The organism is Rhizobium sp. CCGE 510 (genome assembly GCF_000292525.1).
Lineage (GTDB): Bacteria > Pseudomonadota > Alphaproteobacteria > Rhizobiales > Rhizobiaceae > Rhizobium.
This window is the reverse complement of record NZ_AEYF01000035.1, coordinates 1-57,671: the sequence shown is the minus strand read 5'-3', so window position 1 is coordinate 57,671 and position 57,671 is coordinate 1. Positions and strand designations below refer to the sequence as shown.

Genomic DNA, 57,671 nt, shown 5'->3' with positions numbered 1-57,671 from the left:
GCCGCCTTCATGGACCGGCTGCGAGACCTTCGGCCAGGAGGTCGATTCCTCGGCGATGGTCATGACGTTGGAATGATTGCCGTAGATGCGGATGTTGAGGTCCTGCAGAAAGCGGACTGCTTCGAGGTTTTCGTTGCCGCCATATTCGTTCGGGATCCATTCGCCATGCTTGCGCGAATAATCGAGATAAAGCATCGAGGCGACGGCATCGACGCGCAGACCGTCGAGATGGAATTTCTCGGCCCAGTAGAGCGCGTTGTTGACGAGATAGGAAACGACCTCGGTGCGGCCGAAATTGTAGATCGCCGTGCTCCAGTCCGGGTGGAAGCCCTTGCGCGGGTCTTCGTGTTCGTAGAGCGCCGTGCCGTCGAACCAGCCGAGGCCGTGCTCGTCGGTCGGGAAATGTGCCGGCACCCAGTCGAGGATGACGCCGATGCCGACTTTGTGGCAGCCGTTGACGAAACGGGCGAAACCTTCCGGCTCGCCGAAACGAGCGGTCGGCGCGTAGAGGCCTGTCGTCTGATAACCCCAGGAGGGATCATAGGGATGTTCGGTGATCGGCAGGAATTCGATATGGGTGAAGCCCATGTCGTCGCAATAGGGGATGAGGCTGGCGGCGAGCTCGTCCCAGGAAAGCATTGTGCCGTCGTCCCGGCGCCGCCATGAGGCGGCATGCACCTCGTAGATCGAGATTGGCTGGCGGCGCTTGTCGGTCTCGCGCCAGTGCTTCAGGTGAGCTTCGTCTTCCCAATCCTGCTCCAGATCGGCGGCGGTGATAGAGGCGGTCTTCGGCCGGAGCTCGCTGCGGCGGGCGAAGGGATCGGCCTTCAGTGGCAGCAGCACGCCGTCCTGGCCGCGGATCTCGAACTTGTAGGCTACGCCGATCGGTACGTCCGGGGCAAAGATTTCCCAGATGCCGCTATCGGAGCGGAAGCGCATGACGTGGCGGCGGCCATCCCAATTGTTGAAATCACCGACGACGGAGACGCGCTGCGCATTCGGGGCCCAGACGGCGAAATGGATGCCCTGGGCGCCATCATGCTTGATCAGGTGGGCGCCCATCTTGTCGAACAAACGCAGGTGTGAGCCTTGGCGGGCAAAATAATCGTCCATCGGCCCGAGCACCGGACCGAAGCTGTAGGGATCGGTGACAGCCCATTCGGCATCGCCGCGCCTGGCGCGGTAACGCACCGGCTGGAGTTTGGTGAGGGAAACCGGGCCAGCGAAGACGCCGTCGGCATGGAGCTGTTTCAGTTCGCCGATGACGCTGCCGTCGAGCGTCATGGCGGTCACTTCCTCCGCACCCGGGATGAAACACCGGGCAACGAAGGCATCGCCTGCCTGGTGCACACCTAGGACGGCAAAGGGATTGGAATGCGAGCCGGCAAGGATCGCCGCGATTTCATCTGCCGAAATTTCCCAGGAAAGCTTTACTTCAGGGACGGTTTTCGGCGTTTTCATCCGGCTCTCCAGATTTCGTCTGCATATTGCCTGATCGTACGGTCGGAAGAGAACCAGCCCATCCGCGCCGTGTTGTTGATCGTTTTGGAGTACCAGGCGGATTGGTCGGTCCAGATCTGATCCACCTCGCGCTGCGCCTGAGCATAGGCGTCGAAATCGGCAGCGACCATGAACCAGTCGTGCGAATAGATGCCGTCGATCAGCGCCGTGTAACGGTTGCGGTCATCGGGCGAGAAGACGCCGGAGCCGATGGCGGCGAGCGCCTGGGCGAGTTCTCGCGAGCCCTCGATGATGGCGCGGGGATTGTGGCCATCGCTGCGGACCTTCGAGACCTCGTCGGCCTTGAGGCCGAAGATGACAATGTTGTCCTCGCCGACATTGTCGCGCATCTCGACATTGGCGCCATCCAGCGTGCCGATGGTCAGCGCACCGTTGAGGCCGAACTTCATGTTGCCGGTACCGGACGCCTCCATGCCGGCGGTCGAGATCTGTTCGGAGAGATCGGCGGCCGGAACCATGACTTCGGCGAGCGAGACATTGTAGTTCGGCACGAAAACGACCTTCAGCAGGCCGCGCACCGACGGATCGTTGTTGATGGTGCGGGCGACGTCGTTGATCAGCTTGATGATCAGCTTGGCATTGTAATAACTCGGCGCCGCCTTGCCGGCGAAGAGTTTTACCCGCGGCACCCAGTCGAGTTCGGGATGCGAACGGATCTGGTCGTAGAGGGCGACGGCTTCGATGATGTTCAGCAGCTGGCGTTTGTATTCATGGATGCGCTTGATCTGGATGTCGAACATGGCCGACGGATCGAGCTTCACGCCCATCCGGCTGGCGACCAGGTTGGAGAGCGCTACCTTGTTCGCCCGCTTTACCGCTGCGAACTTCTCCTGGAAGCTCGGATCCGAAGCATGCGCCTCAAGCGGGCGCAGCTTCTCGGCGTCGTCGAGGAATTCGTCGCCGATCGCTTCGCGGATCAGGCCGGTGAGACCGGGATTGCACTGCTGCAGCCAGCGGCGCGGTGTGATGCCGTTGGTCTTGTTGTTGATGCGGTCGGGATAGAGTTTGTGCAGGTCGGCAAAGACCGTGACCTTCATCAGGTCGGTGTGCAGCGCCGAGACGCCGTTGATCGAATGCGAGCCGACGAAAGCAAGATTGCCCATACGCACGCGGCGGTCGCCGCTTTCCTCGATCAGCGAGATCGAGCGGATTTCACCGTCGGAGAAGTTCTTGCCCTTGCGGGCGTCGATCAGAATCTTGGCGTTGATCGCATAGATGATCTGCATGTGGCGCGGCAGCAGACGCTCGAACAGCGGCACCGCCCAGCTTTCCAGCGCTTCGGGCAGAAGCGTGTGGTTGGTGTAGGAGAAGGTGCGTCGGGTAATGTCCCAGGCCTGGTCGAAATCCATCCCGTGCACGTCGCAGAGCAGGCGTATGAGTTCGGCGACCGAGACGGCGGGATGGGTGTCGTTCAGCTGGATCGCCACCTTGTCCGGCAGCGAGGTGAAATCGTCGTATTGCTGCAGGTGGCGGCGCAGGATGTCCTGCAGCGAGGCCGAGGAGAAGAAGAATTCCTGGCGCAGGCGCAGTTCCTGGCCGGCCGGGGTGGCATCGGCAGGGTAGAGAACCCGGGTCAGGCTTTCGGCCTTGTTACTTTCGCGCAGCGCGCCGATGTGGTCGCCGGCATTGAAGGCATCGAGCAGGATCGGGTCGATCGGCTGCGCCGACCAGAGGCGCAGCGTGTTGACGCGCTTGCCGCGCCAGCCGACGGCCGGAGTGTCGAAGGCGGCGGCGATGACACGCTCAGCCGGTTTCCAGACGTAGCGCGGCTGATCGTCGTGGGTTGTGATGAATTCGACAGCGCCGCCAAAGCCGATTTCATAGGCGCTCTCGCGGCGCTCGAACTCCCAGGGATTGCCGTGGGCGAGCCAGTTTTCCGGGAGCTCCACCTGCCAGCCGTCGGCCAGCTGCTGGCGGAAGAGGCCGTGGACATAGCGGATGCCGTAGCCATAGGCGGGGACGTCGACCGTCGCCATGCTTTCCATGAAACAGGCTGCCAGACGGCCGAGGCCGCCATTGCCGAGGGCGGCATCCGGCTCCAGGCCGGCAATGACGTTGACATCGACGCCGAGCGAGGTGAGTGCATCGCGCACCTCCTCCATCAGGCCGAGATTCGAGACGGCATCGCGCATCAGGCGGCCGATCAGGAATTCGAGGGAAAGATAATAGACGCGCTTGGCGCCCGTTGCATAAACTTCGCGGGTTGAGGCCATCCACCTGTCGATGATGCGGTCGCGCACCACCAGGATCGTCGCCGTCAGCCAGTCATGCGGCTTTGCCACCTTGGCATCCTTGCCGATGCGATAGGTCAGGCGTTCGATGATTTCTTCGGCGAGAATTTCCGGCTTCGAGCTGCGCGGGGCGGGGGAAGGGATAACCGGCTTGGAAATGGTGTTCATTGTCAGATCTCGCCAATTTTAATTTGGTTTCAGGATGTTATCCCTGATTCAATCAATTTGTCGCTTGTGCCGACGACAGTTTATGCATCGTTACTAAGCACTTGCAACAAAGGATTTGGACAAACGAAAAAATTGCGAAACCTTCATATTTACGGGGTTCAAGGGGATTGATTTCAATCGCTTTTCCCGATCAGGTGGATGGGATAGCGATAACGAAAAGCCGCGCCGATTTGTTCCGACGCGTTGTCGGACGTTTTATCAGTTCGTCAGACGCGTCACCTGGTTGGATGCTTTCATGCCGATTTCCTTGAAAGCCTTCAGGAGCGCCGTCATGTCGCCAGCGGGGAAGTAGTTGCCCGGCGCTGTCGCGCAATAGCTCAGCAACGCCTGGCCACGCGCCGGCGCCATGAAGGCAATCGTATAGACTTGCATCTTGGCGTCGCGGGCCTTGTCGCACCACGTTTTCGTTTCGGTATCGGCGGAGGCATAGTTGTTGTCTCCGTCCGTCATGAAGACAATATATTTTGTCGGAACCTGCCCCGTCTTGTCCGTGTGGGCCTTGTCTTCGGCGGTGTCGGCAAGCTTGTTGTAGGCCGTCTTGAATGCCTCGCCAGAGTCTGTCCCGTCGGTTGCCGTCAGCTTGTTGACATATTTGGTGACGTGGGAGGTGCCCCAATCCAGCGCTTTGGCTTTCTGCATTTCGATATTGTAGGAAACCGCGCCCGTACGGACATATTCCTTGTCGGGATCGACCGCGTCAAGTTCAGCCGTCAGCGTGCCGACAGCAAGCTTCAGGGCTTCGATTTTGGTGTAGTAGTGAGGGCGCGTGTCGGTGCAGGTCTTCTTCTTGGTTACGTTGCCGTACCTGTCTCTTTCGCTGCAATCGTATTCGTATTCTTCCGTGGGATCCGACGCGTTGACCGTCGCAGTGTCTTCGCCCATTGAACCCGACCGGTCGAGGACGAGGAACATGGAAACGGAGCCTTGGGTTTGCGAATTGCCGCTGACCGTCGTGCTCGACGTCGAAAGATGCTGCGTACTGAAACCGACCGCCTTCATCAGTGGATTGACCGTGAGATCGTAACCCGGTGAAACCGTAACCTGATAGGATGTCGATTTGCCCGATGTCTTTGTCTGGACACCGACGCCTGTCGCGCTCTTGATGTCGACGCCGGTCTGCAGGTAATTCGCCATTTGGCCGGCAACGAAATTTCGCGCGAAGGCTTCGGCCTCAGAGGTTTGGATTGTACCCTTTGCCAAGGCGGTGGCGGTTGCCAGTGCAGCCGAATCGGCGGCTTCCTGCAGTTGCTGTTTGGAGAGCAATATATCGCCCACCTGGATCGCCATGCCGGCTGCGCCGAAAAGAACGGGCAGCAGGATAGCCGTCATCATACCGAAATTCCCGCCACGGTCGCTGAACATGCGACGCAGGCAGGGATGCAAAAAAGAGGTGCTCATCATGTTCACCCGAAATAGACCCTGTGGGTGACATTAGGCACGGGCCTCCTTTCCGTTATCCTTACGGCATCAATAGAATTTTAACGAATCGGCGAGTTCTTCCAGTTTTGGGATTTATTTCAGCGGGATGACATCGACTGCCTGGACAGCGCGCTGGCCGCCATAGCTTTTCAACACGCCGATGACGGGAACGACGTCGGAATAGTCCCGGCCATAGGCGACGACGATGTGGTCGGTGCCGGCAGGGATGTTGTTGGTCGGGTCGAGCTCGATCCAGCCGATCGTCTCGCCGCACCAGACCCGCACCCAGGCATGCATGGCATCCGCACCTTCCAGCCTTTCCTTGCCGGGCGGCGGGATGGTGCGCAGGAAACCGGAGACGTAGCCGGCCGGAATGCCGAGGCTCCGAAGAGCCAGGATCATGATGTGGGTGAAATCCTGGCAGACGCCGCGCTTCAGCCTGAATGCTTCAAGCGGCGTCGTGTCCACCGTCGTCGCCTCGGGGTCGTAGGTGAAATCCTTGTTGATGCGCGCACAGAGCGCATGGGCGATCTGCATCGCCGTCAGATCAGGCATGGCGCAGCTTCGGGCATAGTCGCTGATCTCGCGCGCTTGGGTCAGACGCGGGCTGTCGCCGAGGAAGTGGTGCGGCGAATCCGGCGCCAGCGACCAGATGCCTGATATCTCCTCCGGCAGGTCGGCGAGCAACGGCGAGAAATCGGCGGCGATCGGCTGGCTTTCCACCTGCACGCGGGCCTGCATGCGAATGTCGAGCGTCTCGTGCGGTGCGCGCAGCATGAAGGCGGTGGCGGGATGATCGAAGAAATCAACGAAATGCGACTGCTCGTCCGGCGTCGGCGAGATGGTGATCGAGCCGGCGACCAGACGTTGCCGGTTGGTCAGCGACAGCGGCATCAGGCGCATGATGTGGCGGGCGCCGGAGGCCGGCACGTCGTAGCTGTAACCCATGCGAAGGGAAAGATCATAGAGCATCGATGTCACCCGAGATAAGTCTGGGCGAGCAGATCGGAAAGCTGCTCCAATTCGCGTTCGAGCCGTTGATAGACCTCGACCCCCATACCCTCCGGCGTCATCACCGCCAGGCCGGAATGGAGCCGCATCGCCTCGCGGTAGAAGGGCGACATCTGGCCGTTGATCAGGGCGTTCGGCAGTTGCTCGACTTCGTGGTGGATCTCGTTCACCTGGAAGAGGACCGAGCGCGGGTTGAGGGGGTCGAGCGCCAGAAGATCAGTGACGGTCAGCCGTGCCGTATTGACGTTGTAGCGGCGGCGATGGGTCATGACGCTGTCGCCGATCTCGAGCAGCATGTCGAGCGCGCCGTCGGGCGCTTCCGGGCCGGACATGTGGCCGAGCAGGCGCGTCATGTGCAGGCCGCGCTCGATATAGCGGCCGAGCGAGAGGAAGCGCCAGCCCATGAAGCGGTACATGTTCTCGTGCACCAGACCGGCGAAGCCCGCGAGCTTGCGCAGAAGGATCGTCATCGCGTGGCTGGCGTCATCGCCGGCAGCGACGGCGACATGGAAGCGGCGTGCGGTCTTGGCGAGATCGTTGAGTGCGAGCCAGCCATCCGGTGAGAAGCGGTCGCGGATATTGCTGGCGGAATAAACGGCGCTGTCGATGTGGCGCAGGAGCGTCTCCGGCACGGCCGCGGCGGTATCGATATCGACGGCGGCGAGATAATCGGAGACGTCGGCGAGCAGCGGCTGGCTCGGATCGGCGGCTTCGGCATAACGGGCATGCCAGGCGCGCAGGATGCGCAGTGCCCCTTCGGCGCGCTCGATGTAGCGGCCGAGCCAAAACAGATTGTCGGCCGCCCGGCTTGGCAGGCTGCCCGGCATGTTGCGGGTGAAGCTACCTTCGGCCGGCAGCAGCGTGTGGCGCTCGACGGGTTTGTCGCTGACGATCCAGACGTCGGCGGCCGCTCCGCCCGACTGCATGGCGATTGCCGCGACATCGGCATCGGAGCCGATGCGGGCAAAACCGCCGGGCATGATCTGCCAGCCGCTTGCGGTGCGGGCGGCGAAGACGCGCAGCGACATCGGCCGCGGCACGAGCTTACCGTCCACCCAAGCGGGCGTCGTCGAGAGCGTGACGACCTCCTGTCCCACAAGTTTCGGGCCGTCCGAACTCAGCCAGTCGGTGATCGAATCCTTGGCGGCCGCACGCAGCGACGAGCCGAGCACGGATTCGCCGCTGTCGTCGAAGAAGGGGGCGCGGGAATAGGCCGGGCCGATCACCATCTTCTCGATATTCTTTGCGACGTGCTCGCGCTCCTCTTCCTGGCCGCACCACCAGGTGGCGATCGAAGGCAGTAGCAGATCCTGCCCCAGCAGCCGGTGACAGATGGTCGGCATGAAGGCCAGAAGCGCCCGGGTCTCGAGAACGCCGGTGCCGAGCGCATTGACGATGGTGACGCTTTCGGCGCGCAGCGCTTCGACGAGGCCGGGCGTGCCGATATGCGAATTCTGGTTCAGCTCCAGCGGGTCGGCAAAGGCCGAATCGAGACGGCGCCAGAGCACGCCGATCGGCTTCAGGCCGGCGACGGTGCGCACCATGACGCGGCCCTTGACGACGGTGAGGTCCTCGCCTTCGAGCAGCATGAAACCGAGGTAGCGGGCGATGTAGGCGTGTTCGTAATACGTCTCGTTGGCGGGGCCTGGCGTCAGCACGGCGATGCGGTCGTCGCCCGAATGTTTCATGCTCTGTAGCGCGTCGCGGAAGGCGCCGAAGAAGGAGGCAAGGCGGTGGACGGGGGTTTCGGCGTAGATATCCGAGAAGGCCCGGGTCGTCGCGACGCGGCTTTCCAGCGCGAAGCCGGCGCCTGATGGCGCCTGTGTCCTATCGGCCAGCACCCACCAATTGCCGTCGGGTCCGCGGCCGATCTCGAAGGCGCAGAAATGTAGATAATTGCCGGAGGCCGGCCGGATGCCGGCGAGCGGGCGTTGGAATTCGGGATTGGCGGCCATCAACGCCGGCGGCAGCACCCCTTCCTTCACCAGCCGGTTGTCGCCGTAGATGTCGGCAACGATCGCCTCCAGCAGGTCGGCGCGCTGGACGAGGCCCGCTGAAAGCGTCTGCCATTCGCGCTCGTCGATCAGCACCGGAATATGCGAGATCGGCCAGGCGCGTTCGCCGGTGCCCTTGCTGCTGCCATAGGCCCGGTAGAAGACGCCGGCATCCCGGAGATAGCGGTCGGCGCGGGCGAAACGCTCGGCGAGATCCTTTTCCGGCATTGCGCTCAGATGCGATAGGAAATTCTTCCAGACCGGGCGGACAACACCTTTATTGTCGACCATCTCGTCGGCGGTGCCAGGAAGCGGCGCATAGTCGAAGGCCGCACGTTTGCCGGTGCGGTCCTCTGCCTCTTCCTTGCGCTCTACTGCCGGCCTCTTACCCATCAAAACCCAAGCCCTAAACCCCCGGCCTTAACCTCAGCTTCACCCCCGGCTTCAAATTCCGGCGGGCCGCCTCAGATCCAGCGTCAGCGGGAATTCAAGCGAACCCGTCTCGGGGCGCGGGATATAACCGCCCGCCGTATGTCCCCACGGCTCGAAGCGGGCGAGCCGCCTTGCTTCCGCCTCGTTGCCGTTGACCGGGAAGGTGTCATAGGTCCGGCCGCCCGGATGGGCAACATGATAGATGCAGCCGCCGATCGAACGCTTCGACCATGTATCATAAATGTCAAAAGTCAAAGGCGTGTTGATCGGCAGGACGGGATGCAGGCCGGAGGCCGGCTGCCACGCCTTGTAACGGACGCCGGCGACCGATACGCCGGAGGTGCCGGTTGGCGTCAGCGGCAGGGTGCGGCCATTGCAGGCGACGGTATAACGTGCGGTATTGCTGGTTTCTAACCGCACCTGAAGGCGCTCGACGGAGCTGTCGACGTAGCGGGCGGTGCCGCCCGGCGCACCTTCCTCGCCCATGACGTGCCACGGTTCCAGCGCCTGGCGCAGCTCCAGTTTGGAGCCCTCGTATTCGACCTCGCCGCAGAAAGGGAAGCGGAATTCGAGCTGAGCCTTGAACCATTCCGGGCTGACGTCGAAACCGTTTGCGCGAAGGTCGGCGAGCACGTCGAGGAAATCGGCCCAGACAAAATGCGGCAGCATGAAACGGTCGTGCAGGGTTGTGCCCCAGCGCACGAATTTGCCGTCGACGGGGTTGACCCAGAAGCGGGCGATCAGCGCGCGCACCAGCAATTGCTGGGCAAGCGACATGCGGGCGTTCGGCGGCATCTCGAAGCCACGGAACTCGATGAGGCCGAGCCGTCCGGTCGGACCGTCCGGCGAGAACAGCTTGTCGATGCAGATCTCGGCGCGGTGGGTGTTGCCGGTAACGTCGGTCAAAAGGTGGCGGAACAGGCGGTCGACGAGCCATGGCAGCGGCGGCTGGCCGCTGCCGGGGGCAGCGATCTGCGCCATGGCGATCTCCAGCTCGTAGAGGCTGTCGTGACGAGCCTCGTCGATGCGCGGCGCCTGGCTGGTCGGGCCGATGAACATGCCGGAGAAGAGGTAGGAGAGCGAGGGGTGGCGCTGCCAGTGGAGGACGACGCTCTTCAAGAGATCGGGACGGCGCAGGAAGGGGCTGTTGTTCGGATTGGCGCTGCCGACGACGACATGGTTGCCGCCGCCGGTGCCGGTATGACGGCCGTCGATCATGAATTTGTCGGCACCGAGCCGGGTGTCACGCGCCTCCTCGTAGATCGCCGTGGTGATCGCGACGCATTCCTTCCAGTTCGAGGCCGGATGGATGTTGACCTCGATGACGCCCGGATCCGGGGCGACGCGGATGACGTTGATGCGCTCGTCCTGCGGCGGCGGATAACCTTCGATATGGACGGGAAGCTTGAGTTCGGCGGCGGCGTTTTCGGCAGCGGCGATCAGTTCGAGATAATCTTCGATGCGCTCGACCGGCGGCATGAAGACGCAGAGCCTGCCGTCGCGCGGTTCGACCGACATGGCGGTGCGCACGGCGCCGCCGATTTCACTGAGCGTCTGTTCGATCCGGCTGCCATTCCTCTCGCCGGCCTGGAAGGAGGCTTCTGGCAAGGCGCGGCCGGCCGGGACGAAAACGTCAGGCAGCGGTTTGCGCGGGATCGTCGGATCGGCGGGATGGATATAGGGATAACGCGCCGGGGGGACATAGGGCAGGGTGCCAAGCGGCAGGCGGTAGCCGATGGGACTGTCGCCCGGGAAGAGGAAGATTTTGCCGCGGCGGGTGCGCCATTTCTCGCTGACCCAGACGCGGCTTTCCGCCGCCTTGGCGTTCCATGCCTGAACCGGGAGGATGTAACCAGTGGGCACGGTGAGTCCGCGGGCAAAGACCCGGGCGATGCGGTTGCGTTCCTCGGGATCCTTCAGTTTCGAATTGGCCGGATCGACGTTTTCGGGAAGATTGCCTTCCTTGATGATCCAGTCGGCCGGATCCTCATAGGCCGGCTGCACCATGTCAGGCTTGATCGCCAGTTCCTTTGCGATCGCCGTCAGAAACTTGCCGGCATCCTCGGCGGTGACGCCGGTATCCTTGCCTTCAGCGGCGACCAGATCGAGGTTCTGCCAGACCGGCTTGCCGTCGCGGCGCCAGTAGAGCGAGAAGGTCCAGCGCGGCAGGCTTTCGCCCGGATACCATTTGCCCTGGCCGTAATGAAGGAAGCCGCCGGGTGCGAAGCGTTCGTGCAGCCGGCGGATCAGGCTGTCAGCCTTTTCGCGCTTGGTCGGACCAACGGCGGCAGTGTTCCATTCCTCGGACTCGAAATCATCGATCGAAACGAAAGTCGGTTCGCCGCCCATCGTCAGATGCACGTCTTCGGCCTCGAGGATACGGTCGACCTTCTCGCCGAGGTCGTTGAGTTCATCCCAGCTTTCATCGGAGAAGGGCTTGGTGATGCGCGGGTGTTCGGCGACACGCGAGACCTTCATGTCGAAGGCGAATTCGGTTTCGGCTTCGCCGAAATAACCGCCGGAGATCGGCGCGGCGTTGCGGTAATGTGGCGTGGCGGCAAGCGGGATGTGGCTTTCGCCGGTCAGCAGACCGGAGGTCGGATCGAGGCCGACCCAGCCGGCGCCGGGCAGATAAACCTCCACCCAGGCATGCAGGTCAGTGAAATCGACTTCGGTGCCGGAGGGGCCGTCGAGCGCCTTCAGGTCCGGCGTCAGCTGGATGAGATAACCGGAGACGAAGCGGGCGGCCAGGCCAAGATGACGAAGGATCTGGACGAGCAGCCAGCTGGTATCGCGGCAGGAGCCCTTGGCGCTTTCCAGCGTTTCCTCCGGGGTCTGCACGCCGGTTTCCATGCGGATGACATAGCCGATCTGCTGTTGCAGACGGGCATTCAGGCCGACGATCATATCGACGGTCGGCTGGTCGGGCGACCAGTCGAGCGTCGGCAGCAGCGCCTTCAGGCGCGGGCCGGCCGGCTCCGGCGTCATGTAGATCGACAGATCTTCCTGGATCGTTTCAGGATAGCCGAAGGGCCACTTGGTCGCCTCTTCCTCGACGAAGAAGTCGAAGGGATTATAGACCGTCATGTCGGCGACGAGATCGACCTCGATCTTGAATTCCGTCACCGGGTCCGGAAAGACATAGCGGGCAAGGTAGTTGCCGTAGGGGTCCTGCTGCAGGTTGACGAAATGATTGGAGGGCGTGACCTTCAGCGAGTGGCTGAGCACCCTTGTCTTGGAATGCGAGGCAGGTTTCAGCCGGATGATCTGTGGGCCGAGGCGGATCGGTTTGTCATAAGTATAGTGCGTCAGATGATAGATGCTGGCTTTGATCGACATATTTCTCTTTTATCCGGCGCGCATCGTCGTGCGGCTTGCTGTTCCCAAAATCAGTGTGTGCAATGCAGCGAAAGAAAGCAAGCTGGAAAGGTCACCGGCAATTATGCGGCGGTTTAAAGTATTGCGGTCGTCCCTGGCGCGTCTGAAAAGATGCGCGGCGCTGCAGGGCCGAAGGCTTTCACGCCGCTTTGGCGAAGGTGACGGCCGCCTTCAGGCCCTTGCCGTCCGGGCCCGGCTCCAGCGTCAGGTCGGCATTGAAAAGATTGGCGATTTCCTCGACGATCGGCAGGCCGAGGCCGGCGCCCGGCGCCGCCGTTTCATTGCCGCGCGAAAAACGTCCGCGCACCGCCTCCAGCTTGTTACGTGGAATGCCGGGGCCGTTGTCCTCGACCTCGAGCCGGATCGTCTCTGCGGCGGCGATGATGCGGACGGTGACCTCAGCGCCCTTGCCGGCATAGGCGATGGCATTTCCGGCAAGGTTGCGCAGCATTTCGCCGATCAGCAACGGCTCGGCGCGGATCATCGCCGGGCTCTCGCCCTCGAAACCGAGATCGATGCCGGCGACGGCGGCCGTCGGGATCTGCTCGCCGGTAATTTCCTGGGCTATGGCGGCAAGATCGATGGCGGAGGCGGTCAACGCCTCCTTGGCAGTGGCAGCGTCGATCTTTGCCATCAGCAGAAGCTGGGCGAGGATGCGCTCGGCATGCGCAACGGCCTGATCCCCCTTCAGCGCTGCCGCCTGCGCCTCTTCAAGCGAGCCGGCGCGGGCGGAGAGAGCAAGCTGGGTGCGGATGATCGCCAGCGGCGTGCGCAGCTGATGGCTGGCATTGCCGGTGAAATGGCGCAGCGCATCGAGGGCCGATTGTAAGCGGACCATGAAGCTATTTACCGTATCGACCAGCGGCTGGACCTCGCTCGGCACCGTCTGTTCGATCGGATGCAGGTCGTCGGGGCTGCGTTCGCCGATGGCGTCGCCGAGCTTATAGAGTGGACGCAGGGCCACGGTGACCGAGATCCAGACGATGACGGCGGCACCGGCGATCATGAAGGCGAGGCGGAGTGCCGAGCGGACGAGGATTGCTTGCGCCAGCTGCCGGCGGCCGATGGTGGTTTCGGCGACCGTCACGACGAAGGGCACCGAGCGGATGCCCGTCGAGGCGGAGCGTTCGAGTGTGGCGACGCGGATCGGCTCGCCGCGAAAGCTGTCGTCGGCGAAGGCGGCCGCATTGGCGGGCGTCTTCTCCAGGACCGGCAGCGACTGGTAGCCGGTGATGAATTTGCCCGGCGGACCGTCGACGCGGTAGAAGACGCGGTCCTGCGCGGCCGAGGTCAGCATTTCAAGCGCAACATAGGGGATATCGACCTGCAGCGTACCGTCCTCGGCAACGACGACACGTTCGGCGATCGCCAGCGCCGAGCCGGCGAGCACACGGTCGGAGACGATGTTCGAGGTCTGGACCGCCTCGCGATAGGTATCGGCGAGTGCCAGCGTGCCGATGACGGCTGTGGAGACGAGCAGCCAGAAGAGCAGCCGGCGTCTGAGGGAATAGCCGGCTTTCATGAGGCCTCGGGGAGCTTGTCGAGATAATAGCCGATGCCGCGGGCAGTCTTGACCGTCAGGCCGTGCGGCGAAAGGCGTTTCCGCAGGCGGCTGACATATTGCTCGATGGCATTTGAAGAAATGTCGTCGTCGAAGGCCGTCAGCGACTGGATGATCGCCTCTTTGGCGACGACCTTGCCGGCCCGCATGAAAAGAATTTCGAGCAGTCCTAACTCGCGGGCGGGAATGTCCAGCGGCGTGGCGCCTGCCGAAAAGGCTCGGGAATTGAGATCGAACGAGATGCCGCCAAAACTGACAGTCGCCGAGCGCAGCCCGGCTTGGCGGCGTAGCAATACGCGCACGCGGGCCTCGAATTCTGATATGTCGAAGGGTTTGATCAGATAATCGTCGGCGCCGAGATCGAGACCCTTCACCCGTTCTTCCGGCGTGCCGCGCGCGGTCAGGATGAGGACGGCTGCCTGGTTCTGCCGGGCGCGCATGGCGCGCAGCACGTCGAGCCCGTCCATCTCGGGCAGGTTGAGGTCGAGGATCACCAGATCGAAATTTTCAGCGGCGATGACCGCATTGGCGGATGCGCCGTCGTGAACGACATCGACGGCATGGCCCGTGCCGCGCAAGATCGCCGACAGGCCGTCGGCCAGCGCGATATTGTCTTCAGTGAGCAGGATGCGCACGGATCTCCCCCTGTTTTTCAGAGGAGATTATAGAGGTGGAGGAGTGATGTCACAGCGATTTTGAAGCTTGCAGCGCCGCGCGTCCTTCAGACTCGCGAAGGACGCTGGAACACTTTCAATCCTCGCATCGTGCTTTCCGAAAACGAGCCCCGATTTTCCGGCGATGCGCCAGTCAACGGCGGGAAAGCCCGGCGTCAGCTGCCGGTCATTTCGACCCGTTCGCGCTGCATCATTGCGGAGGCCAGCAGCGTGCGAAAGCGGGGATCGTCGCGGATGTTGTCGAGATCAGAATCATTGTCGAACCATTTGATATGGTAGACGGAGCTGTGCGGCAGCAGCCTCTGCAGCAGATCGATTGACTGGTCGACGTCGCCGAGCACTGAATAGACGCAGGCGAGATTATACTGCGCGACGATGTCGTCAGGATCGATGGCGATCGCGCGGGCGGCCCAGTCGCGTGCCCTCTTGATATCGCCCATATGGGCAAGCGCCAGCGCGCCGCGATGGGCCGGGCCGGAATTTTCCGGATTGACGTTCAGCGCGCGTTCGGCGCGCAGCAAGCCGAGGCGCGCCCAGTTTTCCGTATCCGACACGCGGCCGAGCGAGCGGTAGGCGGACATCAGGTGGATCGGCGAGACGTAGTCGTCAGGGCGGATCGCGGCGGCGCGGGTGAAATATTGAACCGATTCGGCAAAGTTGCCGTGCATGAAGAAGAACCGGGCATAATGGAAATTCGCCTCGAAGAGGTTCGGATCGAGCGCCAATGCCCGTTCGAAGGCCGCCGCCGCCCTATCGTCAAAGCCGCTTTGATGCAGGGCCAGACCGTGAGAGGCGTGGGCCTCGGGAAGGTCGGGATCAAGCGCAAGCGCGCGGGCGCTCATCTCAAGGATGCGCCTCAGCGGCACGTCATCAGGTGCCCAATCGCGGATCGCCGCGTCGCAATCGGCGATGCCGGCATAGGCGCGGGCATAATCCGGATCGAGTTCGACCGCCTTGCAGAACATGCGCCTTGCGAGTTCTAGATAGGATTTGGTCCAGGTGTGGGAGAGCTGGCGGCCCCTGAGATAATAGGTATAGGCCTCGACATTGGCGGTCGGCTCATTGGCGATTGCCTTCTTTTCTTCCGGCAGCAGACGCACCTTCAACTGGCCGACGATCGCATGGGTGATCTCGTCCTGGATGGCGAAAATGTCGGTCAGGTCGCGGTCATAACGCTCGGCCCAGAGATGATCGCCATTGGCGGTGTCGATCAGCTGGCCGGAAATGCGCACGCGATTGCCGAAGATGCGCACACTTCCCTCGAGCACGTAACGCACGCCAAGTTCCTGGGCGAGCCGCTTCACCTTCACCGATATGCCCTTGTAGGTGAAGATGGTATTGCGCGGCACGACGTGCAGGCTGGAGATCTTGGAGAGATCGGTGATGATGTCTTCGGTGATGCCGTCGGAGAAATAGTCCTGGTCGGCATCGCCGCTCATATTGGTAAAGGGCAGCACCGCGATGAAGCAGGTATTGCGGTTCTGCGCGACCAATTTCGCCGAGGAGGGCGGCGCCAGGGTAACGGTATAGACCTGAACCGGCTGCCGGATGTTCTTCAGCACATGCTCGCCGATGAATTCGAAGCCGAGATTGAGACGCGAGCCGACCTGATCGCGCACCGAGGCCGACACGGCGATGCCGCCCGGCGCTGCGATGCGCTCAAGCCTGGCGGCGAGATTGACGCCATCTCCGAAGATATCGTCGTTCTCGACCACGACGTCGCCGAGATTGATGCCGATACGGAATTCGACGCGCTCGTCCTTGGGCACGTTCTCGTTACGGGACGCCATGCTGCGCTGGATTTCGGCGGCGCAGGCGACGGCATTCACCACGCTCTGGAATTCAGCAAGGATGCCGTCACCGGTGAGTTTGACGATCCGGCCCTTGTAGTCTGAAATACGAATGTCGATCAGTTCGCAGCGATGGCGGTTCAGCGCCTGCAACGTGCCTGACTCATCGATGCCCATCAGTCGGCTGTAGCCAACGACATCTGCAGCGAGAATAGCGCTCAGTCGTCGTTCCATGACCCCTCCCATGGATCTTCCCAGTTTAGTCTAGCTTTTTATAGAGTTTTTGTCGCGTAGAGTCGTCCCCCGAATAGAAATTCGGGCGGTTTCGACGTTTTGACACGGCTGCGCGACCATATAGCGTCGCCGATCTTCATCAATACTCTGAATGGGTGAAGGGCCGCGTTCAGTGCTAATCCTTTGTGATGAAAAGGCGATTATAATCGACGAAAGCGGAGCGATCTGCTTCAGCCGATGCTTTGGCATCGGTGTATGAACGGTGGCTGTCGATCAGTTTGGGGCTTAAGCCGGACCTGCCGCGGAATGTGATTCGCGGTTGCGCGACGGTTGCTGTGCGGCCGGCGCCGGTTATTGTGGCGAGGTTCATGCACGACGGAGATTTTGGATGACAGGTTCGGCCCGGAATTTTCTGGAGTTTCATGATATTCCGGAGGCTGGACTTCGATCGATTATCGCTCGCGCCGGGGAGTTCAGGGTAGCTTGGGAAGAGCGCGCCTTGCCGCAGAACCTCGTGGGCAGACGCGTCGCGCTGATCGCCGACGACGACGGCTGGCGAAACACGAGTGCCTTCGATCTCGGTATCCAGGCGATGGGCGGTATCTGCGTGCATGTGCCGATCGGCTTCAGCGGCCGAGAGGAAGCCGGCGATCTTGCGGGTTATCTTGGCAACTGGTTCGACATGCTGGTGATCCGCACGAAGGAGCTTTCTACGTTGAAGGCGGTGGCGGCAGCCTCGCCGGTGCCTGTCATCAATGCGCGCACGCGCTCCAACCACCCCTGCGAGACGCTCGGCGACCTTGCCTATATCAAGAGCCGGCGTGGCTCGATCGATCGGTTGAAGGTCGTTGGCGTGGCGGCGGACGCAAATATTCTCCGTTCCTGGGCCGAAGCGTCGATCGCATTGCCGATCGAGGTAGTGCAGGTCTATCCCGAGCGCTGGCACATAAGTGACGCCGCGCTGCTCAACAGGCGTTTTCGCGTGAGCACCGATATGGGCGAGTTACTGGATGCCGACATCGTCATCACCGATTCATGGCCGGGCGGTGCCGCCTCGGAGGCGCTTGCCAGCTACCGGATCGGGAGCGATCTGCTCGAGCGGCTGCGGGAGGATGCGATCTTCCTGCCGTGCCCGCCGGTGACGCGCGGCCAGGAGGTGACGGTCGAGGCGATGGAGCATCCGCTTTGCCAAAGTCGCGCCGCCAAGGCCTTCCTGCTGCATGCACAAAATGCGCTGATGGAATGGGTCGCCGTCTAGAGCGGTTCAGCTTTAAGGGAAGCGCAGAAGGTCGCGCATCCAGATGGCGAAGTCCTCATTGGCGCGGCGGTACCGCCGTCTTTGGAGCCCGTCGGCAACATTCCACAGCCGAAGCTGAAGAACGATACTACGCCATGCTGGACGCGCCAGCCATGGCCACATAACTTAAACCAAACGGTCTCCGGCAAACCCGGGGCGGTTTCCCTTGAACGAGAGAACACACAATGCTTGGTTTCCTACGACGCAAAGCAGAGCCGGGCCTATCACCCAAAATCCTGCGGGTTCCGTCGAAAAAGTTCAACGCCGCAGTGGGTGCTGCTATGGCGGCTAATCATGAGTTAGAGGCGATCGCGAGACGCGCAAAGTCTCGGATGCGCGATCAAAAGAGACCAATCGAGCAAGGAGACCTTGAGGAAGTCCTACGAATGCTGTCCGATGCAAAGCAGCGAATTGATAGTGAAGTGGAAGATGAAATAGCAAAATCTGACGATCAAGGTGACACTGAATGGAACAAGGACGGATATGATCTACTTGTGGCTCCAACTTTTCGAATGGCCAACTCACCTCAGGAAATAATTGATCTTACGTTGAAAGCTGTAGACGGTGGCGCTAAGAGTGCCCGATTGGTGTATCAACTGGTAATTGCAGAGATGGATGTTGCTGTTGCGCGTTATTATGTGACGCTAAACACAGGCATCCAAACTGAATAGGAGCAAACCAGCTCAAATGTGGTTTGGCTCGACGAGCCGTTGGCGCAGCCGATGATCCAGGGTTTCCAGGAGGTCAATCCCGCCGTGCGGTCAAATACGAGGATACGCTGACCGGGGATATCTGCGACCGGATCGTCAGGGAGACGGGGATGGCAGCGACTTAGATCATATATTCCGGTTCAGACAAGGTTTGGTCCATCGTGATACCAGGGAGGTTGAAGTGGCGTCTGCCCACTTGCCTTGCCGGAATGCCGACGACGGACGTATAGGCTGTGACAGCATCTACGACCACACTGCCCGCACCGACCTTGGCGCCGATACCAATTTCGATATTGCCGAGAATCTTGGCTCCCGCGCCGATAAGAGCGCCGCGCCGTACCTTGGGATGCCGATCGCCGGTTTCCTTGCCTGTCCCGCCCAATGTGACATTCTGGAGTATGGAAACGTCGTCTTCGACGACTGCCGTCTCGCCGATGACCAATCCGCTTCCGTGATCGAGCATGATACTCCTGCCCATCTTTGCGGCGGGATGGATGTCGACGCCGAAGACCTCGGAAATTCGGCTCTGTATGTGGCGCGCCAAATGGAGGCGGTCATGATGCCAAAGCCAATGGGCGACGCGTTGTCCCTGTAGAGCTACAAATCCCTTGAAATACAGGAATGGCGTCAGAATTTCCGTGTTCGACGGATCGCGTTCCTTAATCGCCATCAAGTCCGCCGCTGCATCGGCGACAATATTCCGATTGCTGAGGAACGCCTGCGCAATCACCGCCAGCAGCTCATCATGGTCGAGGTCGTGATTGGCAAGTTTTATTGCGATCCGCTGAGCCAGTGCCTGGGCGAAGCTCGCATGGTAGAGCACTGCGGAATTCATGGCACGCGTCAGCGCGGCATCTTTGAGCGAAGCATTGACGGCTTCGGCGCAAAGGGCTTCCCATATCGCGGCAACCTGAGGCGAAGGCAGTGGCTCTGTCGATAGATTGCTCAAGCTCACCAGTGGAACCGTCATGCTACCTTCCTTCTAGAGGCAGGACGTTGCGACATCCGGCATTTAGAAGTTAAGTCAATCCTCTCGACAATAGATGGCTTAGAATTGCACGGATCTTAGCTGGCGCTCTAAAATTCCTCTCTTTTTTCAGAAGAGTTGGAAAAATATTTTCAATCGGCGGGTCGCCTTTCGGCAATGGCTGAAATCGTTGGTGGAGACAGAGGGGCGGAACTCTTCAGAGGCAAAAGTCGGAGGGTTTATCGTTCACGTCGAATTGGGCTTGCGCCCGAGGCGTTATTTTCTATTATTTTAATAGAGAATATGCAGATCCAATCCGGCCGATAGATGCCGGCCACTCGAACGCAGAAGGAGCCGATGAATGACTCTTCTCTCGCCACGTTCTTCGAATTCGGAGAGCCGGAATGCGGACCATCTCGTAAGGATTGCGATCGTCGGCCGGGGCTTCACCGGGATCATGACCGCAATCGCTCTTTTCAAAAGAGTCGATCGGCCTTTCCATCTGATAATGTTCGATCCGCGAGCAAAGATCGATATTGGTGAGGGCATAAGTCAGCCCGCCTCGACCGTGCTGACGAGCCGCGTTCGCGACCTTTCCGTCGACCCCGAACTGCCAGACGATTTTCGCCGCTGGCTGGAAACGAATGGCAGCTGGGATGATCGTCCGATCTCGGATCGCGCAGGTATCGAACATGCTTTTGTATCCGGAGAAATCTTCAGCACCTATGTATATAAGCGCTTCTCCGAAGCCCTGACGAGCCGGCCCGATGTCGTCGTCCAATTCGCCTCGGACGCCGTGACGGCGGTCGACAGGCATCTGGACCGAGGATACTCGGTCTCCCTCGGAGCTGAACAGCACGCGCGCTTCGATGCCGTGTTTCTTGCGACCGGCTCCGGCTTGCGTGAAAATTCGGGTGAGGCGCCTGCCGCCGGAGCGCAAAGTGCCGTCGTGATCGGCGGCGGCATCCGTGCGGTCGATAGGGCGCTCGGCTTGCTGGCAGACGCCAAGATTTCACATGTAACGTTGATCTCGGAATCGGGCTTTCTGCCTCAGTCGCATGCTCCAGCGGCTGTCGGATCGGTTGTTACAGACCAACCTATGCCGGCAACGTTGCGCGGCGCTTTCCGCTTCCTGCGTGAGGCTGCCGAGAGAGCCAATCTGGAAGGTTCCGGATGGCAAGGCATCATGAACGGCTTTCGTTCGCGCGCGCGTGATCTCTGGGCGGGACTGACGCAAGAAGAGCGCGCCCGGTTCAAACGTCACGTCAAGGCGATTTACGACAGTCATCGCAACCGGTTGCCACCGGAGCATTATCAACGCCTGCATCATGCGATCGCAAGCGGCGCGATCACCGTGAGGAAGGGGAAAGTGGATCGTATCGCCACGAACGGAGTGCTGTTTTCGGCGCCGACCGGGCTCGAGGTTCTCGCCGCGGATTTGACGATAGATTGCCGTTTTCGACCATCCGGTGTCGATAGCCCACTGATCCGCTCGGTTATTGTTGCTGGTCTTGCAACGCGTGACGAACTGGAACTCGGCATCGCGGTAGACGAATGCGGACGGACCAAGTCGAGCATGCTGCACGGTTTGTTCGCCATGGGGCCGCTCGGGCTGGGCAGTCTTCCGGATATCGACCTGGTGCCTCAAATCGTGTCGCAAAGCCATGCAGCCGCATCGCTGCTCAGCAGTTGGATTGGTAAAGCGGCTAAGGAGAATGGTGTCGTCAGAAGTCTTTGACGATATCGGATATTTGCTCCAGGCAAACTCCCTGTCAGATCCGTGCGCGATTCTCTAGGCGAGGAGCAGCTGTAGATCTCTCGCCCTTGCTCCCCCCGGCATGCTCAGGCATTGTTGGGGCATGAGGAGAGTTTTCATCTTGCTACTGGCGTGTTGGCCGGGCTTCGCGCTCGCCGATCAGGCCTTCTATCCTGCGAAGTCGGGCAATGCGGATGCGCCGGTGCTGACGGTTTATTCCTCGCTCGACGAGCCGTTGGCGCAGCCGATGATCCGGGGTTTCCAGGAAGCCAATCCCGAGGTTGCGGTCAGGTATGAGGACATGCTGACCGGCGACATCTACGACCGGATCGTCAGGGAGACAGATGCCGGCAAGAAGACGGCGGACTTTGCGTTTTCCTCGGCGATGGACCTGCAGGTGAAACTGTCCAATGACGGATATGCGCAGATCAGCAACCTGCCGATGAGTGCCGCCTGGCCGAAATGGGCGAACTGGCGCAACACCGCTTATGCGCTGACCTTCGAGCCGGCGGTGTTCGTCTATCACAAGCCGAGCTTTACGCATGAGCCGGTGCCAAGCTCGCGGGCGGAATTCGTCGATTACCTGAGCCGCAAGGGCAACGACGTCTATGGGCGGATCGGCACCTACGATATCGAGCGCTCCGGCGTCGGGTTTCTGTTCATGGCGCGTGACCAGGAGCAGTTCGGCGACATTTGGTCGGTGATCGGAGCGATGGGGGCTGCCGGCGTCAAGCTCTATTCAACGAGTTCGGCGATCCTGGAGCGTGTTGCCGACGGGCGCTTCGTGCTCGGCTACAATATTCTCGGCTCCTATGCGGCCGATTGGGCCTCGCGCTATCCGGATGTCGGCATCGTGCTGCCTAAGGATTATACCGTGGTGATGTCGAGGATCGGGCTGGTGCCGCAGGCGGCAGCCGAGCCGGAGCTCGGCCGCCGCTATCTCACCTTCTTCATGTCGAGGGAGGGGCAGACGATCATGGCGCGCGAACTGCAGATTCCGGCGGTCAGCCCCGAAGTGGCGGGAGAAAATACCGCCAATACGCTGCAGGAATTGCTCGGCGCCCAACTGCGGCCGGTGCCGGTCAGCCCCGGGCTGATGGTCTATCTCGACCAGGTGAAACGGGCGCGGCTGATCGCGCACTGGAACGAGGTTCTGCGGGCGCAGTGACGAGCCTCACGTTTCGGCTGCTTCGCCCTTTCCGCAAGGGTCGGCGTAAAGCCAGTATTCGTAGAACATGGGCTTCTTAACCGTGAAGGGGTCTTCGCCCTGCCAGGCGCCGACAGTGTAATCCGCGCAGCCGACCGCCTGCGTGCGTCCGTCGGGAAGCTGCATTAGGAAAGCGATTGCCGGAACCTTTGTGGTCAGCTTCAGCCCCCTAGGCATGCCGAAGCCGGGCGAGCGGAAAGGAACGGGCCCGGAATGTGCGTCCACGCCGATCGCATATCCCGCCTGGCGCAGCAGGTCGGGGAAATATTTGTGATCGATCAGATCGCCGTCGAAGCGTATGTCGAGTTCCTGCCAAAGCCTGGTGAAATGCTCGCCTTCGAGGGAGCTTTCATCCTGTCCGTCCTTCGGCACGCTCTGCCAGCCGGCGCCAAAGGGGACGGAATCCTGCGGCGTCGAGAGGCCGGCCGCGCCGTAATAGCCGATCGCATTGTTCAGATGGTGGAACTGGCGGAAGCGGTTGCGCTTGCTGATCGGCCCTCTTAGCATCCATGAATTGTTGAAGACATAATGCGGGCCGACCGCTTCGTGCTCTTTGGGAGATTTGAAAAGCTGGCCGAAATTGCGGTCGTCGTCATCGGGGCCTGGTCGGTGCTGGTTCCAGCCGAGATTGCCGTAGATATAGAAATAGCCGGATCGCCGCATCTCCAGCGAAAAAGGCATGTAACAGTCGACGAAGCGGTTGCCGCTCACGGTCCAATTCCAGGCATAGTCCTCCGCCTCGACGGCGTTGTCACGAATGCGGACGAACCAATTGTTTTCAATGATGATGTTGCGGCAGAAATCCTCCACCGTGGAATCGGACGCATCGTTGAAGAAATGGATGCCATTAAAGGCATCGAGAATGACGTTGTCGCGCAGGACAACATAACCGGCGATGGTCCAAGCCCGAAAGAAGTCGCCGTCAAAACCGCGCTCGTCCTTTTCGACGTTCACGCGGCTCTCGGTGTCTTCGAGATTACCGTGCACCTGCCCCCATGAGGTTTTTCGCCAGAGCCTGCAATCCTCGGGATCCAGCGCGGTATCGACCGCGCCGGCTTTCCGGATCGCGACAAGGTCCGCCTCGCCATGCGACCGCAGATCCTGAATCCAGTCGCACCCTTCGATCAGCAGGTGGTGCGTATAGGCTCCGGCCGCGCCGATGGCGATGGTGCTGCCGCGAATATGCAGGCGGCGGAGCGTGATGTGTTGGCAGTTGTCGAGATAGATCGCGGTCGGCCAGCAGCCTTCAAACGTGAGATCTTCAATGACCACCCATTGGCAATTCCGCAGTATGAGCGCGGCGTTGTCGGCAAGATAATAGATGCCGGGGAAGCGGCCATTGGCTTCCTGGACGGCGGAGAGGCGGTTGGCGGTGTCGCGATAGTCTTCATAGCTTCTGCCGCCGTCGACGACGGCACCGGTGCCGCCGATCACGACCGGCTGCTGCTGGGAGCCGCTGACCGAGGAGAGGACGAGCGGCGCTGCATATCGTCCGCCCTCCAGTGTCAGTTTCGCGTCGGCACGCAACGATCGCAGGTCGTCATAAATCCGGTCGGGATCTGTGTGCAGGCAGCGCGACATATCGTTTCCTAACGGGCCGACGAAATAAAAGTCTGCAGAAGTCGAAATAGCGGAAACAAAACCCTGAATTGTGAAAGTTGTAGTTGACTTAAGGTCGTGCGTGCAAGGTTAAACCTCAGATACTTGCTAAGAATCCAGAGAGTGGGAGCCAATGGGTCTTTCCCAGATAGTGTCCAGTAACGGTGCTTTGGCCCGGATGACCTGCCTGGTCCGGCGGAGAGGAGAGGGATTGAGCCCGCGCATGGCAATTACGGCTAAAAAGTGGCCCCTGCTCCTGGATATCTTGGCGATGTCAGCTAAATGACAGCTTGTTGTGGTGGCTTTGGCTACTTCTTCTCCGTGGAGGCGGAGAGCTGAAGCCTTGGGAGGAATTCTGCTCGTCACTCAGGACACTTGCGTCCGCTGGCCGGCCACTTCTCCCGATTCCCAGAGAATAACAGGCGGTTCGCTCAGCCGCCACGGAGGATACATCGTGAAGCATACGTTCATCGCAACCCTATTTGCCGCGACCATTTCGCTGCCGGCCTATGCGGCCGACTACACCATCATCGCGCCGGCGGCCCCCGGCGGCGGCTGGGACCAGACGGCCCGTTCGCTGCAGACCGCGTTGCAGCAGGAGAAGATCTCCGGCAACGTGCAGGTCCAGAACGTTCCGGGCGCCGGCGGCACCATCGGCCTTGCGCAGTTCAGCAGCCAGGCTGCCGGCAATCCGAATTCGCTGATCGTCGGCGGCTATGTCATGGTCGGCGCGATCCTCACCAACAAGTCGCCGGTGACGCTCAAGGACGTTACGCCGATCGCCCGTCTGACCGGCGAATATGAAGCTGTCGTCGTTCCTGCTGCGTCCGAGATCAAGACCATGGCCGATCTGGTTGCGGCGCTGAAGAAGGATCCGGGCGCGGTTTCCTGGGGCGGCGGTTCGGCCGGTGGTACCGACCACATCGCGGTCGGCCTGATCGCCAAGGCTTCCGGCGTCGATCCGACCAAGATCAACTATGTCGCTTTCTCCGGCGGCGGCGAAGCGCTCGCCGCCATTCTCGGTGGCCAGGTCACGGCCGGCGTCTCGAGCTACAGCGAGTTCGAATCGCAGGTGAAATCCGGCACGCTCCGTCTTCTCGCCGTATCGAGCGACAAGCGTATCGACGGCGTCGATGCTCCGACGCTGAAGGAAGCCGGCACCGACGTCGTCATCCAGAACTGGCGCATGGTTGCCGCAGCCCCCGGCCTGTCGGCGGAGCAGGTGGCAAGTGTCACCGCCGATTTCGAGAAGCTGCATAGCTCCGCCACCTGGCAGGAAACTTTGAAGACCAAGGGCTGGGCCGACACCTATCTGTCCGGCGACGCCTTCAAGGCGCAGCTCGAGAAGGATGTCTCCGCCACCGAAGGCATTCTCAAAGATATCGGGCTTGTTCAATGAGCGAGGATAACACCTCCTCGGCAACGACACGCCGCCCCGATTGGGCGGCGTTCATCATTGCCGTTTTCCTCTTCGTCGTCGCCGGCGTCATGGCCTGGGATGCCTCGCATCTGAAGACGATCGCGCAATACGACCGCATCGGCCCGGCGACGGTGCCACAAGTGGTGGCGTTTGGCCTGTTCTGTCTCGGGATCTGGACGGTCGCCGAAGCCTGGCGCGGCGAGTTTCCGGAGCGCGAGCGGCAGGAAGTGGCGCCGGTCATCTGGATCGTCGCCGGTCTGGCCGGCCAAATGCTGCTTCTGCGCGTCGCCGGCTTCTCGATTGCGACCGGCATCCTCTTTGCGCTGACGGCACGCGGCTTCGGCAAACGCAAGCTGTGGATCTCGCTGCCGCTTGGCATTGTCCTCAGCTTCGTCGTCTGGGCGATCTTCTCGCAGCTGCTGCAACTGACGCTGCCGGCCGGGCCGCTCGAACAACTGTTCTTCTGACCGCGCGGGACGCGCTGTCAGCTGTTTTGATTTTGCGCGGCGCCTGACCTCGAATCGCATGGTCGGGAACGCCGCTTGGGACACCAAGATGAGCACATTCGAATTCCTATGGCAGGGTATCCTGGTTGCGATGCAGCCGATGAACCTGGTTTATGCGCTGGTCGGCGTGACGCTCGGCACCGCCGTCGGCGTGCTTCCCGGCATCGGTCCGGCGCTCACCGTGGCGCTGCTTTTGCCCGTCACCTATAAGCTCGATCCCGGCGGCTCGCTGATCATGTTCGCGGGCATCTATTACGGTGGCATGTATGGCGGTTCGACCACCTCGATCCTGCTCAACACGCCGGGTGAAAGCGCCTCGATCGTCACGGCGCTCGAGGGCAACAAGATGGCGCGTGCCGGGCGCGGCGGGCCGGCACTGGCGACTGCGGCGATCGGCTCCTTCGTCGCCGGCCTGATTGCCACGCTCGGGCTTGCCTTCATCGCTCCCTATATCGTCAAGCTGGCGCTGGTCTTCGGGCCGCGCGAATATTTCGCGCTGATGGTGCTTGCCTTCGTCACCGTTTCCTCGGCCTTTGGCGATTCAGCCCTCCGGGGTTTGACCTCGCTGTTCATCGGCTTCGCGCTCGCCATGGTCGGCATCGACCAGCAGACGGGGCAGGCGCGGCTTTCCTTCGGCATTCCCGATCTGCTCGACGGTGTCGAGGTGACGACGCTGGCGGTGGCGATGTTTGCGATCGGCGAGACGCTTTACATCGCCGCGCAGGGCAACCGGATCGCCGACAAGGTCGAGGCGGTCAAGGGTTCGCTGTGGATGACGGCTGAGGACTGGGCGCGGTCTTGGAAGCCCTGGTTGCGCGGCACCTTGATCGGCTTTCCGATCGGCGCCATGCCGGCGGGCGGCGCCGAAATCGGCACTTTCCTGTCCTACGCGACCGAAAAGCGGCTGGCGAAGAACCCGGAAGAGTTCGGCCATGGCGCGATTGAAGGCGTGGCCGGTCCTGAGGCTGCAAACAACGCGTCGGCCGCCGGCACGCTGGTGCCGCTTCTGACACTCGGCCTACCGACGACGGCGACGGCGGCGATCATGCTTGCCGGCTTCCAGCAATACGGCTTGCAGCCGGGGCCGCTGCTGTTTGCCACCAATCCGCAGCTCGTCTGGGGCCTGATCGCCAGCCTGCTCATCGCCAATGCGATGCTGCTGGTGCTGAACCTGCCGATGATCGGGCTCTGGGTAAAGCTACTGACGATCCCGAAACCGTGGCTCTATGCGGGCATTCTGCTATTTGCCACGCTCGGGACGATCGGTGCTAATCCGTCGGTGTTCGAACTTGGCATGCTGCTCGCCTTCGGCATTCTCGGCTATCTCATGCGGCTCTTCGGCTATCCGATCGCGCCTGCGGTCGTCGGCCTGATCCTTGGGCCGCTGGCCGAGCAGCAGCTGCGCCGGGCACTGGCGATCAGCCAGGGCGACGTCACGACGCTGGTGATGTCGCCGATTGCGGCAGGCCTGCTTATCGTTGCCGCGGCGGCCTTTCTCATCCCGCTGATCCTGCGGCTTCGCGGCCGCGGCCAGGTGCTGTCGCAGCTGGCGGCAAACGAAGACTAAAAAGACGACGTTACCCCTCCCTCGAGGCCGGCCATGGAGACATGCGCCGGCCTCTACTTTTTGCATGGCTGAGGTGATCTTACGTGCATTGTTGCGGTGGGTGCGGGTGCCCACCTATGACATATCAATCATATAGAGAGAGGAAAGAACAATGTCCGCTATCCGCAGTTCAGTCCACACTGGTTTCCTTGGCCGCGCATTTGCCGCGCTCAGCGCTGCAAATGCCGTCAGCGCCGCTGTTGAAGCCGGCCGCCGTCCACGGGCCCGCGACCTCAAGGAACTCGGCATCGACCCGGTCTCCTTCGGTCAGGTGATCCGCTAAAAACTTTCAACGCATGCATAATGAAATAGCCCGCAACCGGTTGGTCGCGGGCTTTATTGTTGTCCAATGGGGATGTCGCAAAGCTGGGCGTTGCGACTTTTCTCTTTGTGTATGCTTGTCGTCATCCCGGAACCGCTGCACGCTTCCGGGCGACATGCATTGTAATCGTCAGGCGCGAAGCTCTTCTTGCTTGGCGGCATGATCTTCTAGCTGTTCACGCTTGTTGTGGCGGATGGACGACCAGAGCGACAGACCGATCAGCGCCGCGCCGCCGAGCCCGGTGATCACTTCGGGAATGTGCACCAGGGTCTGCGCATACATGATCACCGAGAGGATCAGGATGGCGTAGAAGGCGCCATGTTCGAGATAGCGGTATTCGGCAAGCGTCCCCTTCTCCACCAGCATGATCGTCATCGAGCGCACGTACATGGCGCCGATGCCGAGGCCGATCGCGATGACGAAGAGGTTTTGCGTCAGCGCAAAGGCGCCGATGACGCCGTCGAAGGAGAAGCTGGCATCCAGCACCTCCAGATAGATGAAGGCGCCGAGACCACCCTTGGCGGCAGCGCTCATCGTCTTCTGCGAGGCGTCGAGCAGCCCGCCGACCACCTCGACCGCGAGGAAGGTGAGCAGGCCGTAGATGGCGCAATGGACGAAGACGGTGGCTTCCTCGCCGCCGATCAGCCAGGAGAAAACCAGCATCAGCGCCAGCACGAAGGCGATCTCGATACCCTTGATGGTGGCCGAGCGGGCCATCATCCTTTCAAGGCCGGGAAGCCAGTGGATTTCCTTCTTGTGGTCGAAGAAGTAGTTGAGGCCGACCATCATCAGGAAGGTGCCGCCGAAGGCTGCGATCGGCAGATGCGCGTCGTTCATGATGCGGGCATATTCGGCCGGCTCGCGGGCGGCAAGCACCAGAGCATCCCAAGGGCCGATCTGTGCGGCGATCGCGACAATTGCCAGCGGGAAGACGATGCGCATGCCGAAGACGGCAATGATGATGCCCCAGGTCAGGAAGCGCTTCTGCCAGACCGGTGTCATCTCCTTCAGCTTGTTGGCATTGACGATGGCATTGTCGAAGGACAGCGAGATCTCCAGCACCGCAAGCACCGTGCAGATGAAGAAGACGGTCGCCATGCCGCCGATCGTGCCTGTCGTCTGCCAGCCAAGCACGGCGCCGAGAACGAGGCCGAGAGCAGTGACGATGAAGGCCCAGCGGAAATAGCTGAGCGAGGATTGGTGGGTCGCGGACTGATTCATGGCCGCACCTCGCAGCCGCGAACCGTCTTGAAAAGGGTGGCTATGTTGGAAAAAGAAGGCATGCCACCACGGGCATGCGGGTCAGGCATGGTGAGCTTGTTCATCGATGAAACATCCGCCGGCTAAGCTGCAGGCGGTACCGACATCACGAGAGCGCCGTTTAAAAACTCTCGCCAGAGGGGCCCGGCACCAAAGTTCCCCGTCGGCCGATGTCTGGAAGGCTGCGGGATAGGCCCTAGGTAATGAACTTCCTCGGCCTGTCAAGATCGGTTGCCGTATGAATTTCAGGTGTTTTTTCGGAACCATCCGGATGCCCGACCGTTAGCCACTGGTTGAGCTTAAAAAGGAGGCCGATGATGCACACTTCGACCCATGTTCGCGACAAACGCGCAGAGGCTGCCGACCGCATGAAGCGGGCAAAGCCAAACCGCATGCAGAAGGCACAGGTGCTGCCGCCGCATCAGGTCGACCTGACACTGACGCCCGGCGTCTATCATGACATTCACGTGCCGGCCCATGTTACCGGTGCGGATCTTTCCAAAGGTGGCCCCGACATCAAGGGCAATGCGGAGACCAAGAAATAGCCAGCATTGCAGGCTCTTTTTGCGCACTGACGGTAATTTTGAAACAGGGTGAGAAACAATATGACGATCAACTTTGTGCCCCGCGAGATCTTCATCCGGCACGAAAACGAATGGCAGGCTGTGCGCGAGGCGGCCGACGAGCGCATTGATATCGGCAAACGGCAAAAGCCGCTGGCTGCGTCGATCGGCGGCACGGTACCGGTTGGAAAAAACGATCCTTCTGCCGCACGCTCGGAATGAGCGACACACAGTCACGGAGATAAGGACGCCCGGGATGATGCCGGGCGTCTTGCTTCTATAGGTCATTATCCCGATCGATATGCCGTGCGGAACTGTAGCCGCACCGTTCTTTTCCTCACAACATTCGAAATTTTTTGCTGGCTAGCGAATGAGCACGGAATTTGTTCGGCTTTTCCCCCTCAGGTGCTTCAACTCGCCCAGGGGCGTCGCCCACACAGCCCAGCGGCTAGGGATCATTCGAGTTCAAGATCGGCAGATCAAGCATCATCCTGTCGCCGCGCCAACCTTTCAGAAAGGATTGGGCGGCGATAATCCCGGCCTCACGGGAATCGGACAGATGGCCAAGACAGCGACACGCGGCCGCCGCAAGGCGCCGGCGAGGGGAAAAAGCAAAGGGCGCAGCAGCGGTGGCGGATTGTTGCCCTGGGCGGTGATCGGCATTGCCGCGATCGGCGGTATTGTCGCCCACGACCATTGGAAGAGCATTCAGCCGATGCTTGCACGGCAATCAGCGTCGATCATGCGGGAAACGGCGGAGCCGAGACCTGCCGTCGGTAAGGACGTACCGCCGAAGCAGATGGCGCTTGCCGCACCGTTGCCGAAAGCCGTGCCGCTGGCGCCGCAATCGCAGCTGCTGCCGCCGGCGACGATCCCGACGCCGGCCATACAGCCGGTCAAGGCGGTGCCTTCCGCGCTTACCCCTGCCATTCCGGAAACCGGGACGGTCGCCTTCGGCTATTGCGGGCAGGGCGCCCATATCAACTGCGTCGGCGATGGCGGCGTCTTCTGGTACAAGGGTGAGAAGATCGTCGTCGCCGATATGGCAAGCCCTGTCGTCGATCAGGCGCGCTGCGATGGCGAACGCAGGGTGGCCTTTGCCGCCAAGTCGCGGCTGTTGGCGCTTCTGAACGCCGGTCCCTTCACCATGAATGCCGCGGGCAAAGCCGAGCCCTCAGGCGCGCCGCGCGTCGTCTCGCGCGACGGGCGTTCCTTCGGCGCGCAGCTAATCAATGAAGGGCTGGCGCGCAAGCCGGGGGCTGCCGGCGGCGCCTGGTGCGCTTGAGCCGGCACCCCAGCTTTTTAACGAAGCATGGACGCAAAAACGCTGCGCAGTTTTGCTGGATTTGCTCTGGCTATTTGCCCTTTTTCACCAGCTTGCCGCCGGTGCGGAAGCTGCCGGTAAAGGAGGAATCCTTGCTTTCGGCACTGCATTCGATTGCGATCGGCTTGCCGGCATAGGGATTGCCGAAGGTGCAGAAGCCGGCGACCTTGACCTCCCCGGTCATCTTGTTGCCGACACCCGTGGTGACGAGGCTGAGCGGCAGGCGGGCATTACCGTTGGAAGCGGGCTTGATGCCGCTGCCGTCGCCCTGGAACCCAAGCGCCTTGCCATCCGAGGTGAAAATGAAGGTCACCACGCCATTGGCCAGCGTGACGCTGGCAAGCTCGTTCTTGCAGCCCTTTGTGGCATCGAACTTGGCGACAACAAGCTTGGCGCATTTGCCGGAAAGCGTGATGACGCCGGGAGCCCCTGGAAACGTCTCCACAGGAGCTTGCGCGGCAGAGGCCGGCAAGGCCAGGGCGGCGGAAAAAATAGCGGCGGCAATAAACGCGGATAACTTCATTTCGATCTCAAACCCCATATCCCGGCGAGGCGAATCACACTTCTCAGCCTCGATTCGCCATTGGCATGGTTCTGTGTCCGAATTTGGTTCCACTGTCCCTGCGGCACAAAGATACCATCGGCTGCCGGGGCTATCGCCGATCGATTACAAGGGCAAGCAATGGGATTGGCGGCCGGACATCGAGAAAGGACCGATGTGACACGACGGTGGCAAGGCGCTCATCGAGCGCCTGCCCTTGGACGCATTTCTGGTCAAGAGGAATGGGCCCAGGCAGGGAAGTCCAGGCCCATTCTTTCCCGATCGGAGGTCAGTCGGATCAGGAGTTTTTAGCTGCCGGTTTAAGAGCGCCGCGCGCCTTTTAAGACGCGCAAAAGATGCTGCAGCACTTTGTTGAAGTGCTGCAGCCTTTTATTAGAACGCGCGCTGCAGGCGGAAGAAGCCCGAGGTTACGTCTTCAGCGTTGTCCGGATCGAGGTACTGAACCGAGACCTTAGCTGCGAGGTTGTCGACGATCTGGTAGTCGATCGTTACGCCGGCCTTCCAGGCGCTGACGTCGTCGTTGAACTCGCCAGCCGTGACACCGTAGTTGTCGTAGTACTGAACAGCCGGGGTGATCTTGAGCTTGTCGGTCGCCTTGATGGCGTATTCGGCAGCGATCGCCCATTCAGCCTTGTTGTAATAGGCGTTCGGGTTCGTTGCATAAACAACTGCGAGGCCGAGCGTGCCCGGACCGACAGCAACCGTACCCATGGCGCGGACGGCGCCTTCTTCGTTGTCGGTGTCGTAGCCGGCAGTGACCTGGTAGCTGAATGCACCAGCCTTGCCGCCGAGACCGACTGCAACGCCAACGTTGTTGGCGGTTTCGCCATCATAGAACGGGCTGTCTTCCAGCTCGTCGACGCTGATGCCAGCGTAGAAGGCGTCGGTTTCGTACTGATAACGGATGGAGTTATGCAGCGTGACCGGCGAGCCGATATCGTCGGTTTCGCCCGAGAGGCCATCGTCCCACCACGAGTAGAAGAGACCAGCGCGGAAGCCTGCGATGTCGAGGTAAGCGGAGTCGAGCTGGGCCTTCTGAGCCGTTGCGTTGTCAGCATTGAACTGCATGACGATGACGCCGGTCAGCGGACCGTATTCGGTGTCGCTCTTGGCGGTGAACTGAACCTGGCCGCGTGTACGGGCGTCCCAATCCGAGTCGTTGGCGACGGAACCGCCGCCGCTGGCGCCGATCGAGCTGGCGTTCGGAGCAACGTCAACCTGGAAACGGATGTAGCCGTTGATCTTGAGGCAGGTCTCGGTGCCCGGGATGTAGAAATAGCCGGTGCCGTAAGCGTCGCAGACGCGAACGTATTCAACCGGTTCCGGCTCGGCAGCAACGATAGCGTCGGCAGCCTGAGCGCCGGATACTGCTGCAAGTGCAGCAGCGGAGCCGAGAAGAAGGCTCTTAATGTTCATGGAATAACCTCCAGTTCAGATGCAAGAGGATGAAGACCGTTGCCATCGGCAGTCCCTACGTATCTTCATCCCGTGTGACCGAAGCGGCACCGTTTAACTTGGCGCCTGCCTCGCCGCGGAAGTTACATAGGCGATGCTGCGCTGCAACGAGATTGTCGATCATGACAATAGGCTGGATCAGCTATGTTGCTGAAATAACACGCGTTTTGTCACAAACTTGTCATCTCTCCGTCACAAAATTCGGCAGTCGATTGCTTGAGCAACGAGGGGCTGAACCTTGAGCCGGCAGTGTGCAATTGATGATCGTGTGAGCACGTCCTCATATGCCGCGCGTCATGACTGGCCATCGGCACGGACCGGCCAAAGCCCGACAACAGGATTTGCGAGGGCGTGCCGCGGTCGATGTCGCCCTCGAGAGGCGACGAAGATCCGGCACCGGCAATACTAAAGGAGAGGAGGACCAAAAAATTCACCAATCAGCGACTTGGCGAAAATCCCTTGTAGGGCAAGGGGATCGGATGGTGGGCGTGACAGGGATTGAACCTGTGACCCCTACGATGTCAACGTAGTGCTCTCCCGCTGAGCTACACGCCCATCCGATGGCGGCGGATAAATCACAAAACCTTTGGAGCCGTCAATAGGCTTTTTTCAGTTTTGTGACGTACCGCCCGGCAAGCCTTACGCGGCAAGCATTTTGTTGACCTCGTCGACGAGATCGCGGAGGTGGAAAGGTTTGGAAAGCACCTTGGCATCCTTCGGCGCCTTCGAATCAGGGTTCAGCGCCACCGCCGCAAAACCGGTGATGAACATCACCTTCAGGTCGGGGTCGAGCTCGGTGGCGCGGCGCGCCAGCTCGATGCCGTCCATTTCCGGCATGACGATATCGGTCAACAGCAGGGAAAACGGTTCCTCGCGCAGCCGGTCATAGGCGCTGGCGCCATTGTCATAGGAAAGGACCTTGTAACCGGCCTTTTCGAGCGCTTTCACCAGGAAGCGGCGCATGTCGTTGTCGTCTTCTGCGAGAAGTATCTTCTGAGTCATCAATCCAGACCGCTGATCAATAAGTTTTTGGTGGGCTGCCAGGCGTTTACACTAGTCTTTACCCGGTAAACAACCGGTGAATTGCCCGTGCCCGACCGCCATCCCTTCTACATAGTATGGACTTGAGGCCGGGCAACTGGCAACATGGGCAAAGCAGTCAGTTCATGACATGGTAAAGAGGGCCGAAAGTGCCGGAAATACGCGAATACGAGCTTTTTGAGGTTCATGAGCCCGTGTCGCAGACCATCCCCTTCGTCTACAACTCCCCCCATAGCGGCCGTATTTATCCACCGGAATTTATCGCGCAGTCCAGGCTCGAGGGCATCGCCATCCGCCGTTCCGAGGATCACTATGTCGACGAGCTGTTCGGCTCGGCCGTCGCACTCGGCGCTCCGCTGCTGGCGGCCAACTTTCCGCGCGCCTATCTCGACGTCAATCGCGAGCCTTACGAACTCGACCCGCGGATGTTCGACGGCCTGTTGCCACCCTATGCCAATGTCAATTCGCTCCGGGTCGCCGGCGGGCTCGGCACCATTCCGCGCATTGTCGCCGAAAACATGGAGATCTATGCGCGGCGCCTGCCGGTGCAGGAGGGGCTCGACCGGGTCGAGGCGGTCTACAAGCCTTATCATGCAGCGCTCCGCCGGCTGATCGCGCGAACGCATGTGCAGTTCGGCTTCGGCGTGCTGATCGACTGCCACTCGATGCCCGGCAATGTGCGCGTCGCCGGCAGTACTGCGCGGCCTGACTTCATCATCGGCGATCGTTATGGCACCAGTGCTTCGGCAGAGCTTTCGCGCGCCGCCATCGCCATCCTCGAGGAAATGGGCTTTGCGGCGATCCGCAACAAGCCTTATGCCGGCGGTTTCATCACCGAGCATTACGGCCGGCCTTCGCGCGGACTGCACGCGCTGCAGATCGAAGTGAACCGGGCGATCTATGTCGACGAGGTGACGCTGGAGAAACGCGCCGACTTCACCGCGGTCGCTGAGGCGGTCACGGGTTTCATGCAGCAGATGGCGGATTATGTCGAGAAATTCGCCGGTGACCGGGCACTGGCCGCCGAATAGCCTGCGCCGATTACCCCGATATTTTCCGGCCATGTCTCCCGGCCAAACAAACCCTGACAATGCTAGGCATTCATTTCGCATCCGTGAAGAGAGTTTTTATCGGCATGCTGGATGTCGAGTGTTCACATGGTCAGACTGCCGGATTATGTAAAGTCTATAGAGGCTTAGCTGAAAGAGAAGGGTGCACATGGGGAACGAGAGGGGATCTGACAAAGGGGTCGGTCTTACCGCAAAATGGAGTTGGAGCGGATTTTCCGCTCGTGTCCAGAGCCGCACAATTGATGCCCTTGACTATTTGGGAGCGATCAAAGCGAAGGAAGGCAATATAGAAGCGGAACGGGAGGTTAGAATACAGGAGGCGCTCACGGACGCGCAGGTCAGCGCAATTGAAGCCGCCGGGCAGCGGTTTGCTAAGGAAGCGGGAAAAGACCTTGGATTTGCCGAACGCATTTTGAACTCTGTTTCTAAAGGTCAAAGGAAGCAGGACAATGTCAACGCAACTGCCGCTTTCGCGCTAGAAGATCTACAAAATCGCGCCGCCGACGTGAATGACAGTGACGCGAAGGTGAGTGCTGCTTTCCTCTCAAAGTTGGAGCACTACGCCGAGGGGGCAACAACAGAACAGCTTCGTGAAAAGTGGGGAAGAGTGCTAGCGGCGGAAATTAGGAAGCCCGGCACATTTTCAAATAAGGTTTTGCGCGTTGTCGATGAAATGGAGGCGCCTGTCGCCGAGCTTTTTCAAAGTATTTGTGCCTTTGCAATTTCACTCGAGGACATCCCCCTAATTTCGCTGGGTCGAAAACTATCGTACAATGAATTATCTACTCTAATTCACGCAGACGTATTGGCGGATTATAATCCGGCGGCAGGGCTTATCGTCACCTTCAATAGGGAGCTGACCTCGGATGACGCCTCTTATTACGCTGACCTTGGTCCGTTCGGAATGAAGGTGTCTTACACCCCGGGGGCGACATTGCCCCTTCCAGGTGACGACCCGTGGATTTATCACCAACCAAACGACTTTCCGCGTATGAGCTGTTACAGCACGACAGACGCGGGACGAGCATTGATGGCCATCATGGACATCGACTATCTGGGGAATCTTCAGCGCATTGCGGCGATTGTGCAATCGCCATCAGTTATATGTGAGCTTTACAGGCAGTTGCCGGACGGAACACGAATAAGGGCGTAAAGCGTTATTCGATGGATATTCGAGCTTCACGTTGCTGAGTACCTAAATTAGCCTAAGTTGTTGATAAAAAAAACCGCGCTTGTAAGCGCGGCTAAGTCTAGGGAGGAAACACCCAAGGAGGGTATTTACAGTCAGAAGACTGTACCAAGGACGCTACTATTGCATTGCACAAATGTCAAGCAATATATTGCGCTGCGACATCTTTGGGCAGTAGGCGGGTAGTGGAAGCGATTGGAGGGTTCGTCGCAACCCTATCGAACTGCCTGCTGAGTTTGCATTCCCGCTGCTTTTCGTTATGAAAGCGTCACTCCCGCCAGCCAAACGGATCCCTCATGCTTCCTGACCGTTCGTTCTTCAACCGCCTGGCGGAAGCCGCCCGAGCCGAGACGCTGCCGCGCTTCCGCTCCGGCCTCGATGTCACGAACAAGCTCTCCTCCGGTTTCGATCCGGTGACGGAGGGCGACCGGGCGGCCGAACTCGCCATCCGGGCGCTGATCGAGGAGAATTTTCCCGCCCACGGCATTCTCGGCGAGGAACACGGCAATGTCGGGCTCGACCGGGAATATGTCTGGGTGATCGATCCGATCGACGGCACCCGCGCCTTCATCTCAGGCGTGCCGGTATGGGGAACGCTGATCGGCCTGCAGAAAGAGGGGCGGGCGATCATGGGCATGATCGAACAGCCCTTTACCGGCGAACGTTATTTCGCCGACCAGAACGGCTCGCTCTATACCGGGCCGGAGGGGGAACGGCGGCTGGCGACGCGCCAGTGCGACACGCTCTCGAACGCCATCCTGTTTACCACCTCACCGCATCTCTTCGCCGGCGAGGAGATGGAGAAATACCGCGAGATCGAAAGCCAGGTCCGGCTCTTCCGCTATGGCTGCGATTGCTATGCCTATGCGCTGCTTGCCGCCGGCCATATCGATCTCGTCATCGAAAACAGCCTGAAGCCCTATGACGTCGGCGGCATCATTCCCGTCATCGAGGGGGCCGGCGGCATCATCACCACCTGGGACGGCGGCAGGCCTGAGAACGGCGGTTCGATCATCGCCGCCGGCAGCCGGGCGGTCTATGAGCAGGCGATCGCCGTCCTCCAGCGCTGATCCCGATCGGCCGCGCTGACCCGGTCAGCACCGCTGATCCTCCGGTCAGCTTTGCTGATCCGGCTCACGTGCCGAGGGCGGCGACATCCTGGTTTTCTTCGGCATCGCTGCCGGGAATGAAGGCGTGGAGGGCGGCAAGAGCGGCCGCGCGGTAGGTATCGCGTTCCTGGAAGATCTCGTGGCGGGCGCCGTTGATCGGCACCAGTTGACCGGCGCGGAAGTAACGCGAGAGCCGCTCCTGCGCCGTATAGGGCACGACACCATCACGCGTCGGGGCGATGACGATGGTCGGGATGGTGATCGAGAAGAGATGATTGGGCGAGGTCACCCGGTCCATTGTGCGAAAAGCCTCGGTCAGCCAGCGGGCCGTCGGCGGCCCGAGCGTCATCTCCGGATGGGCTTTCATCATTGCGATATTGCGCTCGAAACGGTGTTCGTCCGAGGTCAGCGGATTGTCGCGGAAACCCGGCTCCTTCAGTTTCGACGTTAGCGGCAGGGAACCAAGACCGATTGCGGTCAGCGTGCCGGCAAGCTTTCGGATGACGCGGGGCGAAGCCGCCTGGCCTGTCAGGCCGATGAAGGGCGCCGACAGCACCATGCGGTCGATACGGGTGGTGAGATAGGGGGCGGCCGAGAGCGCGATCAGCCCGCCTGTGGAATGGGCGAGCAGGTAGAAGGGCAGGCGGGTGTCCGGGAGCACCACCTTTTCGAGGAAGGTGTCCAGATCACGCTCGTAATCGACGAAGCGGCGGATGTGGCCGTGGTTGCGGCGCTTCAGCAGCCGCGGCGAACCGCCCTGGCCGCGCATGTCGAAGGTGGCGACCCACAGGCCCTTGGCTGTCAGGTCGCGGATCGTTTCAAAATATTTTTCGATATATTCGTTGCGGCCATGCAGGATGACGACCGTGCCTTTGGCCACCTGGGCGCTCGAGCCGAAGACGGCGTAACGCAGCCGGTGGCCGTCATGGGTTTCGAAGAACCCTTCCGTGCGGTTTTCCGGGGCGGGATTGTCGGGGGTCGAATAGAGAACCTGATCCATGGCTTTGCAATGCACCGCTGCTGACTGCTTCGTCTTCAGGGATAGCGCATGGCATCCGGCTTGGAAAGCGTTGGGGCCGCGATGCCGCCGCCCGAAAAGGGCCGGCAGGAGCATGAGGGTGCTCGCCGCCGGCCGAGTTTGAGGCTGAAGAAGAAGGGACGATGCACTTCAGCCGCCGGGACCAGATTCACCCGACGTTGCCATCTCTAGGCTCAGGCGTGTGAATGCGCTCCGAACCGGCCGTTCATGCGGGGTTCACGGGCGGATCGAGGCGATTCCGAAAGGGTCTTGAACTCGTCAAATCCCATCACCATCTCCTCTCTGCGGGTGCCGAAGAGGGCCCGCGCAACCGTCCCGAGGCCGCCAAAGATGGGGTTTCAGGGGCATTTCATCGCAACACGTCGCTTCCACAGGAGGACATCATGCGTCACGTAGACTTCTCTCCCCTTTATCGTTCCACCGTCGGTTTCGACCGGCTGTTCACCATGCTCGACAGTCTTGCCCAGCCGGAGCAGGCCCAGACCTATCCGCCCTACAATATCGAGCGCACCGGTGAAAACACCTATCGCATCACCATGGCGGTTGCGGGTTTCGACGAGACCGAACTTTCGATCGAAGCCCATGCCCATGTGCTGTCCGTGAAAGGTGAAAAGAACGAGGAACCTGCCGAAAGCGGCGAATTCCTCTACCGCGGCATTGCCAAGCGTGCCTTCGAACGCCGCTTCCAGCTTGCCGATCATGTCGAGGTGACCGCCGCTTCGCTGAAAAACGGCCTGCTGCACATCGACCTTCTGCGCAACATTCCAGAGGCCATGAAGCCTCGCAAAATCGCGATTGCCGCAGAACCGGTCGAGGCTCCAAAGGCCATCGAAGCGCAGATTATCAACGGCTGATTGTTTCCCCTTTCGGTAAAAGAGACGGCGCTCCCATTGGGGCGCCGTTTTTTTTCGGCATTCGGCTCAAGCCGGGCTCGCGGCTGCGTCTATTTCCTTTTCCGTCGCCCGGCGGGCCGCGGCGGCCGCGTATTTCTGAGCGATGACGGCGCAGACCATCAACTGGATCTGGTGGAACAGCATCAGCGGCAGCACGATCGCACCGATCGACTGGCCGGCGAAGATGACGTTGGCCATCGGCACGCCGCTTGCGAGGCTCTTCTTCGAGCCGCAGAAAGTGATGGTGATCTGGTCGGGCCCGTTGAAGCCCAGCCAGCGGCTGCCGAACATGGTCAAAACAAGGACAATTGCCAGCAGAACCATATCGGCAACGATGACGACGGCGATATCGGCGATCGAGAAGGTATGCCACAGCCCTTCGACGACAGCCGTGCTGAAGGCGAGATAGACCACCATCAGGATCGAGCCGCGATCGACCGGCATCAGGATCTTTTTCTTGGCGCGGATCCAGTCGCCGATCCAGGGCTGCAGGATCTGGCCGACAATGAAGGGGGCAAGCAGTTGCAGCAGGATCTGCTGCAAGGCGTCGAAGGAGAAGCCGCCATGGCCGCCAACGGAAAACAGTAGGCCGACGAGGAGCGGTGTCAGAAACATGCCGAAGATGTTGGAGGCCGAGGCCGAGCAGATGGCGGCGGGCACGTTGCCGCCGGCCATCGAGGTGAAGGCGATCGACGACTGTACCGTCGACGGCAGCACGCAGAGGAAGAGGATGCCGAGATAAAGCGGCTGCGGCAGGATGGTGTCGGGGATGAATCCGAGCCCCAAGCCCAGTAGCGGGAAGATGCCGAAGGTGGTCAGCAGGATGACGATATGCAGGCGCCAATGCAGCAGGCCCGCTATGACGACATCGCGTGAGAGGCGGGCGCCATGCAGGAAGAACAGCAACGCGATGGCAAGATCGGTGGCGATGCCGAAATAACCCGCGAATGTGCCGCGCGCCGGAAGCAGCGAGGCGAGGATGACGGTGCAGACCAGCAGGATGGTGAACGTATCGGGCAGAAAGCGGCGCATGGCGATCTCGCGGCATGATAAAACAGTCATTGTTTTCTCGTCCATTGTGATCCAGGATGCAAGGAATAACAGTTATCGAGAAACTGGATTTCTATGCTCGACCTTTCGCAATTGCGCAGTTTCGTCGCCGTCGAACAGATGGGCAGTTTCACACTCGCCGCAGACAGGTTGGGGCTCGGGCAGTCGACGGTCAGCCAGCATATCCAGCGGCTCGAGGCGGCGCTTGGGCGCAAGCTGCTGGTCCGTGACACACATAAGGTGATGCTGACCGGCGATGGCGAGGCGCTGCTATCGCATGCACGGGCGATGCTTTCCATCGAGGGGCAGGTGCAGTCGCTGTTTCAGAGCAACAGCCTGCGCGGCAGCCTGCGGCTCGGGGTTTCCGAGGATTTCGTCACCAGCCAGTTGCCGGCGGTGCTGGAGGATTTCGTTCGTTCGCATCCGTCGGTCGACCTGGAACTGACGGTGGCACTCTCAGGCGTCCTTTACGAGATGCAGGACAATGGCGAGATCGACCTGGTGCTCGCCAAGCGCCGGCTCGGCGATGCCCGCGGAAAGCTGGTCTATCGCGAACCGCTCGTCTGGCTGGCGCGCGATCCGGAGCGTGTGCTGGCCTCCGGCCCTTTGCCGCTGATCGCCTTTCCGCCGCCGAGCGTCACGCGGGTAATCGCGCTGGAGGCGCTGGCACGAAACGGCGTGGCGTGGCGGATCGTCTGCACCTGCGGGAGCCTCAGCGGATTGACGGCGGCGGCGCGGGCCGGGATGGGCGTGCTGGTGCAGCCGCGCAGCATGGCGCCCTCGGGCCTGAAGGAGATCGCTGCGGGTAGGCTTCCGGTGCTGGAGGATGTGGAATTCGTGCTGGTGCCGCGCAAAGGGGCGGATCAGGCGCTGGTTTCGGCGCTGTCGGACGATATTCTGCAAAAGGTGAGGGGACTGAAGTCGGCGTGAGGCACTACCGCGGAAAGGCTCGCCGGATAGGCGAGCCTTTCCGGCGGGGATCAGGCGGCCAGGCACTTGAGGAAACCATCCACGTCCGCTTCCGTCGTCGCGAAGCTGGTGACGAGGCGGATCAGCGTTTCACGTTCGGAAACGAGCTCGGGCGTTGCGGTTGGGGTCGGCCATTCGTAGAATTTCGCGCCCTTTTCCTCGGCGGTTTTTGCCGCATGTTTGCTGACGACGGCAAAGACTTCGTTGGACGCGGTCGGCCAGGCGAGTCGCGCGGCGTTGCTTATGGCAATGCCGGCGCGCAGTCGATCGGCCATGCCGTTCGAGTGGCGGGCGAGATCGAGCCAGAGGCCATTTTCGAAATAGGCATCGAACTGGGCGGCGATGAAACGCGACTTGGAGAAAAGCTGGGCGGCGCGCTTGCGGATGAACGGCATTTCCCGGGCTCGATCCGGATTGAAGAAGACGATCGCTTCCGCACACCAGCAGCCGTTCTTGGTGCCGCCGAAGGACAGCATGTCGACGCCGCGTTTCCAGGTCATTTCGGCAGGCGTAGCGCCGAGCGCGACCAGGGCGTTGGCGAAGCGGGCGCCATCCATATGGAGCGGCAGGCTGCGATTTCTGGCGATAGCGGCGATCTCGCCGATCTCCGGCAGGGAATAGACGGTGCCGATCTCGGTCGCCTGGGTAATGGTCACCGCGCTGGCGCGGCCTTGACGGACGGCATCTTCCGGAAAGCCTGCGATTTTGGCGACGAGCTTTGCCGGGTCGATCTTGCCGGCTTCGCCGTCGACAGCGGAGAGGCGGGCGGAGCCAGAGAAAAATTCCGGCGCCCCGCACTCATCCTCGATCACATGGGCCTGCGAATGGCAGAAGGTGATACCGCCGGGGCGCTGGACGCTTGCCAGCGACAGCGAGTTCGCGGCCGTGCCGGTGGCGACGAAGAAGACCGAAACCTCGCGCTCGAAGATCTCGGAAAAGCGGGCCTCGACCTTCTTGTCGAGATCGCCGGCGCCGTAGGCGGCGGCAAAACCGGTCGATTCCATCAGCAATCGTTCGGCAATGGATCGATGGGCACCGGCCCAGTTATCGGAAGCAAAGAACATGAGGGGGAACCGTTGGAAAGGAAGGCTGGTAAGTCCGCAGCGGAGATTACGCCAAAGCTTCACGGGATCAAGGTTGCCGCTCGCGACACATCACAGAAATTGAACTACGCAATCAATAAAAAGAATAATCATGATTATTGTAATTTTATTTCGTCGTGACCATTTCTCAGGCAATCTTCCGTCGCAAATTGGTGTTTTTTAGCAGCGCGCTCTTGCGGAGCGAAATGCTTTCTGGCATAGAACTGATGAATTAGGACAGTGCTGCTGTCCTATTTTGGCCTTCACGGCTGAAGAGGCGCTGAAAACCCTGGAACGGATGGGCTTTCACGCTATAGTTCTTCCGAGCGTCAAGCCTCAAGGGGCGGCGCGCGGAGGCGAATGGCAGGCGCGGAACGCGACGGTTTGCTTTCCTTCAAAGCAGATGTCTGCGGCCGATCTTCAACATGCAACAGCGCTGTCATGCGCCGAACCTATCTTCGGGTTGCGGTGCAGGACGAAGAGCCGCCCGCGGCCCCGCGGGCTTCGACAGGAGGAAAGATGATGACGAAGACGCCATCCATGGAATTTGACCGGTTCGCTGCTGCAGAGGTGCGCGCCACGGCCAATACGTCCAAATCCGCCTCCGGCCTGCCGAAGAAGCAGGGCCTCTACGACCCGCGCAACGAACATGATGCCTGCGGCGTCGGCTTCGTCGCGCATATGAAAGGCCAGAAGTCGCATCAGATCGTCAAGGACGGCCTGTTCATTCTCGAGAACCTGACGCATCGCGGCGCCGTCGGCGCCGATCCGCTGATGGGTGACGGCGCCGGCATCCTGGTGCAGATCCCCGACCGTTTCTTCCGCGAGGAGATGGCCGCGCAGGGCATCACCCTGCCGCCGGCCGGCGAATATGGCGTCGGCCATATATTCATGCCACGCGACGAAAAGCAGATCGAGCACTTCAAGAAGGTGATCAAGGATGTCGTCACCGAGGAAGGTCAGGTCCTCATCGGCTTTCGCGACGTGCCGGTCGACAATTCCTCACTCTCCAAGGCGCCGGCCATTGCCGCGACCGAGCCACATCATGTGCAGGTCTTCATCGGCGCCGGCGAGGATGCCGAAAACAACGACGAGTTCGAGCGTCGGCTGTTCACACTGCGCAAGGTGATCTCCAACCGCATCTATGACGAGTTCGACGGCGAGGAGAGCAATTTCTATCCGGTATCGCTGTCCTCGGCGACGGTGGTCTACAAGGGCATGTTCCTGGCCTATCAGGTCGGCGTGTATTACAAGGACCTGTCGGACCCGCGCTTCGAAAGCGCGGTCGCCCTCGTGCACCAGCGCTTCTCGACCAACACCTTCCCGTCGTGGAAGCTCGCGCATCCCTACCGCATGGTTGCCCATAACGGCGAGATCAACACGCTGCGCGGCAACGTCAACTGGATGGCGGCGCGCCAAGCGTCGGTGTCCTCGCCGCTCTTCGGTGAAGATATTTCCAAGCTCTGGCCGATCTCCTACGAGGGCCAGTCGGATACGGCCTGCTTCGACAATGCGCTCGAATTTCTGGTGCGCGGCGGCTATTCGATGGCGCATGCGGTGATGATGCTGATCCCGGAAGCCTGGGCCGGCAACCAGTCGATGGCTCCAGAACGCAAGGCCTTTTACGAATATCATGCGGCGCTGATGGAGCCCTGGGACGGGCCGGCCGCCGTCGCCTTCACCGACGGCAAGCAGATCGGTGCGACGCTCGACCGCAACGGCCTGCGGCCGGCGCGCTACCTCGTCACCGATGACGACCGCGTCATCATGGCGTCGGAAGCCGGCGTGCTGCCGGTTCCGGAGGAGAGGATCATTCAGAAGTGGCGCCTGCAGCCGGGCAAGATGCTGCTGATCGATATGGAGGAAGGCCGTATCATCTCCGACGACGAGGTGAAGTCGCAGCTGGCGACGGCGCATCCCTATCGCAGCTGGCTCGGACGCACCCAGCTTATCCTGGAAGAGCTGAAGCCGGTGGAGCCGCGGGCGCTGCGCCGCGACGTGTCGTTGCTCGACCGCCAGCAGGCCTTCGGGTACACGCTCGAAGACACCCGCATCCTGATGTCGCCGATGGCAACGACCGGCCAGGAGGCGATCGGCTCGATGGGCACGGACACGCCGATCTCGGCAATGTCGGAAAAGCCGAAGCTGCTCTATACCTATTTCAAGCAGAATTTTGCGCAGGTGACGAACCCGCCGATTGACCCGATCCGCGAGGAACTGGTCATGAGCCTCGTCTCCTTCATCGGGCCGCGGCCGAACATTCTCGACCACGAGGGGGCGGCGAATGCCAAGCGGCTCGAAGTGCGGCAGCCGATCCTGACCAACGGCGACCTCGAGAAGATCCGCTCGATCGGCCACACGGAAGACCGTTTCGACACCAAGACGCTCGATTTCACCTATGATATCGAGCGGGGTGCCGCCGGCATGCCCGAAATGCTCGACCGGCTCTGCGAGCGCGCGGAAGCCGCCGTCAAGGGCGGCTACAACATCATCGTGCTCTCCGACCGGCAGATCGGGCCTGATCGAATCGCTATTCCTGCGTTGCTTGCGACAGCAGCCGTGCACCATCACCTGATCCGCAAGGGGCTTCGCACCTCGGTCGGTCTCGTCGTCGAGACCGGCGAGCCGCGTGAAGTCCATCATTTCTGCCTGCTCGCCGGCTACGGCGCCGAGGCGATCAACCCCTATCTTGCCTTCGATACGCTGCTCGATATGCATGCCAAGGGCGAATTCCCGAAGGAAGTGGATGCGTCCGAAGTCGTCTACCGCTACATCAAGGCGGTCGGCAAAGGCATCCTCAAGGTGATGTCGAAGATGGGCATCTCGACCTATCAGTCCTATTGCGGCGCGCAGATCTTCGATGCGATCGGCCTGCAGTCGGAACTGATCGACAAGTACTTCTTCGGCACCGCGACGATGATCGAAGGCATCGGCCTCGAGACGATCGCGGCGGAGACCGTCGACCGCCATAACGCGGCCTTCGGCACGGATCCGCTGCTTGCCACGACGCTCGACATCGGCGGCGAATATGCCTACCGCATGCGCGGCGAAAGCCATGCCTGGACGCCCGATGCGGTCGCCGCCCTTCAGCATGCCGTGCGCGGCAATGCCGAGGACCGCTACCGCGAATTCGCCGATATGGTGAACAATTCGGCGCTGCGCATGAACACGATCCGCGGGCTCTTCAGCGTCAAGAGCGCCGAGGCGCTCGGCCGCAAGCCGGTTTCGATCGACGAGGTCGAGCCGGCGGCCGATATCGTCAGGCGTTTCTCGACCGGGGCGATGTCCTTCGGCTCGATCTCCAGAGAGGCGCATACGACGCTGGCGATTGCCATGAACCGGATCGGCGGCAAGTCGAACACCGGCGAAGGCGGCGAGGAATCCGACCGCTATATGCCGCTGGCCGATGGATCGATGAACCCTGAACGTTCGGCGATCAAGCAGATCGCCTCGGGCCGCTTTGGCGTCACCACCGAATATCTCGTCAATGCCGACGTGCTGCAGATCAAGGTGGCGCAAGGCGCCAAGCCCGGCGAAGGCGGTCAGTTGCCGGGTCACAAGGTTGACGCGACAGTTGCCAAGACCCGCCACTCGACGCCCGGTGTCGGCCTGATTTCGCCGCCGCCGCACCACGACATCTATTCGATCGAGGATCTGGCGCAGCTGATCTACGATCTGAAGAACGTCAACCCGACCGCGGATGTCTCGGTAAAGCTGGTCTCCGAAGTCGGTGTCGGCACGGTCGCTGCCGGTGTCGCCAAGGCGCGCGCCGATCATATCACCGTCTCCGGCTTCGATGGCGGCACGGGTGCGTCGCCGCTGACCTCGCTGAAACATGCCGGCAGCCCCTGGGAGATCGGCCTTGCCGAAACCCAGCAGACGCTGGTGCTGAATGGCTTGCGTTCGCGCGTCGCACTGCAGGTAGATGGCGGCCTGAAGACCGGCCGCGACGTCATCATCGGGGCGTTGCTCGGCGCTGACGAGTTCGGTTTCGCCACCGCGCCACTGATTGCGGCCGGCTGCATCATGATGCGCAAGTGCCATCTCAACACCTGTCCGGTGGGTGTGGCGACCCAGGATCCGGTGCTGCGCAAGCGCTTCAAGGGCGCGCCGGAACACGTCATCAACTACTTCTTCTTCGTTGCCAACGAAGTGCGCGAAATCCTTGCCTCGCTCGGGTTTACCCGGCTGGACGAGATCATCGGCGCCTCCGAGCTTCTGGAGAAGGACGAGATGCTGGCGCACTGGAAGGCGAAGGGCCTCGATTTCAGCCGCATCTTCCACAAGGTCGACGCTGCCAAGGAAGAGACCTTCTGGACGAGCCGGCAGCAGCACCCGATCGACGATATTCTCGACCGCGTGCTGATCGAGCAGGCTGAGCCGGCACTGACCGCCAAGACACCCGTTGCCTTCGAAGTCGGCATCAAGAATGTCGACCGTTCGGCAGGCGCGATGCTTTCCGGCGAAGTCGCCAAGCGCTTCCGCCACCGTGGGCTGAAGGAAGACACGATCAATGTGACGCTTCGCGGCACGGCGGGCCAGAGTTTCGGCGCCTTCCTGGCGCGCGGCATCACCTTCAACCTGATCGGCGACGGCAACGACTATGTCGGCAAGGGGCTTTCGGGCGGCAAGATCATCATCCGGCCGCCGGAGAATTCGAGGATCCTGGCCGAGAACTCGATCATCGTCGGCAACACCGTGCTTTACGGTGCGACCGAGGGCGAATGTTATTTCCGCGGTGTGGCGGGCGAACGGTTCGCCGTGCGCAATTCGGGTGCGATCGCTATCGTCGAGGGTGTCGGCGACCATGGCTGCGAATACATGACCGGCGGCGTCGTCGTCGTGCTCGGCGCCACGGGCCGCAACTTCGCGGCCGGCATGTCCGGCGGTGTCGCTTACGTGCTCGATGAGAGCGGCGATTTCGCCAGCCGCTGCAACATGGCGATGGTCGAGCTCGAGCCGGTGCCCGAGGAGGACGACATGCTGGAGAAGCTGCATCATCACGGCGGCGATCTCATGCACAAGGGGCGCGTCGACGTCTCCGGCGATATGACGCGCCATGACGAGGAGCGCCTTTACCAGCTGATCTCCAACCATCTGCACTATACGGGCTCGACCCGCGCCAAGCAGATCCTCGACAGCTGGGCCGACTACCGTCCGAAGTTCCGCAAGGTCATGCCGGTCGAATACCGTCGTGCGCTAGAGGAAATGGAGCGCAGCCGGATGGGCATCGCCGCGGAATGATTTGTGCCGGGGCATCCGTCACCTGCTGACTGAGGTGACGGATGACGAAATATCTCGACGACCCGTGAGGAACCGACGGCGAAGGCTGTCTTGACCGCACGGATGTCTTGCAAGGGATATGATCCAATGACGGTCAAGACAAGCAACTCGCTCGGGCTACCGGGACTGACGATAGACAGATTGGCTGCGGTGAGGCGGTCATGAGGGTAAGGGACGAAAATATGGGTAAGGTAACAGGGTTTCTGGAAATCGACCGGCAGGTGGCGAAGTACCAGCCGGCGTCGGATCGTATCCGTCATTTCCGTGAGTTCACGATCCCGATGTCGGACCCGGAAGTGCAGAAACAGGCTGCGCGCTGCATGGACTGTGGCATCCCCTATTGCCACGGTCCCACCGGTTGCCCGGTTCATAACCAGATCCCCGACTGGAACGATCTCGTCTACAACAACAACTGGGAAGCGGCGATCCAGAACCTGCATTCGACCAACAACTTCCCTGAATTCACCGGTCGGGTCTGCCCGGCGCCTTGCGAGGAAGCCTGTACGTTGAATCTCGAGGATGCGCCGGTCGCCATCAAGACGGTCGAGCAGGCGATCGCCGACAAGGCCTATGAACTCGGCTTCATCCGGCCGCAGCCGGCCACGGTCCATACCGGCAAAAAGGTCGCCGTCATCGGCTCCGGTCCTGCCGGCATGGCGGCGGCCCAGCAGCTCGGCCGCGCCGGCCACGAGGTGCATGTCTATGAGCGCGAGACCAAGCCGGGCGGCCTGCTGCGTTACGGCATCCCCGATTTCAAGATGGAGAAGAACTTCATCGACCGCCGTGTCGAGCAGATGAAGGGCGAAGGTGTCACCTTCCATTGCGGCGCCAATGTCGGCGTCGACGTCAAGGTCGAGCAGCTGTTGGCCGATCACGACGCCGTTCTCTACTGCGGCGGCTCCGAAACGCCGCGTGAGGCTGGTATTCCGGGCGTCGACCTTGCCGGCGTGCATGACGCGATGCCCTATCTCGTGCAGCAGAACCGCCGCGTCGGGCGCGAGAACATCGACAGCGTCGGCTGGCCGTCGGACCCGATCCTTGCCGGCGCCAAACATATCGTCGTCGTCGGCGGCGGCGATACGGCTTCGGACTGCGTCGGGACGGCGTTCCGCCAGGGAGCCGTCAGAGTCACCCAGCTCGACATCCGGCCGCAGCCGCCGGAGAAGGAAGACAAGCTTGCCGTCTGGCCCTTCTGGGCGACGAAGATGCGCACCTCCTCCTCGCAGGCAGAGGGCGCGGTGCGTGAATTCCAGGTGGCCACACTTGAATTTGTCGGCGAAGACGGCGTGCTGATCGGTGTCAAGTGCTGTGAGGTCGACGAACGCCGGCGGCCTGTTCCAGGTACCGAATTCGTCATCCGGGCCGATCTCGCCTTCATCGCCATCGGTTTCCGCGGCCCGTTCACAACGAGCGTGCTGAAGGAGCTCGAGGGCAAGCTGACGCTCAACACCGACAAGCGCGGCTCGACCAACGTCGTCGCCAACGACCGCAACTATAAGACCTCGGTCGACAAGTTCTGGACGGCGGGCGACGTACGCCGCGGCCAGTCGCTGGTGGTCTGGGCGATCCGCGAAGGCCGCCAGGCGGCGCGCGCCATCGACGAGGAATTGATGGGCTCGACCGTCCTGCCGAACTGACCGTCAGCGGCACACGCGCTCACAAGACAAGAACTCCGCCCTCCGGCGGAGTTTTTTCGTAAAGCGCTGCGCGTCCTGTCGACGCGCAAGGATGCGCTTTAGCTCTTTGTCTTTATGCATGTCGTTATCCCGGAACCGCTGCACACTTGTGGGTGACATGCATTATCGCTTTGGACCATGCGCTGGTGCGACCGCTTGACGCGCCGGCATCCGGCGCAAGCCTCAGGCAATGCCGGGAAGCGAGATTTTCGCCGGACGCGGGCGTCAGGAACATCGACCGCCGCGAATGATCGACAAGGATTTTTCAAATGGTTTCTGCACTTGACAGCACGCGGCTGGTTTCTGCCCAATATGCGCTGAAGAACCTTCGCAGCTCCGATGACACTTCGCAGGATCCGCAGAGTTCGTCGGCTGCCGGTATCTTGAGCAGCTATGGGCTCGATCCGAGTTCCGCCTCGCTGCTTTCCAACCAAGCCCTGTCGGGGCTGCTCGACACGCTTTCATCCAACAACGACACGTCCGATGCGACCGACACGACAGGTGGCAGCGCCGACGTGACCAGCGCCTCCTTCATGTCGATGCTGAAGCAACAGCTGCAGGATGCGGCTGCGGCCGAAGGCGACAGCGGCAAGGCCCACGACATGCTGGCCGCCCTCGAAGCGGGCACGCTCACCATCACCGATCCGACGCAGGGCGTCTCGATTGCCGCCTGGGATGTCGACGATCCCGATGCGGCGGACACTGAGAGCAAGGCCGGTAAGGCGATCGATGTCAGCGGTTGGAGCGACTTCCTCGATGCGCATCTTGAGCGCGGCTCCGATGGCGCTTTCGTCAAGGAAAATGGCAGCTATGTCGACCAGACAAACGACAGCAACGCGTTCTTCGGCCTGATCGGCTCGAACTACTATTATCTGAGCTGGCCGCAGGCGACGGCGAAGTAAACGGAACGGAGGAAGGCGGCCGCCGCACGCGGCCCTTTCATTTGACCGAGACTTCGGCCGGCGTCTTTGCCGCAGGCAGGCGGTAATCATCGACGCGGCCGGGAGGCGCGGGCGTCATTTCGCCCTGCTCGACCAGGAGATCGCGGGGCGACCGCGTCAAAGCCATCGGCGGCGGCCTTGCGCCAAGAAGCTCGGCGCCGCCGTCGAGATTGGGATCGGACAGGCTGATCGGCACGGTATGTTCGACCGGATTGGCGGGAAGGCCGAGACCGGGCAGATTGCTGGAGTCGAGGCGAACCAGATCGGGGCTTGCCTGCGTGCCGAGAAGACGCCGCGCCGGTTTTTCCACATAGAAGGCGAGCTTGCGTCGGCCGGCCTGGGTCAGGTTGATGCCATCGGATGTGCGCAGTCTGACCTGCTGGCCGTTCACATCCGAGCCGGTGACGATGAAGTTGCTGTTTTCATCGACGAAACCGTCCCAGATATCGACGAATTCGCCACCGATGCTTTCGACCTGATTGCGGTAGAGTTGGTTCATCTGGACGGCATCGGCCGTCATCTGATCGGATTCGAAGGCGGGAAGGCCGACCCAGAGCAGCGGGATCTTGCGGTCGGTGACTTGCTTGCCGAAGGAAAGAACACGGCGGCGGTATTCGGTGAACCAGCTATCGGTGCGGAATTTTTCCTTGGCCGTATCGGTCATCATCTGCTGGCGATCGTTGGCGCCGATCATCACGACGACCATTGCCGGCTTCAGCTCGTCGATCATCTTCGGTAGCTGTTCCGGCCAGTCGTAGTAATCGTCGCGGACGAGACCGGATGAGACATTGCCGCGGGCTTCAACGACGACCCCCGGCGAGGTCTCGAAGGCGGCAGTGAGCCCGTCGCCGAGGCCGCTGGCCAGGAAATCGCCGACGATCAGGATCTTCTTGGCGTCGCCGAGCTTCTGCACCGCCGGCTCCTCCTGGACGGGCGCGCGAAGCGGCGGCGCGGTGCGGGTGTTGACGACGGCTTTCTGTGATGGCGGGCGCTTGCGCTGCTGGTGCCTTGGCTGCTGGACGTCGGGCGCTTGCGGGCCGTCTTCGAGATAGCGTCGGCCGAGGAAGAAGTCGAGGATCGAACGCCGCTGGTAACGCTGCTCCTGGGCTTGCGCCATAGGCACCGGCGCAAGGGCGCCGAGGCATAGCGAAGCCGCCGCCAAGGCGAGCACCAGCCAACGGATTGGGGTTCGATCAGTTTTCTTCGTCATGGGCAGTTCCGCATCTGCCGGCATCTTGCACGCAGGCCAGGCCAGCGTCCACTCCGCTATTATGTAGGTCAGGGTTCCGCCGCTTCTAGCGGCGAAGTGCGTTCAGAAGCGGCAGTGAGGGCTCGCCATCCGGCTGCATGCCGATGCGCGACTGCACGGCCGATATCGCCGCCTTCGAACCAGAGCCGAAATTGCCGTCGACCTCGCCATTGTAATAGCCGAGCGTCTTCAGACGGGTCTGCAGCTCGAATTTCTCGGTGACGTCGAGGGCGCCGTCCGGGCGCGGCCAGCGCTGCTGCATGCCGCCGTAGCCGGCGATCTGGTCGGCGAGCAGGCCGACGGCAAGCGCATAGCTGTCCGACGCATTGTAGTTCTTGATGGTGAAGAAGTTGGCGGTCATCAGGAAGCCGGGGCCGCCGGCGCCAGCGGGCATCTTCAGCATGGCCTTGGTGGCGCTCTCGCGGAAAGCCTTGCCATTCGGGCGTGCAAGGCCGAGCGCCGCCCATTGTGCCAGTGTGTGGGTCTTGCCGGTCTGGTTGGCGGCTGCGGCGGGAACGACAACCTCGTAGCCCCAGGTCTTGCCGGTGTCCCAGCCGTTCTTCATCAGGAGATTAGCAGAGGTCGCCAGCGCATCGGGCACCGAGTTCCAGATGTCGCGATGGCCGTTACCGTCGGCATCGACGGCATAAAGCAGGTAGCTTGTCGGAATGAACTGGGTGTGGCCCATGGCGCCGGCCCAGGAGCCGGTCATCTCGCGTGCCGGCACATCGCCGTTCTGCAGGATCTTCAGCGCGGCGACCAGCTGCTTCTTGGCGAATTTGGCGCGGCTCGGATCGGCATAGCCAAGCGTTGCCAGCGCGCGCGGTACGTAGTGCAGCCGGTCGTCCTTGTCGAGGATGGCGCCGTAATTCGATTCCATCGACCAGATGGCCAGGAGAATGGTCTTGTCGACGCCGAATCGCTGTTCGATCGCAGCGAGCGTTCTTGCGTGTTTGACAGCCATCTCGCGGCCGATCTTGACCGTATAGGGATTGACGCGGGAGTCGACATAGTCCCAGATCTTCGAAGTGAATTCCGGCTGGTAGGCCGCCTTTTCGAGCACGGTCGGATCGGGCTCGGTCACCCCGGAAAAGGCCTTTTGATAAGTTGCCTTACTGATGCCACTCTGAGCAGCAGTCTGGTAAAAATCCGCGATCCATTTCTGGAACCGGGAATCGGCTTTCGCGTTGTCAGGAACCAGCCCGACCTGGGCGGCGACAACGAGGGCGAGAGCAAGACCACGAAGGGAGTATTTGTGATTCTGGGCCATCGACAATCGTATCCGTCATCTTCAGTTTCCGGTGCAGCGGGGCATCATGTCCGCCCAAACCCGAGACTACAGGAACGGAGTCAACAAATTCTTTACCATGGCGATCCGCTGCGGTCACCATTTGCAAAACAGTAGCAATTCTATACTAGTTAAAGCTAAAAAGCTCCATTTCCAAAGCGATATGATCGAAGCAGGAGGCCGGGTGTGGCTCAACACAATAAAGTTCGTAAAGCAGTATTTCCGGTTGCCGGGCTAGGGACGCGATTCCTGCCGGCAACCAAGGCTGTTCCGAAGGAAATGTTGACCGTCGTCGACAAGCCAATCATTCAATATGTCGTCGATGAGGCGATCGAGGCCGGGATCGAACATCTGGTCTTCGTCACCGGACGCAACAAGCACGTCATCGAAGATTATTTCGACATCCATTTTGAACTTGAACAGACGCTCAAGGAGCGTGCCAAGAAGGCGGAAATCACTCTCCTGCAACAGCAGCTTCCCAAGGCCGGCACGGTGAGCTTCACCCGCCAGCAGGAGCCGCTCGGCCTCGGCCACGCGGTTTGGTGCGCCCGCGAGATCGTCGGTGACGAGCCCTTCGCGTTGCTGCTGCCCGATATGATCATGAAGGGCGACAAAGGCTGCATGAAGGGCATGATCGACCTCTACGGCCAGAGCGGCGGCAATATCATCGCCGTCGAGGAATGCGCGCCCGACCAGGCGCATAGATACGGCATCGTCGGCGTTGGCGAGGCGATCGGCGACGGCTTCCGCATCACCGGCATGGTGGAAAAGCCCGCCAAGGGGACGGCGCCTTCAAACTTCTTCATCAACGGCCGCTATATCCTGCAGCCGGAGATCTTCAAGATCCTCGAAACCCAGGAGCGTGGCGCCGGCAACGAGATCCAGCTCACCGACGGCATGCTGAAGCTGCTAAAGGAACAGGATTTCGCCGGTTACCACTTCCGCGGCGCGACCTACGACTGCGGCGCCAAGGACGGCTTCATCCTGGCAAACGTCGCCTTCGCCCTCGAACGTGACGATATCCGCCCCACCGTCGAAGGCGGCTTCAAGGAATTGCTTGCCGGTCTGAAGTAAGCTTCCCCACGGCATAAAACTGTTACAGCGCCGCGCGTCCGACCGGATGCGCGGCGTTTTGCATCACCAATACATGTCGCCCGGTGCAGCGGTTCCGGGATAACGACATACATAAAAACAAAGAGCTTTAGCGCTTCAACTTGAGACCGACGCCGGCGCGCCATTGCTGCGAATCGGTGCCTTCCTTGCGCGTCGTCAGCTCGTAGCCGAGCGTGCTGGTCAAATCGAGATAGCGGTTGATGTTCCAGGTCAGACCGGTCGCGGCGGTATAAACGAGTTCGTCATTGATGGTGCTGTCGGTGGGATAGTCGCGCCACGTCACGCCGCCGATCATCGTGCCGACCAGATTGTCGCGCAGCTGATGGGTGACGGTCGTCGTCAGCGCATGCGAGACGTAGCCGCTTTCGCCCGCCGTGGTCGAGGGTTGGATGCTCGTCTGTAGGTCGAGATTGACATCGGTGCCGCGGATCGGCGACCAGAGCAGGCTTGCATCGAGTGTAGCGGTATCGATCGAGGACAGGCGGCTGTCTTCGAAATTCGCCATCTCGTAGCCAACACCGACTTCACCCTTCAGCTTTTCGCCAAGATCGACCTCGACGCCTGCCTTGGCGCCATAGCTATGGCCGGAACGCTCGTAACCGGCGGAATCGCGCGTCTCGTCATAGACGCTCCGGCCGATCGTCGCCTCGATGAAGGGAATGAGCGCCGGAGACAGCTCGTAGCCGACGCGGCCGCGCAGCGTGCCCGCTGTCTGGTTGCGGTCGCTCAAAGTCACGGTCGTGCCGTTCGCAAGCGTGGCATCCGAATAGATCGAGCGGGTCAGCGCCAGTGCCGTCGTGCCGCGCAGGATGCCGAAATCGCGTTGAACGGAGGCCCCGGCCGAAAACTCCTGCACGTCCGACTGCTGTGCGGCGTCGGCGATGGCATCGGGGTCGTCCGTATCCTCGCGATAGAAATTGTAACCGGCGGTGAGGTGCGCGGTGGTATCGTCGGGAAGATCCAGCCTGAGGTCGCTGTTGATCTTGAAAGAGGGCTGTTCCTCGCCCTCGCCACTGATATTCCGCTGCCAGGCGCCTTCCGCGGTTACGGTCAGCTGATGTCGTCCCCAGTCGGAGGTCAGGGTCGCGGCTGCATCCGTTTCGAGAAAGGCGCGCCGCTGCGTGGTGTTGCCGTCCTTGGTGGTCTCGGTGTTGACGCTCTGGGTGACGCTCGGGCGGAGCACGAAAGTGCCGATCGGAATGCCCGGTGTTTCGGCCGTCGAGGCGCTTTCGGCGGCTCTGCGGCGCGGCGTTTCGTCGATCGGCGCTTCGCGGGTGTTCAGCCGGCGGATGTCCTCATCGAGGATGGAGCCGGTAATGTCGTCGCCGGCTTGCGCGCCCGGTATGGCAGGCCTCTGCGAGGCATCATCCGCGTTCGCGGACGTGCCGTTTGCCGCAGGCGTGGCGGTATCGTCGGTCTCTTCATCGAAACCGGCGGTTGCGTTATTCGTGGTGCGATAGTCCGCAGAAGCCGCGGAACGGCTGTTTGACGCGCCTACCGGCTGCGGTGAGGTGGACTGTGCAAAGGCTGCCTGACCGAGCAGCAGACTGCCGAACGCGACAAACGAGACGGCATAGCTCATGGCGCGGAGCGGCGTCACACTGCTCGTCTGTTTTGGCTGGCCCATGCAATTCGCGCCTGACATGCTTTCGGTTCTTACCCAAAGGTAAAGCCTCGTGGTTAATCATTCGTTGCCGGCGGCGGGCGCTGTTCCACATTTCGGAAAGAGTGCGGGTCGGAAAGAGTGCGGGGTGGACTTGGAAAGTGAAAAGGTCTAACGCAATTTCATGAACAGAAGAGCGATCAACCTCGTTGAAAACAGCGTGCTCGAATCGGCAAAACGCACGATAGAGACCGAAAGACGCGGTCTTGAAGCGCTTGAGCAGGCCTTTGACAACGGATTGGCCGGTCCATTCACGCGCGCCATCGAAGTGATCGGCGACATCTCCGGCCGCGTCATTGTCACCGGGGTCGGCAAAAGCGGGCATATCGGCGCCAAGCTCGCGGCGACATTCGCTTCAACGGGGACACCCGCGTTTTTCGTGCATGCGGCGGAGGCCAATCACGGCGATCTCGGCATGATCGCGCGCGACGACGTCGTGTTGGCGATTTCCAAAGGCGGCGAGAGCGCCGAACTCAAGAGCATCATTTCCTTCACGCGGCGCTTCTCTATTCCGCTGATCGCGATCACCTGCAGCGACCGTTCCTCGCTTGCAACAGCCGCCGATATCGTCCTTCTCGTGCCGAACGAGCAGGAGGCCTGCCCGAACGGGCTGGCGCCGACGACCTCGACGCTGATGCAGCTCGCGATGGGTGATGCGCTGGCGGTGGCGCTGTTGGAAGCGCGCGGCTTTACCGCCACGGATTTCCACGTGTTCCATCCTGGCGGCAAGTTAGGCGCGAGCCTGATGCATGTCGCCGATATCATGCATACCGGCGAGCGGCTGCCGCTCGTGGCCAAGGGCACACCGATGCCGGAGGCGATCACGGTGCTGTCGCGCAAGCATTTCGGCTGCGTCGGCGTGCTTGACGAGGATGGGCGGCTCTGCGGCATCGTCACCGAAGGCGACATGGCTCGCAACCTGACCCGCAATCTCTCCGAACTTGCCGTCGACGACATCATGACACGGACGCCGAAAACCGTGAAGTCGACGGTGCTGGCGACCGCCGCCCTGGCGCTGCTCAACCAGCATCACATCGGCGCACTAATCGTCACCGATGACGACCGCAGGCCGGTCGGACTGGTGCATTTCCATGACCTGCTGCGGATCGGCGTCGCCTGAGGTCGTGGCATCGTTGCTGCCGGATCTCCGCCGAGTGTTTGCAAATCATAATGCGCATTTGCCGGCTTCGAAGATTGTATCGAAAGACGATGTGAAAAATGACAAAAACCGCGCTGATTACTGGGGTGACGGGTCAGGATGGTGCCTATCTGGCCGATTTGCTTCTGAGCAAAGGCTATACGGTGCATGGTATCAAGCGCCGGTCATCGTCTTTTAATACCGGCCGCATCGAGCATATCTACCAGGATCCGCATGAGGAACATCCACGCTTCATCCTCCACTATGGCGATATGATCGACTCGACCAATCTTCTGAGGATCGTGCAGCAGACACAGCCCGATGAGATCTATAATCTTGCCGCACAAAGCCATGTGGGTGTCAGCTTCGAAACGCCCGAATATACCGCGGATGCCGATGGTATCGGGACGTTGCGGCTGCTCGAAGCGATCCGTATCCTGGGGCTCGAGCAAAAGACCCGGTTCTACCAGGCATCGACGTCGGAACTCTACGGTCTTGTGCAGGAAGTGCCGCAGAGCGAGAAGACGCCGTTTTATCCGCGTTCTCCCTATGCCGCAGCCAAGCTCTATGCCTATTGGATCGTCGTGAATTATCGCGAGGCCTATGGCATGCACGCATCCAACGGCATTCTTTTCAATCACGAAAGCCCGCTTCGCGGCGAAACCTTCGTCACGCGCAAGATCACCATGGCGGTGGCTGCCATCCATCTGGGTCGGCAGGACAAGCTCTTTCTCGGCAATCTTGACGCCCAGCGTGACTGGGGCCATGCCCGTGAATATGTCGAGGGCATGTGGCGCATGCTGCAGCAGGACACGCCGGATGACTACGTCTTGGCGACGGGTGAGACCACG

43 protein-coding genes, 1 tRNA gene and 1 pseudogene (1 of these 45 running past the window's edge) are annotated in these 57,671 nt (G+C 61.1%); 23 read left to right on the top strand and 22 right to left on the bottom strand.

Going from position 1 to position 57,671, the window contains the following annotated elements; translation table 11 throughout:
- The 9 genes from glgB to RCCGE510_RS16490 all read right to left on the bottom strand — a co-directional run.
- On the bottom strand, positions 1 to 1,461 hold the 5' portion of the coding sequence (glgB, locus tag RCCGE510_RS16530) for a 1,4-alpha-glucan branching protein GlgB (protein ID WP_007631728.1). 747 nt of this gene lie to the left of the window's left edge; 1,461 of the gene's 2,208 nt are visible here — the first part of the coding sequence; the start codon lies at positions 1,459 to 1,461; its stop codon lies beyond the left edge, outside the window.
- On the bottom strand, positions 1,458 to 3,920 hold the full coding sequence (locus RCCGE510_RS16525; protein WP_007631727.1) for a glycogen/starch/alpha-glucan phosphorylase: 2,463 nt from the start codon (positions 3,918 to 3,920) through the stop codon (positions 1,458 to 1,460). Before RCCGE510_RS16525 ends, glgB begins: the two co-directional genes overlap by 4 nt.
- 258 nt (positions 3,921 to 4,178) lie before the next feature.
- Positions 4,179 to 5,378 carry a TadE/TadG family type IV pilus assembly protein gene (locus tag RCCGE510_RS16520; protein ID WP_007631725.1) on the bottom strand — a complete coding sequence of 400 codons (1,200 nt, stop codon included), beginning with the start codon at positions 5,376 to 5,378 and terminating at the stop codon, positions 4,179 to 4,181.
- 114 nt (positions 5,379 to 5,492) lie between these two features.
- Positions 5,493 to 6,371, bottom strand: coding sequence for a transglutaminase family protein (locus tag RCCGE510_RS16515; protein WP_007631722.1), 879 nt, complete (start codon positions 6,369 to 6,371; stop codon positions 5,493 to 5,495).
- Positions 6,372 to 6,376: 5 nt separating this feature from the next.
- On the bottom strand, positions 6,377 to 8,797 hold the full coding sequence (locus tag RCCGE510_RS16510) for a circularly permuted type 2 ATP-grasp protein (protein WP_007631720.1): 2,421 nt from the start codon (positions 8,795 to 8,797) through the stop codon (positions 6,377 to 6,379).
- A gap of 51 nt (positions 8,798 to 8,848) precedes the next feature.
- On the bottom strand, positions 8,849 to 12,175 hold the full coding sequence (locus RCCGE510_RS16505; protein WP_007631717.1) for a transglutaminase family protein: 3,327 nt from the start codon (positions 12,173 to 12,175) through the stop codon (positions 8,849 to 8,851).
- Between the two features lie 178 nt (positions 12,176 to 12,353).
- Positions 12,354 to 13,736, bottom strand: a complete 1,383-nt coding sequence (locus tag RCCGE510_RS16500; RefSeq protein WP_007631716.1) for a sensor histidine kinase — start codon at positions 13,734 to 13,736, stop codon at positions 12,354 to 12,356.
- Positions 13,733 to 14,410 (bottom strand): response regulator transcription factor, encoded by a 678-nt coding sequence (locus tag RCCGE510_RS16495; protein WP_007631715.1) that lies wholly within the window; start codon positions 14,408 to 14,410, stop codon positions 13,733 to 13,735. The genes RCCGE510_RS16500 and RCCGE510_RS16495 overlap by 4 nt, the downstream gene beginning before the upstream one ends.
- Positions 14,411 to 14,604: 194 nt before the next feature.
- Positions 14,605 to 16,473: an adenylate/guanylate cyclase domain-containing protein gene (locus RCCGE510_RS16490; RefSeq protein WP_007631714.1), complete on the bottom strand. Its 1,869-nt coding sequence runs from the start codon at positions 16,471 to 16,473 to the stop codon at positions 14,605 to 14,607.
- A gap of 388 nt (positions 16,474 to 16,861) precedes the next feature.
- Between RCCGE510_RS16490 and RCCGE510_RS16480 the strand changes: the two genes are divergently transcribed.
- From RCCGE510_RS16480 to RCCGE510_RS34780, 3 genes and pseudogenes are all read left to right on the top strand, one after another.
- Positions 16,862 to 17,731: an ornithine carbamoyltransferase gene (locus tag RCCGE510_RS16480; protein ID WP_007631712.1), complete on the top strand. Its 870-nt coding sequence runs from the start codon at positions 16,862 to 16,864 to the stop codon at positions 17,729 to 17,731.
- Positions 17,732 to 17,955: 224 nt separating this feature from the next.
- Positions 17,956 to 18,441, top strand: a complete 486-nt coding sequence (locus RCCGE510_RS16475) for a hypothetical protein (protein WP_007631711.1) — start codon at positions 17,956 to 17,958, stop codon at positions 18,439 to 18,441.
- Positions 18,442 to 18,459: 18 nt separating this feature from the next.
- Positions 18,460 to 18,587, top strand: a pseudogene (locus RCCGE510_RS34780) (ABC transporter substrate-binding protein); the annotation flags it as partial.
- A gap of 14 nt (positions 18,588 to 18,601) precedes the next feature.
- On the opposite strand, the gene cysE reads toward RCCGE510_RS34780, so the two are convergent.
- The gene (gene cysE, locus RCCGE510_RS16470) at positions 18,602 to 19,450 is read right to left on the bottom strand and encodes a serine O-acetyltransferase (RefSeq protein ID WP_007631707.1); all 849 of its coding nucleotides are present in this window, start codon (positions 19,448 to 19,450) and stop codon (positions 18,602 to 18,604) included.
- A 454-nt stretch (positions 19,451 to 19,904) separates the two neighbouring features.
- Here cysE and RCCGE510_RS16465 point away from each other — a divergent pair, with 454 nt between their 5' ends.
- Together RCCGE510_RS16465 and RCCGE510_RS16460 are read left to right on the top strand one after the other, a co-directional pair.
- Positions 19,905 to 21,185 (top strand): FAD/NAD(P)-binding protein, encoded by a 1,281-nt coding sequence (locus tag RCCGE510_RS16465; RefSeq protein WP_240539664.1) that lies wholly within the window; start codon positions 19,905 to 19,907, stop codon positions 21,183 to 21,185.
- A gap of 139 nt (positions 21,186 to 21,324) precedes the next feature.
- Positions 21,325 to 22,371, top strand: a complete 1,047-nt coding sequence (locus RCCGE510_RS16460) for an ABC transporter substrate-binding protein (RefSeq protein WP_007631704.1) — start codon at positions 21,325 to 21,327, stop codon at positions 22,369 to 22,371.
- A 6-nt stretch (positions 22,372 to 22,377) separates the two neighbouring features.
- Here RCCGE510_RS16460 and RCCGE510_RS16455 read toward each other — a convergent pair whose 3' ends face one another.
- A complete protein-coding gene (locus tag RCCGE510_RS16455; RefSeq protein WP_007631703.1) occupies positions 22,378 to 23,991 on the bottom strand; it encodes a right-handed parallel beta-helix repeat-containing protein in 1,614 nt (537 codons plus the stop codon).
- Positions 23,992 to 24,463: 472 nt separating this feature from the next.
- Between RCCGE510_RS16455 and RCCGE510_RS16450 the strand changes: the two genes are divergently transcribed.
- The 4 genes from RCCGE510_RS16450 to RCCGE510_RS35195 all read left to right on the top strand — a co-directional run bounded on the left by RCCGE510_RS16450 (position 24,464) and on the right by RCCGE510_RS35195 (position 27,824).
- Positions 24,464 to 25,408, top strand: a complete 945-nt coding sequence (locus RCCGE510_RS16450; RefSeq protein ID WP_007631702.1) for a tripartite tricarboxylate transporter substrate binding protein — start codon at positions 24,464 to 24,466, stop codon at positions 25,406 to 25,408.
- The gene (locus tag RCCGE510_RS16445; protein WP_007631701.1) at positions 25,405 to 25,896 is read left to right on the top strand and encodes a tripartite tricarboxylate transporter TctB family protein; all 492 of its coding nucleotides are present in this window, start codon (positions 25,405 to 25,407) and stop codon (positions 25,894 to 25,896) included. Before RCCGE510_RS16450 ends, RCCGE510_RS16445 begins: the two co-directional genes overlap by 4 nt.
- Before the next feature lie 88 nt (positions 25,897 to 25,984).
- On the top strand, positions 25,985 to 27,502 hold the full coding sequence (locus RCCGE510_RS16440; RefSeq protein WP_007631699.1) for a tripartite tricarboxylate transporter permease: 1,518 nt from the start codon (positions 25,985 to 25,987) through the stop codon (positions 27,500 to 27,502).
- A 151-nt stretch (positions 27,503 to 27,653) separates the two neighbouring features.
- Entirely contained in the window at positions 27,654 to 27,824 is a 171-nt protein-coding gene (locus RCCGE510_RS35195; protein WP_007631697.1) for a hypothetical protein, read from the top strand.
- A gap of 168 nt (positions 27,825 to 27,992) precedes the next feature.
- Here RCCGE510_RS35195 and RCCGE510_RS16435 read toward each other — a convergent pair whose 3' ends face one another.
- Positions 27,993 to 29,084, bottom strand: a complete 1,092-nt coding sequence (locus RCCGE510_RS16435; RefSeq protein WP_007631695.1) for a DUF475 domain-containing protein — start codon at positions 29,082 to 29,084, stop codon at positions 27,993 to 27,995.
- A 353-nt stretch (positions 29,085 to 29,437) separates the two neighbouring features.
- On the opposite strand from RCCGE510_RS16435, the gene RCCGE510_RS16430 reads away from it, so the two are divergent.
- The 3 genes from RCCGE510_RS16430 (at position 29,438) to RCCGE510_RS16420 (ending at position 30,971) form a co-directional block, all read left to right on the top strand.
- Positions 29,438 to 29,668, top strand: coding sequence for a hypothetical protein (locus tag RCCGE510_RS16430; protein WP_007631692.1), 231 nt, complete (start codon positions 29,438 to 29,440; stop codon positions 29,666 to 29,668).
- Between the two features lie 60 nt (positions 29,669 to 29,728).
- Complete coding sequence (locus RCCGE510_RS16425) at positions 29,729 to 29,908, top strand: hypothetical protein (RefSeq protein WP_007631681.1); 180 nt, start codon at positions 29,729 to 29,731, stop codon at positions 29,906 to 29,908.
- A 337-nt stretch (positions 29,909 to 30,245) separates the two neighbouring features.
- Positions 30,246 to 30,971: a hypothetical protein gene (locus RCCGE510_RS16420; RefSeq protein ID WP_007631679.1), complete on the top strand. Its 726-nt coding sequence runs from the start codon at positions 30,246 to 30,248 to the stop codon at positions 30,969 to 30,971.
- 70 nt (positions 30,972 to 31,041) lie between these two features.
- On the opposite strand, the gene RCCGE510_RS16415 is transcribed toward RCCGE510_RS16420, so the two are convergent.
- The 4 genes from RCCGE510_RS16415 to cpdR1 form a co-directional block, all read right to left on the bottom strand.
- On the bottom strand, positions 31,042 to 31,533 hold the full coding sequence (locus tag RCCGE510_RS16415) for a hypothetical protein (RefSeq protein ID WP_240539663.1): 492 nt from the start codon (positions 31,531 to 31,533) through the stop codon (positions 31,042 to 31,044).
- Between the two features lie 411 nt (positions 31,534 to 31,944).
- Positions 31,945 to 32,988, bottom strand: coding sequence for a porin (locus tag RCCGE510_RS16410; protein ID WP_007631675.1), 1,044 nt, complete (start codon positions 32,986 to 32,988; stop codon positions 31,945 to 31,947).
- Positions 32,989 to 33,507: 519 nt separating this feature from the next.
- A tRNA-Val gene (locus RCCGE510_RS16405) sits at positions 33,508 to 33,582 on the bottom strand.
- Between the two features lie 84 nt (positions 33,583 to 33,666).
- Complete coding sequence (cpdR1, locus tag RCCGE510_RS16400) at positions 33,667 to 34,029, bottom strand: response regulator CpdR1 (RefSeq protein ID WP_003542883.1); 363 nt, start codon at positions 34,027 to 34,029, stop codon at positions 33,667 to 33,669.
- Positions 34,030 to 34,217: 188 nt separating this feature from the next.
- Between cpdR1 and RCCGE510_RS16395 the strand changes: the two genes are divergently transcribed.
- From RCCGE510_RS16395 to hisN, 3 genes are all read left to right on the top strand, one after another.
- Positions 34,218 to 35,099, top strand: a complete 882-nt coding sequence (locus RCCGE510_RS16395; RefSeq protein ID WP_007631673.1) for an N-formylglutamate amidohydrolase — start codon at positions 34,218 to 34,220, stop codon at positions 35,097 to 35,099.
- Between the two features lie 187 nt (positions 35,100 to 35,286).
- The gene (locus tag RCCGE510_RS16390) at positions 35,287 to 36,291 is read left to right on the top strand and encodes a DUF2806 domain-containing protein (RefSeq protein ID WP_007631671.1); all 1,005 of its coding nucleotides are present in this window, start codon (positions 35,287 to 35,289) and stop codon (positions 36,289 to 36,291) included.
- A gap of 332 nt (positions 36,292 to 36,623) precedes the next feature.
- On the top strand, positions 36,624 to 37,397 hold the full coding sequence (hisN, locus tag RCCGE510_RS16385) for a histidinol-phosphatase (protein WP_007631669.1): 774 nt from the start codon (positions 36,624 to 36,626) through the stop codon (positions 37,395 to 37,397).
- Positions 37,398 to 37,461: 64 nt separating this feature from the next.
- Here hisN and RCCGE510_RS16380 read toward each other — a convergent pair whose 3' ends face one another.
- Positions 37,462 to 38,436, bottom strand: a complete 975-nt coding sequence (locus tag RCCGE510_RS16380) for an alpha/beta hydrolase (RefSeq protein ID WP_007631667.1) — start codon at positions 38,434 to 38,436, stop codon at positions 37,462 to 37,464.
- Between the two features lie 422 nt (positions 38,437 to 38,858).
- On the opposite strand from RCCGE510_RS16380, the gene RCCGE510_RS16375 reads away from it, so the two are divergent.
- Positions 38,859 to 39,329: an Hsp20 family protein gene (locus tag RCCGE510_RS16375; RefSeq protein WP_003542878.1), complete on the top strand. Its 471-nt coding sequence runs from the start codon at positions 38,859 to 38,861 to the stop codon at positions 39,327 to 39,329.
- 66 nt (positions 39,330 to 39,395) lie between these two features.
- On the opposite strand, the gene RCCGE510_RS16370 is transcribed toward RCCGE510_RS16375, so the two are convergent.
- Positions 39,396 to 40,445 carry a bile acid:sodium symporter family protein gene (locus RCCGE510_RS16370; RefSeq protein WP_037078986.1) on the bottom strand — a complete coding sequence of 350 codons (1,050 nt, stop codon included), beginning with the start codon at positions 40,443 to 40,445 and terminating at the stop codon, positions 39,396 to 39,398.
- A gap of 48 nt (positions 40,446 to 40,493) precedes the next feature.
- On the opposite strand from RCCGE510_RS16370, the gene RCCGE510_RS16365 reads away from it, so the two are divergent.
- Positions 40,494 to 41,348, top strand: a complete 855-nt coding sequence (locus RCCGE510_RS16365; protein ID WP_007631661.1) for a LysR family transcriptional regulator — start codon at positions 40,494 to 40,496, stop codon at positions 41,346 to 41,348.
- Between the two features lie 50 nt (positions 41,349 to 41,398).
- Here the strand turns inward: RCCGE510_RS16365 and RCCGE510_RS16360 are convergent, their stop codons facing one another.
- A complete protein-coding gene (locus tag RCCGE510_RS16360) occupies positions 41,399 to 42,451 on the bottom strand; it encodes a low specificity L-threonine aldolase (protein WP_007631659.1) in 1,053 nt (350 codons plus the stop codon).
- A gap of 537 nt (positions 42,452 to 42,988) precedes the next feature.
- Between RCCGE510_RS16360 and gltB the strand changes: the two genes are divergently transcribed.
- From gltB to RCCGE510_RS16345, 3 genes are all read left to right on the top strand, one after another.
- Positions 42,989 to 47,713 (top strand): glutamate synthase large subunit, encoded by a 4,725-nt coding sequence (gene gltB / locus RCCGE510_RS16355; RefSeq protein ID WP_007631657.1) that lies wholly within the window; start codon positions 42,989 to 42,991, stop codon positions 47,711 to 47,713.
- A gap of 221 nt (positions 47,714 to 47,934) precedes the next feature.
- Positions 47,935 to 49,389, top strand: a complete 1,455-nt coding sequence (locus RCCGE510_RS16350; protein ID WP_007631656.1) for a glutamate synthase subunit beta — start codon at positions 47,935 to 47,937, stop codon at positions 49,387 to 49,389.
- 308 nt (positions 49,390 to 49,697) lie between these two features.
- Positions 49,698 to 50,330: a hypothetical protein gene (locus tag RCCGE510_RS16345; protein WP_007631655.1), complete on the top strand. Its 633-nt coding sequence runs from the start codon at positions 49,698 to 49,700 to the stop codon at positions 50,328 to 50,330.
- Positions 50,331 to 50,367: 37 nt separating this feature from the next.
- Here the strand turns inward: RCCGE510_RS16345 and RCCGE510_RS16340 are convergent, their stop codons facing one another.
- Both RCCGE510_RS16340 and RCCGE510_RS16335 read right to left on the bottom strand, forming a co-directional pair.
- A complete protein-coding gene (locus RCCGE510_RS16340; protein WP_007631654.1) occupies positions 50,368 to 51,603 on the bottom strand; it encodes a DUF459 domain-containing protein in 1,236 nt (411 codons plus the stop codon).
- 61 nt (positions 51,604 to 51,664) lie between these two features.
- Complete coding sequence (locus RCCGE510_RS16335; RefSeq protein WP_007631653.1) at positions 51,665 to 52,888, bottom strand: lytic murein transglycosylase; 1,224 nt, start codon at positions 52,886 to 52,888, stop codon at positions 51,665 to 51,667.
- Between the two features lie 204 nt (positions 52,889 to 53,092).
- Between RCCGE510_RS16335 and galU the strand changes: the two genes are divergently transcribed.
- Positions 53,093 to 53,980: a UTP--glucose-1-phosphate uridylyltransferase GalU gene (gene galU, locus RCCGE510_RS16330; RefSeq protein WP_007631651.1), complete on the top strand. Its 888-nt coding sequence runs from the start codon at positions 53,093 to 53,095 to the stop codon at positions 53,978 to 53,980.
- A 127-nt stretch (positions 53,981 to 54,107) separates the two neighbouring features.
- On the opposite strand, the gene RCCGE510_RS16325 is transcribed toward galU, so the two are convergent.
- Positions 54,108 to 55,646 carry an outer membrane beta-barrel protein gene (locus RCCGE510_RS16325; RefSeq protein WP_007631648.1) on the bottom strand — a complete coding sequence of 513 codons (1,539 nt, stop codon included), beginning with the start codon at positions 55,644 to 55,646 and terminating at the stop codon, positions 54,108 to 54,110.
- 160 nt (positions 55,647 to 55,806) lie between these two features.
- On the opposite strand from RCCGE510_RS16325, the gene RCCGE510_RS16320 reads away from it, so the two are divergent.
- Both RCCGE510_RS16320 and gmd read left to right on the top strand, forming a co-directional pair.
- Positions 55,807 to 56,802 (top strand): KpsF/GutQ family sugar-phosphate isomerase, encoded by a 996-nt coding sequence (locus RCCGE510_RS16320; RefSeq protein ID WP_007631647.1) that lies wholly within the window; start codon positions 55,807 to 55,809, stop codon positions 56,800 to 56,802.
- Between the two features lie 98 nt (positions 56,803 to 56,900).
- A partial coding sequence (gmd, locus tag RCCGE510_RS16315; RefSeq protein ID WP_007631646.1) for a GDP-mannose 4,6-dehydratase occupies positions 56,901 to 57,671 on the top strand: 771 nt, incomplete at its 3' end.

Excerpts from the sequence above, each read along its gene's own strand:
- RCCGE510_RS16465 (WP_240539664.1), top strand. The coding sequence starts at position 19,905 with ATGACCGCAATCGCTCTTTTCAAAAGAGTCGATCGGCCTTTCCATCTG.
- hisN (WP_007631669.1), top strand. The coding sequence starts at position 36,624 with ATGCTTCCTGACCGTTCGTTCTTCAACCGCCTGGCGGAAGCCGCCCGA.
- RCCGE510_RS16415 (WP_240539663.1), bottom strand. The coding sequence starts at position 31,533 with ATGAAGTTATCCGCGTTTATTGCCGCCGCTATTTTTTCCGCCGCCCTG.
- RCCGE510_RS35195 (WP_007631697.1), top strand. The coding sequence starts at position 27,654 with ATGTCCGCTATCCGCAGTTCAGTCCACACTGGTTTCCTTGGCCGCGCA.
- RCCGE510_RS16505 (WP_007631717.1), bottom strand. The coding sequence starts at position 12,175 with ATGTCGATCAAAGCCAGCATCTATCATCTGACGCACTATACTTATGAC.
- RCCGE510_RS16525 (WP_007631727.1), bottom strand. The coding sequence starts at position 3,920 with ATGAACACCATTTCCAAGCCGGTTATCCCTTCCCCCGCCCCGCGCAGC.
- RCCGE510_RS16350 (WP_007631656.1), top strand. The coding sequence starts at position 47,935 with ATGGGTAAGGTAACAGGGTTTCTGGAAATCGACCGGCAGGTGGCGAAG.
- RCCGE510_RS16475 (WP_007631711.1), top strand. The coding sequence starts at position 17,956 with ATGCTTGGTTTCCTACGACGCAAAGCAGAGCCGGGCCTATCACCCAAA.
- RCCGE510_RS16380 (WP_007631667.1), bottom strand. The coding sequence starts at position 38,436 with ATGGATCAGGTTCTCTATTCGACCCCCGACAATCCCGCCCCGGAAAAC.
- RCCGE510_RS16390 (WP_007631671.1), top strand. The coding sequence starts at position 35,287 with ATGGGGAACGAGAGGGGATCTGACAAAGGGGTCGGTCTTACCGCAAAA.
- RCCGE510_RS16425 (WP_007631681.1), top strand. The coding sequence starts at position 29,729 with ATGACGATCAACTTTGTGCCCCGCGAGATCTTCATCCGGCACGAAAAC.
- gltB (WP_007631657.1), top strand. The coding sequence starts at position 42,989 with ATGATGACGAAGACGCCATCCATGGAATTTGACCGGTTCGCTGCTGCA.
- RCCGE510_RS16440 (WP_007631699.1), top strand. The coding sequence starts at position 25,985 with ATGAGCACATTCGAATTCCTATGGCAGGGTATCCTGGTTGCGATGCAG.
- RCCGE510_RS16520 (WP_007631725.1), bottom strand. The coding sequence starts at position 5,378 with ATGAGCACCTCTTTTTTGCATCCCTGCCTGCGTCGCATGTTCAGCGAC.
- cysE (WP_007631707.1), bottom strand. The coding sequence starts at position 19,450 with ATGACGGTTCCACTGGTGAGCTTGAGCAATCTATCGACAGAGCCACTG.
- cpdR1 (WP_003542883.1), bottom strand. The coding sequence starts at position 34,029 with ATGACTCAGAAGATACTTCTCGCAGAAGACGACAACGACATGCGCCGC.
- RCCGE510_RS16335 (WP_007631653.1), bottom strand. The coding sequence starts at position 52,888 with ATGGCCCAGAATCACAAATACTCCCTTCGTGGTCTTGCTCTCGCCCTC.
- RCCGE510_RS16375 (WP_003542878.1), top strand. The coding sequence starts at position 38,859 with ATGCGTCACGTAGACTTCTCTCCCCTTTATCGTTCCACCGTCGGTTTC.
- RCCGE510_RS16500 (WP_007631716.1), bottom strand. The coding sequence starts at position 13,736 with ATGAAAGCCGGCTATTCCCTCAGACGCCGGCTGCTCTTCTGGCTGCTC.
- RCCGE510_RS16435 (WP_007631695.1), bottom strand. The coding sequence starts at position 29,084 with ATGAATCAGTCCGCGACCCACCAATCCTCGCTCAGCTATTTCCGCTGG.
- RCCGE510_RS16510 (WP_007631720.1), bottom strand. The coding sequence starts at position 8,797 with ATGGGTAAGAGGCCGGCAGTAGAGCGCAAGGAAGAGGCAGAGGACCGC.
- RCCGE510_RS16420 (WP_007631679.1), top strand. The coding sequence starts at position 30,246 with ATGGCCAAGACAGCGACACGCGGCCGCCGCAAGGCGCCGGCGAGGGGA.
- RCCGE510_RS16515 (WP_007631722.1), bottom strand. The coding sequence starts at position 6,371 with ATGCTCTATGATCTTTCCCTTCGCATGGGTTACAGCTACGACGTGCCG.
- RCCGE510_RS16490 (WP_007631714.1), bottom strand. The coding sequence starts at position 16,473 with ATGGAACGACGACTGAGCGCTATTCTCGCTGCAGATGTCGTTGGCTAC.
- RCCGE510_RS16430 (WP_007631692.1), top strand. The coding sequence starts at position 29,438 with ATGATGCACACTTCGACCCATGTTCGCGACAAACGCGCAGAGGCTGCC.
- RCCGE510_RS16410 (WP_007631675.1), bottom strand. The coding sequence starts at position 32,988 with ATGAACATTAAGAGCCTTCTTCTCGGCTCCGCTGCTGCACTTGCAGCA.
- RCCGE510_RS16365 (WP_007631661.1), top strand. The coding sequence starts at position 40,494 with ATGCTCGACCTTTCGCAATTGCGCAGTTTCGTCGCCGTCGAACAGATG.
- RCCGE510_RS16360 (WP_007631659.1), bottom strand. The coding sequence starts at position 42,451 with ATGTTCTTTGCTTCCGATAACTGGGCCGGTGCCCATCGATCCATTGCC.
- RCCGE510_RS16480 (WP_007631712.1), top strand. The coding sequence starts at position 16,862 with ATGACAGGTTCGGCCCGGAATTTTCTGGAGTTTCATGATATTCCGGAG.
- RCCGE510_RS16370 (WP_037078986.1), bottom strand. The coding sequence starts at position 40,445 with ATGGACGAGAAAACAATGACTGTTTTATCATGCCGCGAGATCGCCATG.
- RCCGE510_RS16325 (WP_007631648.1), bottom strand. The coding sequence starts at position 55,646 with ATGGGCCAGCCAAAACAGACGAGCAGTGTGACGCCGCTCCGCGCCATG.
- RCCGE510_RS16455 (WP_007631703.1), bottom strand. The coding sequence starts at position 23,991 with ATGTCGCGCTGCCTGCACACAGATCCCGACCGGATTTATGACGACCTG.
- RCCGE510_RS16320 (WP_007631647.1), top strand. The coding sequence starts at position 55,807 with ATGAACAGAAGAGCGATCAACCTCGTTGAAAACAGCGTGCTCGAATCG.
- RCCGE510_RS16345 (WP_007631655.1), top strand. The coding sequence starts at position 49,698 with ATGGTTTCTGCACTTGACAGCACGCGGCTGGTTTCTGCCCAATATGCG.
- RCCGE510_RS16445 (WP_007631701.1), top strand. The coding sequence starts at position 25,405 with ATGAGCGAGGATAACACCTCCTCGGCAACGACACGCCGCCCCGATTGG.
- RCCGE510_RS16340 (WP_007631654.1), bottom strand. The coding sequence starts at position 51,603 with ATGCCGGCAGATGCGGAACTGCCCATGACGAAGAAAACTGATCGAACC.